General features: G+C 64.1%; 42 protein-coding genes and 1 pseudogene (1 of these 43 cut by a window edge). 20 read left to right on the top strand and 23 right to left on the bottom strand.

Features of this window, described 5'->3' with window-relative positions:
- Window positions 1–531 (top strand): annotated as a pseudogene (locus QCE88_RS35350) (hypothetical protein); the annotation flags it as partial.
- Window positions 532–613: 82 nt separating this feature from the next.
- Here QCE88_RS35350 and QCE88_RS35345 read toward each other — a convergent pair.
- From QCE88_RS35345 to QCE88_RS35335, 3 genes are all read right to left on the bottom strand, one after another.
- Complete coding sequence (locus QCE88_RS35345; protein ID WP_309910153.1) at window positions 614–970, bottom strand: hypothetical protein; 357 nt, start codon at window positions 968–970, stop codon at window positions 614–616.
- A gap of 276 nt (window positions 971–1246) precedes the next feature.
- Complete coding sequence (gene mmsB / locus QCE88_RS35340) at window positions 1247–2131, bottom strand: 3-hydroxyisobutyrate dehydrogenase (RefSeq protein ID WP_309910151.1); 885 nt, start codon at window positions 2129–2131, stop codon at window positions 1247–1249.
- A gap of 16 nt (window positions 2132–2147) precedes the next feature.
- Window positions 2148–3680 (bottom strand): CoA-acylating methylmalonate-semialdehyde dehydrogenase, encoded by a 1533-nt coding sequence (locus QCE88_RS35335; protein ID WP_309910150.1) that lies wholly within the window; start codon window positions 3678–3680, stop codon window positions 2148–2150.
- Between the two features lie 207 nt (window positions 3681–3887).
- Here QCE88_RS35335 and QCE88_RS35330 point away from each other — a divergent pair, with 207 nt between their 5' ends.
- The 3 genes from QCE88_RS35330 to infA all read left to right on the top strand — a co-directional run bounded on the left by QCE88_RS35330 (window position 3888) and on the right by infA (window position 6820).
- Window positions 3888–4862 (top strand): LysR family transcriptional regulator, encoded by a 975-nt coding sequence (locus tag QCE88_RS35330; RefSeq protein WP_309910149.1) that lies wholly within the window; start codon window positions 3888–3890, stop codon window positions 4860–4862.
- A 164-nt stretch (window positions 4863–5026) separates the two neighbouring features.
- Window positions 5027–6004 carry a magnesium/cobalt transporter CorA gene (gene corA / locus QCE88_RS35325; protein ID WP_309910148.1) on the top strand — a complete coding sequence of 326 codons (978 nt, stop codon included), beginning with the start codon at window positions 5027–5029 and terminating at the stop codon, window positions 6002–6004.
- 549 nt (window positions 6005–6553) lie between these two features.
- Window positions 6554–6820: a translation initiation factor IF-1 gene (gene infA, locus QCE88_RS35320; RefSeq protein WP_062264840.1), complete on the top strand. Its 267-nt coding sequence runs from the start codon at window positions 6554–6556 to the stop codon at window positions 6818–6820.
- Window positions 6821–6987: 167 nt separating this feature from the next.
- Here the strand turns inward: infA and QCE88_RS35315 are convergent, their stop codons facing one another.
- The 3 genes from QCE88_RS35315 to zwf form a co-directional block, all read right to left on the bottom strand.
- A complete protein-coding gene (locus QCE88_RS35315; protein WP_309910147.1) occupies window positions 6988–7866 on the bottom strand; it encodes an HAD family hydrolase in 879 nt (292 codons plus the stop codon).
- Window positions 7866–8651, bottom strand: coding sequence for an ROK family protein (locus tag QCE88_RS35310; RefSeq protein ID WP_309910146.1), 786 nt, complete (start codon window positions 8649–8651; stop codon window positions 7866–7868). The genes QCE88_RS35315 and QCE88_RS35310 overlap by 1 nt, the downstream gene beginning before the upstream one ends.
- A gap of 70 nt (window positions 8652–8721) precedes the next feature.
- Window positions 8722–10287, bottom strand: a complete 1566-nt coding sequence (gene zwf / locus QCE88_RS35305) for a glucose-6-phosphate dehydrogenase (protein ID WP_309910145.1) — start codon at window positions 10285–10287, stop codon at window positions 8722–8724.
- Between the two features lie 220 nt (window positions 10288–10507).
- On the opposite strand from zwf, the gene QCE88_RS35300 reads away from it, so the two are divergent.
- From QCE88_RS35300 to QCE88_RS35275, 6 genes are all read left to right on the top strand, one after another.
- Window positions 10508–11383: an arylamine N-acetyltransferase gene (locus tag QCE88_RS35300; protein WP_309910143.1), complete on the top strand. Its 876-nt coding sequence runs from the start codon at window positions 10508–10510 to the stop codon at window positions 11381–11383.
- Window positions 11384–11445: 62 nt separating this feature from the next.
- On the top strand, window positions 11446–13149 hold the full coding sequence (locus QCE88_RS35295; protein WP_309910141.1) for a penicillin-binding protein 2: 1704 nt from the start codon (window positions 11446–11448) through the stop codon (window positions 13147–13149).
- 151 nt (window positions 13150–13300) lie between these two features.
- A complete protein-coding gene (locus QCE88_RS35290) occupies window positions 13301–13666 on the top strand; it encodes a hypothetical protein (protein WP_309910140.1) in 366 nt (121 codons plus the stop codon).
- Between the two features lie 10 nt (window positions 13667–13676).
- Window positions 13677–13988 (top strand): hypothetical protein, encoded by a 312-nt coding sequence (locus tag QCE88_RS35285; RefSeq protein ID WP_309910138.1) that lies wholly within the window; start codon window positions 13677–13679, stop codon window positions 13986–13988.
- 267 nt (window positions 13989–14255) lie between these two features.
- Window positions 14256–14564 carry a hypothetical protein gene (locus QCE88_RS35280; RefSeq protein ID WP_309910136.1) on the top strand — a complete coding sequence of 103 codons (309 nt, stop codon included), beginning with the start codon at window positions 14256–14258 and terminating at the stop codon, window positions 14562–14564.
- A gap of 172 nt (window positions 14565–14736) precedes the next feature.
- A complete protein-coding gene (locus QCE88_RS35275; RefSeq protein ID WP_309910135.1) occupies window positions 14737–15045 on the top strand; it encodes a beta-xylosidase in 309 nt (102 codons plus the stop codon).
- Between the two features lie 21 nt (window positions 15046–15066).
- Here the strand turns inward: QCE88_RS35275 and QCE88_RS35270 are convergent, their stop codons facing one another.
- Window positions 15067–15924, bottom strand: a complete 858-nt coding sequence (locus QCE88_RS35270) for a formate/nitrite transporter family protein (RefSeq protein WP_309910134.1) — start codon at window positions 15922–15924, stop codon at window positions 15067–15069.
- Window positions 15925–16006: 82 nt separating this feature from the next.
- Window positions 16007–17068 (bottom strand): HoxN/HupN/NixA family nickel/cobalt transporter, encoded by a 1062-nt coding sequence (locus QCE88_RS35265; protein ID WP_309910132.1) that lies wholly within the window; start codon window positions 17066–17068, stop codon window positions 16007–16009.
- 224 nt (window positions 17069–17292) lie between these two features.
- Here QCE88_RS35265 and QCE88_RS35260 point away from each other — a divergent pair, with 224 nt between their 5' ends.
- The 6 genes from QCE88_RS35260 (at window position 17293) to QCE88_RS35235 (ending at window position 22392) form a co-directional block, all read left to right on the top strand.
- A complete protein-coding gene (locus QCE88_RS35260; RefSeq protein ID WP_309910131.1) occupies window positions 17293–18297 on the top strand; it encodes a fatty acid desaturase in 1005 nt (334 codons plus the stop codon).
- Window positions 18298–18345: 48 nt separating this feature from the next.
- On the top strand, window positions 18346–19161 hold the full coding sequence (locus tag QCE88_RS35255; RefSeq protein ID WP_309910130.1) for a PhnD/SsuA/transferrin family substrate-binding protein: 816 nt from the start codon (window positions 18346–18348) through the stop codon (window positions 19159–19161).
- 208 nt (window positions 19162–19369) lie between these two features.
- Complete coding sequence (locus QCE88_RS35250) at window positions 19370–20365, top strand: LLM class flavin-dependent oxidoreductase (RefSeq protein WP_309910129.1); 996 nt, start codon at window positions 19370–19372, stop codon at window positions 20363–20365.
- A gap of 220 nt (window positions 20366–20585) precedes the next feature.
- Complete coding sequence (locus QCE88_RS35245) at window positions 20586–20831, top strand: hypothetical protein (RefSeq protein ID WP_309819900.1); 246 nt, start codon at window positions 20586–20588, stop codon at window positions 20829–20831.
- Between the two features lie 461 nt (window positions 20832–21292).
- A complete protein-coding gene (locus tag QCE88_RS35240; protein WP_409018272.1) occupies window positions 21293–21544 on the top strand; it encodes a hypothetical protein in 252 nt (83 codons plus the stop codon).
- Between the two features lie 437 nt (window positions 21545–21981).
- Window positions 21982–22392, top strand: coding sequence for a helix-turn-helix domain-containing protein (locus QCE88_RS35235; RefSeq protein WP_309910127.1), 411 nt, complete (start codon window positions 21982–21984; stop codon window positions 22390–22392).
- A gap of 374 nt (window positions 22393–22766) precedes the next feature.
- Here QCE88_RS35235 and QCE88_RS35230 read toward each other — a convergent pair whose 3' ends face one another.
- The 8 genes from QCE88_RS35230 to QCE88_RS35195 form a co-directional block, all read right to left on the bottom strand.
- The gene (locus tag QCE88_RS35230; protein WP_309910125.1) at window positions 22767–23582 is read right to left on the bottom strand and encodes a hypothetical protein; all 816 of its coding nucleotides are present in this window, start codon (window positions 23580–23582) and stop codon (window positions 22767–22769) included.
- The gene (locus tag QCE88_RS35225) at window positions 23579–23992 is read right to left on the bottom strand and encodes a DUF3592 domain-containing protein (RefSeq protein WP_309910123.1); all 414 of its coding nucleotides are present in this window, start codon (window positions 23990–23992) and stop codon (window positions 23579–23581) included. Before QCE88_RS35225 ends, QCE88_RS35230 begins: the two co-directional genes overlap by 4 nt.
- A 283-nt stretch (window positions 23993–24275) precedes the next feature.
- On the bottom strand, window positions 24276–25289 hold the full coding sequence (rhaS, locus tag QCE88_RS35220; RefSeq protein ID WP_309910122.1) for a rhamnose ABC transporter substrate-binding protein: 1014 nt from the start codon (window positions 25287–25289) through the stop codon (window positions 24276–24278).
- Window positions 25290–25366: 77 nt separating this feature from the next.
- Window positions 25367–26377 carry an ABC transporter permease gene (locus QCE88_RS35215; RefSeq protein ID WP_309910120.1) on the bottom strand — a complete coding sequence of 337 codons (1011 nt, stop codon included), beginning with the start codon at window positions 26375–26377 and terminating at the stop codon, window positions 25367–25369.
- A complete protein-coding gene (locus QCE88_RS35210; RefSeq protein WP_409018299.1) occupies window positions 26370–27410 on the bottom strand; it encodes an ABC transporter permease in 1041 nt (346 codons plus the stop codon). Before QCE88_RS35210 ends, QCE88_RS35215 begins: the two co-directional genes overlap by 8 nt.
- Window positions 27410–28927, bottom strand: a complete 1518-nt coding sequence (locus QCE88_RS35205) for a sugar ABC transporter ATP-binding protein (RefSeq protein ID WP_309910118.1) — start codon at window positions 28925–28927, stop codon at window positions 27410–27412. The genes QCE88_RS35210 and QCE88_RS35205 overlap by 1 nt, the downstream gene beginning before the upstream one ends.
- Before the next feature lie 13 nt (window positions 28928–28940).
- The gene (locus QCE88_RS35200) at window positions 28941–29831 is read right to left on the bottom strand and encodes an amidohydrolase family protein (RefSeq protein ID WP_309910117.1); all 891 of its coding nucleotides are present in this window, start codon (window positions 29829–29831) and stop codon (window positions 28941–28943) included.
- A 31-nt stretch (window positions 29832–29862) separates the two neighbouring features.
- Entirely contained in the window at window positions 29863–30177 is a 315-nt protein-coding gene (locus QCE88_RS35195; RefSeq protein WP_309910115.1) for an L-rhamnose mutarotase, read from the bottom strand.
- Window positions 30178–30341: 164 nt separating this feature from the next.
- Between QCE88_RS35195 and QCE88_RS35190 the strand changes: the two genes are divergently transcribed.
- On the top strand, window positions 30342–31310 hold the full coding sequence (locus QCE88_RS35190; RefSeq protein ID WP_309910114.1) for a LysR family transcriptional regulator: 969 nt from the start codon (window positions 30342–30344) through the stop codon (window positions 31308–31310).
- Window positions 31311–31316: 6 nt separating this feature from the next.
- Here QCE88_RS35190 and QCE88_RS35185 read toward each other — a convergent pair whose 3' ends face one another.
- The 5 genes from QCE88_RS35185 to QCE88_RS35165 form a co-directional block, all read right to left on the bottom strand.
- Window positions 31317–32099, bottom strand: a complete 783-nt coding sequence (locus QCE88_RS35185) for an SDR family NAD(P)-dependent oxidoreductase (RefSeq protein WP_309910113.1) — start codon at window positions 32097–32099, stop codon at window positions 31317–31319.
- A 16-nt stretch (window positions 32100–32115) separates the two neighbouring features.
- Window positions 32116–33294, bottom strand: a complete 1179-nt coding sequence (gene rhmD / locus QCE88_RS35180; RefSeq protein WP_309910112.1) for an L-rhamnonate dehydratase — start codon at window positions 33292–33294, stop codon at window positions 32116–32118.
- A gap of 36 nt (window positions 33295–33330) precedes the next feature.
- Window positions 33331–34656: an MFS transporter gene (locus QCE88_RS35175; protein WP_309910109.1), complete on the bottom strand. Its 1326-nt coding sequence runs from the start codon at window positions 34654–34656 to the stop codon at window positions 33331–33333.
- A 47-nt stretch (window positions 34657–34703) separates the two neighbouring features.
- Complete coding sequence (locus tag QCE88_RS35170; protein WP_309910108.1) at window positions 34704–35465, bottom strand: SDR family NAD(P)-dependent oxidoreductase; 762 nt, start codon at window positions 35463–35465, stop codon at window positions 34704–34706.
- A gap of 362 nt (window positions 35466–35827) precedes the next feature.
- Window positions 35828–35992: a hypothetical protein gene (locus tag QCE88_RS35165; RefSeq protein WP_309910105.1), complete on the bottom strand. Its 165-nt coding sequence runs from the start codon at window positions 35990–35992 to the stop codon at window positions 35828–35830.
- 36 nt (window positions 35993–36028) lie between these two features.
- Here QCE88_RS35165 and QCE88_RS35160 point away from each other — a divergent pair, with 36 nt between their 5' ends.
- From QCE88_RS35160 to QCE88_RS35150, 3 genes are all read left to right on the top strand, one after another.
- Window positions 36029–36298, top strand: coding sequence for a hypothetical protein (locus QCE88_RS35160; protein ID WP_309910103.1), 270 nt, complete (start codon window positions 36029–36031; stop codon window positions 36296–36298).
- Window positions 36299–36377: 79 nt separating this feature from the next.
- A complete protein-coding gene (locus QCE88_RS35155) occupies window positions 36378–36581 on the top strand; it encodes a cold-shock protein (protein WP_309837892.1) in 204 nt (67 codons plus the stop codon).
- Between the two features lie 229 nt (window positions 36582–36810).
- On the top strand, window positions 36811–37665 hold the full coding sequence (locus tag QCE88_RS35150) for a helix-turn-helix domain-containing protein (RefSeq protein WP_309910101.1): 855 nt from the start codon (window positions 36811–36813) through the stop codon (window positions 37663–37665).
- A gap of 19 nt (window positions 37666–37684) precedes the next feature.
- Here the strand turns inward: QCE88_RS35150 and QCE88_RS35145 are convergent, their stop codons facing one another.
- Window positions 37685–39520, bottom strand: coding sequence for an ATP-binding protein (locus QCE88_RS35145; RefSeq protein WP_309910100.1), 1836 nt, complete (start codon window positions 39518–39520; stop codon window positions 37685–37687).
- 12 nt (window positions 39521–39532) lie between these two features.
- A protein-coding gene (locus QCE88_RS35140; RefSeq protein ID WP_309910099.1) for an ATP-dependent helicase crosses the window boundary here: on the bottom strand, window positions 39533–40554 show its 3' portion. Its footprint extends 613 nt past the window's final position; 1022 of the gene's 1635 nt are visible here — the last part of the coding sequence; its start codon lies off the right edge, out of view; the stop codon is at window positions 39533–39535.

The following is a 40554-nucleotide window of genomic DNA, read 5'->3' as shown; positions in this document are numbered from 1 at the left end:
ATGCGTCCCCTCGATGCCGCGCGCCGCCAGCGACCGCGCATCATGCAAACCGTTGGCCGCCGCGAGCAGCAGCTTGGACGGCATGCAGCCGACGCGCGCTTCCCCGACGTGCAGGCGATCAAGCGCAAGGTGCCGTTCTCGCTGGTCTTCTGCGAGCCGCAAGTGGTGATGGTCGGCGCATCGTATGACGATCTCGACAAACAGATGACGGTAACGGGTGAAGCGTCGTTCGAGGACCAGGGCCGCAGTCGCGTGATGCGGCAGAACCGCGGGCTCCTGCACGTCTACGCCGACGCGAAGAGCGGCAAACTGCGCGGCGCGCAGGGCTGCGGTCCCGCGATGGAACATCTGGGGCATCTGCTTGCGTGGGCGTTGCAACTCGACTTGACGCTCGATGAAACGCTCAAGCTGCCTTTCTATCATCCCGTGGTTGAAGAAGGGTTACGCAGCGCGCTCAAGGATGCGGACGCGAAATGTTATGAACAACGCTCCGAGACGCCGCCCGTATTGGCGAGTGCAGCGGGCTGTTGAACTTTGCCGCAGTGAACAAAAGAACGCCGGTTGCGCATGGCAACCGGCGTTTCGTTTTGGCGTCTGAAAAGCAGCGTGAAACTTAATTCCCGCTCAAACCATATTGCAGTGCAAGATCGAAACCGAGGACGACCATCGAGCAGAACAGACCCAGCGACAGATTGGCCAGTCGATGACCGACATCCTTGTGTCGAGTCAGAACAGCGCCTGCGAGGAACGCGACTTCCACGATGACTTGCATGCAGAACACGGCGACCATCAGCGCGAATTCATAACCCATCGCGTTGAAGTTCATGAAGTTAAAGCCGTTCACTGCAACCCAGGATCCCACTCGCCAGACTTCGTATGCCAAAAGCAGCAACGGAAAGAAATAGCTGGCGACATAAGTCGGCACCGTGGCGTGCCGCAATTCCATGTTCAAGTGACGTGTAACTTGCATCGCGTACTCCTCATCTGATTGCCCGAAAACGACGGGCGTTCTACCAGCACCGTGGCGCTACCGGAGCGTTCGTACCGAACGGCAGACGGGCGTCGTGCTTTCAGAATAGGACAATTTTCTGGAAAGCGAATCATCGTATTCCCGATGGTCTTTCCCAGTAACGGATTGCGCGACGCGTTGTGCAGTGCAACTGAACAAAACAGTTATAAATGGAGGGCAGGATCGGCACGCACGGTCGTGCCGACTCCCTCATTCGTTTGATACCGTTGGCCGCTATCAGTTCTTCCCGTACAGCTTGATGATGCCCGAGAAATCGAGTCCGCCAAGACCCTGCTGGCTCATCGACTGATACAGCTGCTGCGCCAGCGCACCCATGAAAACTGGCTGCTTTGCACCGCGCGCTGCGTCGACGGCAAGTCCGAGATCCTTCAGCATCAAATCCGCGCCGAAGCCGCCCGCATAGCCGCGCGAAGCCGGCGCCGTCTCGATGATCCCCGGATAGGGATTACACGTATCCGAACTCCAGCAGCGTCCCGTCGACGTATTCACGATGCTCGCCAGTTTCGACGGATCGATGCCTAGTGTTTCCCCCAGCTTCATGGCTTCCGCCACGCCGATCATCGAAATCGCCAGCAGCAGGTTGTTGCAGATCTTCGCAATCTGACCCGTGCCGGTTTCGCCGCAGCGCACCATGTTCTTGCCCATGCCGCTCAGCACGGGACGCAGTGTGTCGAACAACGCCTCGTCCGCACCGACCATGAACGTCAGCGTGCCCGCCTGCGCCCCGACGACGCCCCCCGACACCGGCGCATCCGCAAACGGATTGCCCTGCTTTGCCGACGCCTCGCCGATCAGTTTCGCGGTAGCCGGGTCGATCGTGCTGCTGTCCACCAGCGGCACGCCCTTCGCGACGCCCGCGAGCACGCCGTCGTCGTTCAGATAGACGGCTTTGACATGCTGCGCCGCGGGCAGCATCGTGATGACGACTTCCGCGCCCTCCGCTGCCGCGCGTGGTGACTCGGCGAGCGTCGCACCCGCCGAGCGCGCCGCGTCCAGCGCGGCCGGCACGAGATCGAATGCGGTGAGCGTGTGCCCCGCCTTCAGCAGGTTCGCGGCCATCGGGCCGCCCATGTGTCCGAGACCAATGAAACCAATCTTCATCGCCGCCTCCTTGTCGTTATTTCAGTGCGATGGTGGTGTTCACGCCGTCGTTCACGGTGGCGTCGTCGAACCAGCGCGCCGTGACCGTTTTCGTCTGCGTGTAGAACTGCACGACCTGCTTGCCGTACGGCCCCAGGTCGCCGAGCTTGGAGCCGCGTGAGCCCGTGAAACTGAAGGACGGCACCGGCACCGGAATCGGAATGTTGATGCCCACCTGACCGATGTCGATCTCGCTCTGGAACTTGCGCGCTGCCGCGCCGCTCTGCGTGAACAGGCCGACGCCATTGCCCATCGGATTGCGGTTGACGAGCGCGATGGCATCGTCCAGCGTCTCGGCTTCGAGCACGCACAGCACCGGACCGAAGATCTCCTTCGTATAGATCGTCATCTCGGTATCGACACCCGTGAAGATGGTCGGGCCAATGAAGTTGCCCTGCTCGTAGCCCTTCACGCCGATGCCCCGGCCATCGAGCGCGAGCGTCGCGCCTTCTTCCACGCCCTGGCCGATCATCCCGAGAATGCGTTCCTTCGCCGCTTTCGAGACCACCGGGCCGACGTCCGTGCCCGGCTCCGCGCCGCCGTTGACCTTGAGCGTCTTCGCCTTTTCGACCAGTTCCGGCACCCACTCCTTCGATGCCCCGACGAACACCGCCACCGAAGTCGCCATGCAGCGCTGTCCCGCCGCACCGAAGCCCGCGCCGACGAGCGCGTTGAGGGTCTGCTCCTTGTTGGCGTCGGGCAGGACGACGGCGTGATTCTTTGCGCCCATCATCGACTGCACGCGCTTGCCGTGCTGGCTCGCGAGGTTGTAGACATGCGTGCCGACAGCCGTGGAGCCGACGAAGGAAATCGCTTCGATCTCGGGATGCGTGCAGATCGCGTCGACGACCTCCTTGCCGCCGTGCACGACGTTCAGCACGCCGGGCGGCACGCCGGCTTCGAGCGCCAGTTCGACCAGTTCCATGGTCGACAGCGGATCCTGCTCGGAGGGCTTCAGCACGAAGGTGTTGCCGCACACGATGGCCATCGGGAACATCCACAGCGGGATCATCGCGGGGAAGTTGAACGGCGTGATGCCCGCGCAGACGCCGATGGGCTGTCGCAACGTGTACGTGTCCACGCCGCCCGCGACGTTCTCCGCGAACTCGCCCTGCTGCAACGTGCTGATCGAGCACGCATGCTCGACGACTTCGAGACCGCGGAAGATGTCGCCTTCGGCGTCGGCAAGCGTCTTGCCCTGCTCCGCGGTGAGCGTCTGCGCAATGCGCTTCTGGTTCTGCCGCACGAGGTCCTGGAAGCGCAGCATCAGCCGCATGCGGACGCCGAGCGGCGTTGTGCGCCAGGTCTGAAACGCCTTATGCGCCGCGGCGACGGCGGCATCCACTTCGTCCATCGTCGCGAACGGCACGCGGCCGACCACTTCCTGCGTGGCCGGATTGACGATGTCGCGCCATTCCGTGCTCTTCGAGTCAACGAACTGGCCGTCGATCAGCAGTTTGGCCGTGCGGACGGACGCATTCTGCGCCGGATGTTCAGCAGCGATATTCACGAGTCACTCCTTGCTTGGGAAGTTGCCGACAGGCAGGAAAGGCGGGAGGAAACAGCGAGGACAAGCCGAGGAACGCGCCGCGCGGGCGCTGGAAGAAAAAGCATCGTGTCTCCGTCTTGTTGGTATTCGGCCGCAATGATGCAGGCTCGTTTCCTGAGTATAGTTATGCAAAAGTCCATCATGGCGCGATAAAAACACCCGATCGATATGCAAAAAACTCCGCTGCCCGCCGCCCCGCTCGATCTCGCCCGGCTCAACTGGGACGACCTGCGCTACTTCCTCGAAGTCGCCCGGACGCAGCGTGCCAGCGGCGCGGCAAAGCGGCTCGGCGTGGACTACACGACCGTCGCGCGGCGCGTGCGGGCGCTGGAAGACGCACTCGGCACCCTGCTGTTCGACAAGTCGCGCAGCAGCGGATTCATCCTGACCGCCGAAGGACAGCGCCTGCTGGCCTATGTCGATTCGATCGAGACCACGGTGCAGTCCGCCACCGAGCAGATCGCGAACACGGGACATGCGCTTTCGGGTCACGTGCGGGTCGGATCGACCGAAGGCTTCGGTTGCTTCTTTCTCGCTCCGCAACTCGCGCGCTTCCAGGACGCGCATCCGAACATCACCATCGACCTGTTGCCGGTCCCGCATTTCGTGAGCCTCTCCAAACGCGAGGCCGATATCGCGGTGACGCTCGAACGTCCCGAACAAGGCCAGTACGTCTATACGAAGCTCTGCGAGTACCGCCTGAAGCTCTATGCCACCGCCGACTATCTGGCGGCCCACGCGCCGATCCGTACCACCGACGACCTGCGCCAGCATCGCTTCGCCAGCTATATCGACGATCTCGCTTTCAGCTATGAACTGCTGTATCTCGAGCGCGCAGTGCCCGGCGCGATTTCACGCTGGCGCAGCACGAGTGTGATCGCGCAATACTTCGCGGCGCTGCAGGGCCGGGCGCTGGCCATCCTGCCGTGCTTCATGGCGTCGTCGGACCCGCGCTTCGTGCCGGTGCTGCCCGACGAGATCATCGTGACGCGGGCGTTCTATCTCTCCTGCCGCGAGGATTTGCGCAAGCTGAAGCGCATCACGACGGTGTGGGACCATCTGCGCGCGGCGGCCGAAGCGAACCGCGCATTCCTCATGGGCGATCAAGCCGAGATGGCGTGGGTGGATGTCAAGGCATCCTGATTGCACCTGCTTCCTGGCCGAACCGCGCGCTGGGTCGCCGGTCGAAAACAGCCGTTTGGGCTAAGATTCGCTGGATGGAGGCCACGCGCTCGCGCCCCCCGAGCGCCCATCGACGCGTGGCCGGGTCACATCGATAACAAGACCGATATAAAAAAGGGCGCCCCATGCTGGTCAACTGTGCGGTTTATGAGAACGGCCGAAAGCTCGCCGATGTGCCCATCGACGACATCAACGCTTATCGCGATCGTCCCGACTCTTTCATTTGGGTTGCATTGAAGGAACCCGGTCCCGGCGAACTCGCCCACCTGACACAGCAGTTCGGGCTGCATGAACTGGCGGTAGAGGACGCGCAGAACGGTCATCAACGGCCGAAGATCGAGGAGTACGGCGACTCGCTGTTCGCGGTCTTTCACACGGTCGAATTCGACGAAGAAGGCGACGTGCTGGTCGGCGAGATGAATGTATTCGTCGGCAAGAACTATGTGCTCTCGGTGCGCAACCGGACCACGCAGGGCTTCCAGGAAGTGCGCAAGCGCTGCGAGCGCGAACCGCATCTGCTCAAGCACGGTCCCGCCTTCGTGATGTATGCGCTGCTCGATGCCGTCGTGGACCGTTACTTCCCGGTGCTGGAAACACTCGGCGCCGAACTCGATGAAGTGGAAGAGCGCATCTTCGAGCAGAAGGGTTCGGTGGAGTCGCGCGAGATCATCGAGGATCTGTACTCGCTCAAGCGCCGCATGACGATCCTCCAGCATCACACGGCGCCCTTGCTCGAAGCCGTCAGCAAACTGTATGGCGGCCGGTCGCCCGGTGTGTGCTCGGGCATGCAGGAATATTTCCGCGACGTGTACGACCACTTGCTGCGCATCGTGAAGACCATCGAGGGACGACGCGAAATGATCGTCACGGCGATCCAGGTGAATCTCGGCCTGATCGCGCTGGCCGAAAGCGAGGTGACCAAACGGCTGGGTTCCTTCGCCGCGCTGTTCGCCGTGCCGACGATGATCGCCGGCATCTACGGCATGAACTTCAAGTCGATCCCCGAACTGGACTGGGTCTACGGCTATCCGGCCTGCCTCGCGGTCATGCTGGTGGTGGATGTCGTGCTGTACTGGCGTTTCAAGAAGGCCGGGTGGTTGTAGCAAAAAGCGCCCTTGCAGAAACCTTCCGGCGAATTTCATTGTCTAATCAAGCGTTTTAGGCGAAAATAACGCCAGGGCTTGCAAGTTTGACCCGTTGGCCGCATATCAGTCAGGCGCATGATTCACGCGCCGCGGCCCGAAGGCAAGACTTGAAAGTTATTTGCAAGCTTCAATGCGCGACACATCGCTTTCGCTTCAACCCGCTTTTTAACCGCACGTCGGCCCCGCAGTTCGCCGATGTCGCCGTCCCGGTCATGCCGGCCGCGGCGCGCCGCCTGCGCGGCCCGCTCGTCCATCCGGCCTATGCCCGTCAAGCTCACAGCGAGCCTGAAGAGAGACGCAGTGCGCTTCCGTTGCAGGTTGCATCGCGCCGGACGTACCGAGCCATGTTTCGCACCGACCTTCGAGTCCGCTGCGACGTCCACGCCGCGACGTCCAGTGAAGTGCCGCGTGGCTGCTTATCGGCAGTAAGCGCGGCGTCGGAAGCAACGTGGAACGCGGGCGCAGGACGCGCGGCAGCACCCCTTATTCATTTCACAGGAGCCTCATATGGCGAAAGAAGAACTCATCGAACTCGACGGTATCGTTGACGAAGTCCTTCCCGACAGCCGCTATCGCGTGACGCTGGACAACGGCGTCGTGGTCGGCGCGTACGCCTCGGGCCGCATGCGCAAGAATCACATCCGGATTCTCGCCGGCGACCGCGTGACGCTGGAACTGTCGGTCTACGACCTGACCAAAGGCCGCATCAATTTCCGTCACAAGGACGAGCGTGCCGGCGGCGGTGGCCCGCGCCCCCCGATGCGTCGTCGTTAAGCGCAACGGTTTTTTGCACCTGCCCCATTCACACCGAGCGTCCGCCTGATCCGCGGCGAACGCCTGAGACGCCTCACCGCGGATTTCACTGACCTTCGACGCAGCCGCCTGCCTCGCGCGTAGCCGCAGCGGCAGCGCCTCGCGTCGATGTCAATGCCCTTTCTGGCTCAGCCGCCCGCCCGCGCCGCCACGATCGCCTCGATGCCGATCGCAAAGCCATCGTCGTCGTTGCTTGTCGAGACGAGGCTCGCCTGACGCCGCACCGCGTCCGACGCCTGTCCCATCACGATAGAAACGCCTGCGATCTCGAACATCGGCACGTCGTTGCCCATGTCGCCGAGCACGGCCACCCGTTCCAGCGGCACGTTGGCCAGCCGCGCCAGCTCGCGCACGGCGGTGCCCTTGTTGGCGTCGATGCTGGTGACGTCGAGATAGTAGGTCTGCGAGCGGGCCGCGTGACCGCGTCCGTGCAATTGCTGCTGCAAGCCGGTCTCAACGCGCGTGAGCAATGCCGTGTCGGCCGTGGACCCGACGATCTTGTCGACCGCATCGAGATCCAGGTCGTCGAAACGCGCGACCCGCACGCCTTCGTAACCCACGGTCCGCGTTTCAAGCGGCACATAGGTCGCGTCGGGGTTGGTCAGATACCACGCGTCGTCGATGAACACCCACGCATCGACACCGGCCGCCGCGAGCGTGTCGAGCGAAGTCTGCACGACGTCGCGCGGCAGCTTGTGCGACGACAGCAGCTTCCACGTGCCCGGCTCGACCAGACTGCCGCCGTTGTACGACGCGTAAGCCATGTCGATGCCCAGCGCCTCGACGATATGACGCATGCCCTTGCCCGGCCGGCTGCTCGCCGCCGTGAAGCGCACGCCCGCGGCTTGCAGGCGGCGCACGGCGTCGATCGCGGGCTGCCCGAGCGCCTTGTCGGTATAGAGCAGCGTGCCATCGCAATCGGTGACGACCAGTTCGATGTTCGCGAGTGCCTCGAACACGTCCGCTCCGGCCGTGCTCGACAATCCGTACTTGCTGTCGCCGGCCATCAGTGCGCTCCTTCACGCTGGTTGAAATGCGGCAATTGCCGCGTCTCGCGCACCGAGCGCGGATGCCACAACCGCGCACCGCCCTCGATGCCCGCCGCATTCGACACCGTCGCCACGTTGTCCGGCAGCTTGAACTTGATGTTCGCGGCATTGCCGCCGCCGATCCACAGCTTGTCGTAGTTCACGAGCGTCGCCAGGATCTCGATCGCCTTCTCGACGCGCCGGCTCCAGCGCTTCTTGCCGGCTTTCTCGCGCGCCGCGTTGCCGAGGTACTCGTCGTAGGTCTTGTCCTTCGCGATCGGATGATGCGCGAGTTCCAGATGCGGCATCAGCTCGCCGTCGCGAAACAGCGCGGTGCCCGCGCCGGTGCCGAGCGTCAGCACCATCTCGATGCCGCGCCCCTCGATCGCCGCGAGCCCCTGCATCTCGGCGTCGTTGATCATGCGCGCGGGGGCGTTGCCGAGCCGCTCGGACAGCAACTGGGCGAGCGGCACGCCGCGCCAGGCCGGCGTGCCGAGATTCGGCGCGGTCAGCACGATGTTGTCGCGCACCACGCCCGGAAAGCCGATGGAGATATGCGTCGGCGGCGTGGCGACGATCGGCGCAATCAGCGTCATCAGTGTCTCGACGACCACGTCGGGTTTGGCCGGATGCGGCGTCGCCACGCGCAGCCGGTCGCTCTTCATCTGGCCGTCCTCGGAAATGATCGCCGCCTTGAGCCCCGTTCCGCCGATGTCGATCGCGAGAATGCGTTCCGCCTTGATCGCGAGTTTGTCGGCCGTCACGTGGGTTTTCTGTCTGGTTCTGGATTCCGTGCTCACGTGTGTTGTCCTTTTAATGAAGTTCGAGTGGTGCTCAGCTCTTTTTGACCGGATCGGTCAGCGCACGCCACGTGCGGCCGTCCTCGGCGAGCAACTGGTCCGCCTGGGCCGGGCCTGCGCTGCCCGCAGCATAACCGTGCACGGGCAGCGGGCTGTCCGGATGCAGCACGTGATCGACGGCGGCCCAGGCCGTCTCGATGCTGTCAGCGCGCTGGAACAGCGTCTCGTCGCCCAGCATGCAGTCGTACAGCAGCGTCTCGTAGCCGACGTTCGCGCGCTCCGCGAAGTAATCCGAGTAATTGAACGCCGAGCGCGCCTTGCCGATCTGCATCAGCGGACCCGGCACCTTCACGTTGAAGTCGAAAGTCGTGCCGTGCGCGGGATCGATGCGCAGCGTGAAGACATTCGGCGTGAGCGCGTCGACGGGTGTATCGCGGAACAGCAGGAACGGCACCGCCTTGAGCGTGATCGAAATCTCCGTGCGCCGCTCGGTCAGCCGCTTGCCGGTGCGCAGATAGAACGGCACGCCGGCCCAGCGCCAGTTCTCCACATAGACGCGCGCCGCCGCGTAAGTTTCGGTGCGGCTGTCGGGCGCCACGCCCTCTTCCTCGCGATAGCCCGGCCCCGCCGGACCCGCTTCGTACTGGCCGAGCACGACATCGTTCGCGGACAGCGGGCGAATCGCATCGAAGACTTCCGCCTTCTTGTCGCGCACGGATTCGGCGTCGAACGAATTGGGCGGCTCCATCGCCACCATGCCGAGCAGCTGGAACAGATGGTTGGGCAGCATGTCGCGGAACGCGCCGGTCTGCTCGTAGAACGCGCCGCGCCCTTCCACGCCAATTGTTTCGGCCGCCGTGATCTGCACGTTGTCGATGTATTCGCGCCGCCACACCGGCTCGAACATCGCATTGGCGAAGCGCACGGCCAGGATGCTCTGCACCGTGTCCTTGCCGAGGAAGTGATCGATCCGGTATACCTGCGTTTCCTGCGCGTACTTGAGGATGCAGGCGTTCAGCTCGCGCGCCGAAGCCAGGTCCGTGCCGAACGGCTTCTCGATCACAAGCCGCCTGAAGTTGCCGTCCTTCTCCTCCAGCAGACCGGCCGCGCCGAGATGCTCGACGATCGGCTCGAAGAAGCGCGCGCCCACCGCAAGGTAGAACATCACGCTGCCGGACTTGGCCTTCGCGAGACGTTCCTTGAGGCGCTTGAAGGTGTCCTCGTCAGTGAACTCACCGGGGAAGTATTCGAGCCGCTGCTCGACCCAGCTCCAGGCTTCCTCGTCGAGCTTCGAGGTGTGGAAGGTGGCAGCCTTGTCGGAGGCGAACTTGCGCAGCGATTGCGTAAGCTCGTCGCGCCAGTCGGAGGTTTCACGCTCGCCGCGATTCACGCCGATGATCTCGAGCCCGTCATCGAGCAGCTTGTCCGATGCAAGGTTGTACAGCGAAGGCATCAGCAGGCGCTTGGTGAGATCGCCTCCCGCGCCGAAGATGACGAGCGTGCATGGCGGCGCGGGATGCTTGCCCGCACAGGTCTCGCTCGCCGGCTTGCCGCCTTCAGGTTGGTTCGTTTGTGTTCCTTCTTTTGCATCTTTCGACATGGTGTGGCGCCCCTTATCAATTGCACGGTTGCGTATTGAACCTTGGAAAGACCATCGGCGTTGCGTCACAGTTCAACTGAACCTCAGTTGAAAGCGCAGCCACGAAGCCGCGTATGCTTTTTGTAATTTCTATGCTTTCGTGAAGTAAGATATGCACGCTTGCGACAGCGCTCGCGGACATGGCGACAGACATCGAAGCCGACCTTTGCCCGGACTCCACATGAACGCACACGACACTTCACCCGACCTCGCCGCCTACTTCGCGCGCATCGGCTTTTCTGCCGCCGCGCGCCCGGCGGCGACACTCGACACCTTGCGCGCGCTGCATCTGCTGCATCCCCAGGCCATTCCCTTCGAAAATCTCGACGTCCTGCTCGGCCGACCGGTCCGGCTGGATCTCGCGTCGATCCAGCACAAACTCATTACGCAGGAACGCGGCGGCTACTGTTACGAACACAATCTGCTTTTACGCAGCGTCTTGCGGGCACTGGGCTTCCGCGTGCGCAGCTTCGCGGGCCGCGTGCTGTGGGGCCGCGACTCGAATCATGACGCATCGGACCTGCCCGCGCGCACGCACATGCTGCTGCTGGTCGATCTCGACGAAGGCACGTATCTCGCCGATGTCGGTTTTGGCGGCATGGTGCTTTCGGCGCCGCTGGTCTTCGAAACCGGCCTCGAACAGATCACGCCGCACGGCGCGTTCCGGCTGGAAAACGCAGGCGGCGCGAATGGCGAACCGCGCGCGTTCATCCTGAAGGCGCTGGTCGACGGCAACTGGGCGAGCGTCTATCACTTCGACCTCGACCCGCAGTATGACGCGGACTACGAGATGGCCAACCATTTCGTGTCCACTTACCCGCAATCGGTCTTCGTCCACAACCTGCTCGCCGCGCGTCTTGCGCCCGGCGTGCGCTATGGCCTGTTCAACGGGCGGCTGCACATCCATCACACGCACGACGACGGCGCGCCGAGCGAAGCCCGTGTCGCCGCGAGCGTGTCCGAGTTGCGTCAGATCCTCGCGAGCGAGATCGGCATTCGTCTGCCGGATGGCGACGATTCCGCCGCGCTCGATGCCGCCCTGTCCCGCCTGCTCTGAACCCTGTTCTGAATCATTGGGAGCCCACCGCCGGCATTCCCTAGCTTACTTGTGAGACAACGATGTTCAAGAAGAAGACGCGCGGCGGCAGCGATTTCCAGACGCATCACCGCAGTTCGGTCCTGACCACCGCCTTGCCCGCCTGGCGCTCGCGGCTGGTCGTCATCGGCGTCACAGCGGCGTTTCTCGCACTCGGCGCGCGTGCGCTGTGGGTGCAGGTGATCGACCACAAGTTCTATATCGGCGAAGGGCAGAAGCGTTACCAGCGGACCTTGTCGCTGTCGGCGACGCGCGGGCGCATCGTCGACCGGAACGGTTCGATGCTCGCCGTCAGCCTCGCCACCTACGAAGTGTGGGCGTCGCCCAAATTGTTCGACGGCGATCACGGCAACGAGATCGCGCGCCTGCTCGACATGCCGCCGCAGGAGTTGCAGCGGCGCATCGACGGGAACCGCGCCTTCGTCCTGCTCAGGCGCCAGGTGGAAGCCGAAGCCGCCGAGCGCATCGCGACCATCGGACGCGCCGGCATCACGCTCGTGCCGGACACGCGGCGCTTTTACCCCGAGGGTGAATCGGCGGCCCACGTGGTCGGCTTCACGAATAACGAAGACCATGGCCAGGAAGGCGTGGAACTCGCCGCCGACGCCCGCCTCACCGGCGAAGCGGGCCAGCGCGAAGTCATCCGCGACCGGCTCGGCCGGGTGATCTCGCAGATCGGCGAGATCGATCTGCCGCAGAACGGCGAAACCATTCAGTTGACGATCGACCGGCGCATTCAGCAGCTCGCGCATACGCAGCTGAAGGCGGCTATCCTGAAGCACAAGGCACGGGCGGGCAGCGTCGTCGTGCTGGACGCGAAGAACGGCGAAGTGCTCGCGCTCGCCAACTATCCGAGCTTCGATCCGAACGACCGCACGCGCCTCACCGGCGAACAGTTGCGCAACCGTGCGCTCACCGACACCTTCGAGCCCGGTTCGACCATCAAGCCGCTGGTGGCCGCGCTGTCCATCGATCTCGGCAAGGTGCGGCCCGACACGCGTATCGATACCGGTCCGGGCACGATCAAGATCGGGCCGAATGTCATTCACGACACGTCGAATCACGGCGTCATCACCGTGGCGGAGGCGGTGCAAATGTCCAGCAACGTCGCGCTGACCAAGTTGGCGCTACAGCTTCCCGCGAAAACGATCTGGGACAAGTATCGCGAATACGGCATCGGCCGCGCGCCCGAGCTGACCTTTCCCGGCGCGGCGACCGGCCGGCTGCGCTCGCCCGAACGCTGGAAACCGATCGAGCAGGCCACCATGGCTTATGGCTACGGGCTTTCGCTCTCGCTGGTGCAGATTGCGCAGATCTACACGGCCTATGCCGGCGACGGCCGCTTCCACGCCGCCACGCTGATCGCCGGCGACAAGCGTCGCGACGCGCTGCCGGTCACCCAGCCCGCCACGGCGCGTGCAGTGCGCGACATGCTGGAACGGGCCATCGGCGAACACGGCACCGGACGCGCGGCGGCGGTGGACGGCTATCGCGTCGGCGGCAAGACGGGCACGGCGCGCAAGCAGATCGGGCGCGCCTATGCGGCGAACAAGTATCGCGCGTCCTTCGTCGGCATCGCGCCGATGAGCGATCCGCGCCTGATCGTCGCCGTGATGATCGACGAACCCGGCGGCAACAGCTACTACGGCGGCACGGTGGCCGGGCCGGTGTTTTCGGGCATCGTCGGCGGGACGCTGCCGCTGCTCGGCGTGCCGCCCGACGCGTGATCCGTCCCGAATCGGGCGCGGGCCTTGCTGCGTTGTCCGGAAGCCGCTTCGCGAACCTGTCCGAACTGTAAAGGGCGTGTGCTCTAATCCGGGGTTCGGCCCGACACCTCGACCGGGAGCGATCCTCCGAGAGATCCAGACGGAAAACACCATGAAAAAACTTGCCGCAGCGCTCGCGCTGCCTTTGCTGATCGCCGCCTGTGCGCAATTCCACAACGAAGACGCCGGACAACCCGAAGTCGAGAAATCATCGACCAATAACAAGGTGAACGGTATCGTCCAGTGCATTGACGCCGAGGCGAAGAAGCACGACGCCAAATACCAGCAGACTTCCATTCCGCAAGGCGTAATGCTCGAATTCGGCGATTCGAACGTCATCAAGGTGCGCTACGACAACGGCGAAACGACTTACCGCTTCTATCCGGGCAAGCGCCACACGTCGAACCTGTGGATCGAGGGCGCGGGCAAGAAGTGCGCGCCGTCCGACACGCCCAGCACCGACAGCACCGAGAAATAACCCGGCGATCATGCGCTCCACCAAAGCCATCAACGCCGTCGAACGGCTCAAGACCCGCAGCGGCAACCAGAATTACGCGGCGGTGTCGATGCCAGGCGGCCTCTTCTACCTCGTGGAACGCTCGCCCGCCGGCTCGGCCCGGCTCTCGGACACGATGCCCATGGACGCCTTCGTCGCGTTCGTCAACGCCCGCGACCCGGCCAAGCCGCGCAAGGTCAGCAAGCTGGACCTCGCGATGGAAGAGCAGATTGGCCGCAGCGGCAAGCCGGCCACGAAGCCACCTGCAGAGCCACCCGCAGAGCCGCCCGAAAGCAGCGAATAAGGTTTTAACCGTCTCACGCGGCAACGTTTCTTGCCGCACCTTCCTCCCGCCCGAGTGTGCGATGACAGACGGAGCCACCCGTTGGTCATTGCGTACATTTTTGATAACGATCGAGTCAGTTGTTTAACGGCATCGATCGGTCATCCGAAGAAAAGAGCAAAGGCCGCCCGCGACAGATCAAAAAACATGCGCGGGTGAACGGGGTGCCTGGGGTAGCACACGATCCGCGCGTCGGATGGGGTGCTGCACGGCCGAGAGGAAGACCAGATGAAAAAGAAGAAAAGCGAGACCAAGGGCAGCCTTTTGCCCTCGGCAATGGCCGATGTCGAACTTCAGCATATCGAGCGCGCCCTCGCGCAGCTCCGCACCATGAACAACCAGGCATCCGGAACGCTCAACGTCGAGTACTGGCGCGAGCGGCTGACGGCTGTCGTCCAGGGCTATGCGCTCGTGCCGGCGCAGAAGCAGCGCGTGGACGCCTTGCGCATTGCCTTCGATACGATCGATGCCGGTCCGCGCCATTCCGGTTCGCGCGGCAGGAGCCCGACCAATAGGCTTTGGGCGAAAGCGGCCTGAACCGCCGCTTTCGCCATTCGCGCCATGGGCGCGACTTCCGGACCACGCCCGCGTCTCGTTTGGTTTCGTTTCGAGCCGGGCGTATCCAGCCAGTTTTGCATCTCGCGATTCGCGGCGCGCCAGGCATCGAACCTGCTCGAAAGAACCTATTTCGATCTTGCCGGGAGCCGCCATGTCCAGTCTTTCTCACGAACGATTCGTTCGTATCGTCGTTGCGAGCCTGATCGCCGCGTTCAGCACGTATGGCCTCGCGCAGATCACGCAGGGCGCGGGTGCCCAGCGCCAGGAGAACCGCCAGTCCGACTCCAGCACGCACGGCGCGTCCGAGTCCGCGGGCAGTCCAGTGGTTGAATCGAACAAGCCGCAGTCGAAGGAGGCGGCGCAGGGTCGCCGCGCGACCTCGGGAAAGCAGCAAAAGCCGGAGGGCAATACGGGTTTCGGCAACGGCCTGTACGGCACCGGCGCGGGCAACAACAAATAGCCGTGACTCATCGGGAAGGCGTCAGTCCGCGTTCCGCTGTCGCGCGCCGCCGATCTCCGGCGCGATGGCCGCGTGATTCACGATGGCCACCATCGACACGCCGCCGATGATATTGCCGATCAACGTCGGCACGAGAAACACAAAGAAGTAGTCGCCGATGCCCGCCGCGCCCGTCATCACCGCATACGCCGCTTCGACCGAACCGGCGATCACGTGCGTCAGCTTGCTGACCGCGACGGTGTAGGTGACGAGCAGGATCGTCAGCAGCCGCGCCGAGCGCGCGCTTGGCAGCAGCCACACCATCAGCGCGATGAGCCAGCCCGAGAACACGCCCCGCACGACGGTCACGCCGAAGTCGGCGGACAGCGGCGTCATCGCGAGCTTCGCGAGCGCTTCGGTCACGTCGGGCGCGAAGACGCCGCGGATCTGGAGGATCGCCGCGAAAATGCTCGTGCCGACGAGATTGAAGAACAACACGATTGCCCACAGGCGCAGCGCCTTGAACAGCGTGGCGAGATCGCGGCGGGTCAGCACCGGCAGCACGGCCGTCAGCGTGCTTTCGGTGAACAATTGCTGGCGGCCGAGTATCACGAACACGAAGCCGATCGTGTAGCCGAAGCTGGATATGAGCCCGCTCCACGGACGCTTGGGCAACGCGCTGTCGAGAATCGACTGGACCAGGAACGAAAAGCCCATCGAGAGCCCGGCGGCGAGCGCCGAGAACATCAGCGCGACGAAGGTGCGCTCCATCGCGACTTCGCCCTCCTCGCGCACGATCTCGTGGATCACGAGCGGATGCGGCGCCGAATGCTCGGCGGCCTGCTCCTGTTCGGCGCTGTCGAGGTGCGGTGAGTCTGCGCCGGCTTGGGGGTCGTTCATGATCGTTCTCCCTGGTCGCCGCCCGATGCGGGAATGGATGGGCGGCTGGCGCGTCCATCAAGCAGGAAGAATGCCCGTGGCCTCAGCCGGTGACGCTCCGGTCGAGGTCCTCGTAGCGGCGCCACTTCCAGATCAGCGCCGACAGCAGCCAGCACGCCACGAAGAGCGCGACGATCCCATAGCCGAGCGCCCCGAAGTGTTCCGACAGCGCGCCGGCCACGTCCCACAGTCCGCCACTCAGCTGAAGGCGGCCGGCAATCAGCCCGAGCAGCTCGATGCCGCCGACCAGCACGGCGATCAGCACGGACACGAGCGTCACGGTGAGGTTGTAGTAGAGCTTGCGAAGCGGTTTCGTGAAGGCCCAGCCGTAGGCGCCGGTCATGAGCAGGCTGTCGGCGGTATCGACGAGCGACATGCCGGCCGTGAACAGCATCGGGAAGACGAGAATCGACCAGACCGGCAGGCCGCGCGCCGCTTCCGCCGCGGCGATGCCCATCAGGCCGATCTCGGTCGCCGTGTCGAAGCCCAGGCCGAACAGGAAGCCGAGCGGATACATGTGCCAGCTCTTGCCGATCAGCTTGAACAGCGGCCGCGCGACACGCGCCAGCGGCCCGCCGGCGGTGGCGAGCAGATCGACGTCTTCCTCGCGAACCGGCTCGCCGCGCCGCACGCGCTGGAACGCGCGCCACACGCCGCGCAGCACGAACAGGTTCATCGCGGCAATCAGGAACAGGAACAGCGCCGACACCGACGTGCCGATCAGCCCGCCAATCTCCCGAAACGCCGTGAAACGTCCCTGCACGGCCAGCGCGGTCGCGGCGATCAGCGCGGTGGCCGTGACGACGATGGTCGAATGGCCGAGTGAGAAGAAGAAGCCGGCGTACAGCGGCCGCTTGCCTTCCTGCATCAGTTTGCGGGTGACGTTGTCGATGGCGGCGATGTGGTCGGCGTCGACCGCGTGACGCAGCCCGAGCGAGTACGCCAGCAAGGACGTGCCGAGCAGCAGCGGATAGTGGCGGAACGCGATCAGCGCCCAGATCCAGGTGAGCAGATTGAAGGCGATCAACCCGGCGACGAGGCGGGCCGACCTGCGCGGCACGAAAGGCGAGGCTTGCAGCGAGCGGGACGCGATGGGTTCGTTCATGGGCGCGGTCGAAGGATCAGGGGCCATGCTGGGCTTCAGGGAAGGCGACGAAGGGCCACGAGCGGCGTCAAGGATACCGTGCCGGATCGCCCGGCCAATAATGGCGACGCCCCGAAGCTTATAGCGCCGCGTCAGGAAAACTTAGACGGAATGCTTGGTTTGAGCGCACGGGAGGCGCCGTTACGATGGCCCCTCGCCCATTTTGACTCCGCGTGAATTCCGCCATGCCCCGCTATCTCGACGACGTCCAGCGCATCGAACTGCAAGCCCGCCGCGCAAGCTGGCGCTGGCGCAGCGAGTGGCCGACCTGGGCGGTGATCGTCGCGGTGTACGGCGGCTGGTTCGGCGTCGCGCTGAACGTGCGTGCGCTCGGACTCGGGCCCGCGCTCGGGCTGCTTGCGGTGCTGTCGTGCTGGTACATGTCGCTGCAGCATGAACTCATGCACGGCCATCCGACGCGCTGGCCGCGCATCAACATGCTCTTCGGCCTGGCTCCGCTCGCCGTGTGGTTTCCGTACGCGGTGTATCGCGACTCGCATCTGCGCCATCACGATGACGATCATCTGACCGAACCCGGCCGTGACCCGGAAAGCTTTTACGTGACGGCGGAGCAATGGGCCGGCGCCGGGGCCGTGCTGCGCGGAGCGCTTGCCGCGCGCAACACCTTCGCCGGACGACTGCTGCTGGGCCCCTGGTTCTCGATTGCGGCGAGCTTGCGGGAAGCGTTTCGCGCGGTGATCGAGCGGCGTTGGGAAATCGTCGCGAGCTGGGTGTTTCATGGTGTTGCGCTGGCGGCGCTCGCCTGGTGGCTCGAGGCCCGCTGCGGCATTCCGTGGCGCGCGTTTGTCTTCGGCGTCGGCTATGCGTCGCTTGCGCTGGCCTCGGTGCGATCGTTCCAGGAACATCGCGCGTCGGCGCAGGTCCACGAGCGCACAGTGATCAACGAAGCCGCCTGGACCTGGCGCCTGCTTTTTCTCAACAATAACTATCATGCCGTTCATCACGATCTGCCGGGCGCGCCGTGGTTCGCGCTCGGCGAGATCTACGCGCGCCGCCGCGACGCGTATCGCGCCCGCAATGGCGGCTTCGTCGTGCGCGGTTATGGTGAATGGATGGCCCGTCACGCGTTCGCTCCCGCCGAGGATGCGGTGCATCCGGATGCCGCGTCGCTGCGGCCGGACGCTGCTTCGGGCGGTCTCACGGCGTCCCGACGCGGTCTCGCGGGCTGACCCGCGCCGCTGTACCATGCGGCAACGCCGACTATTCCCATTCCCCCGATGCGATGGATCGCCGCCTTGCCGATGTACAACGTCAGCTCCGCGCTCGCGGCGGACTGGCGCGAATTGCTGCATCACGTCCGCGCGCATCTCGCGGACTGGCTGCAAGCGCGCGGCGATACGCTCGATATTGTCGATGCCGGCGCCGATCTGACCGCCTTCTGGCTGCGCGACAACCTGCTGTTGTCGCAGACCTGCGGCTATCCGCTCGTGCATGCGCTCGCCTCGCGTGTGCAGTTGCTCGGCGCACCGTCGTTCGACCTTCCCGGCTGCGGCGACGGACGCTATCACAGCGTCCTGGTGGCGGGTGCGCATGTCAGCGCGGATTCGCTCGAGGCGTGCCGGGGATTGCGCGCCGCCAGCAACGCCGCCGATTCCAACAGCGGCATGAACCTGCTGCGACACGCCGTCGCGCCGCTCGCGCGGGACGGGCGCTTTTTCTCGTCGGTGCTGTGGACCGGCGCGCATCTCGCGTCGCTGCGCGCGCTGGCGATCGAGCGCCGTGCCGATGTCGCGGCGATCGACTGCGTGACCTTTGCCTTCGCACAGGCACATGCGCCGGAACTGACCGACGGTGTGCGCGTGATCGGCACGACAGCGAGCGCGGGCGGGCTGCCGTTCATTGCGTCCCATCGGCTGCCGGCGGATGAGCGGGAACGCGTCTTCCAGGCGCTCGCCGACGCCTCGCGAGCCGACCCGGCGCTCTCGCGGCGGCTTCGGCTCAATGGCGTCGTCCGGCGCACGCTCGCCGATTACGCGTCGATCCTCGACTATGAAAGGGACGCGATGGTGCGCGGGTATCCGCAACTTGGCTGAGGGGCTGAGAGCCTGAGGGCTGGGCGAGCGGCTAACCGGCCGAGCGACTGACCGCCGCAACGGCACACCGTCACGGACCGTCCCGGCATGGTTTGCGGAGTTTCGGCACAATCGAGTCTTTCAGCGCCTGGCGCGCAACAACGCGGCGGAATGTGCCGAAGCGCTCCCCAAAGTGCCACCCGCGCCGCCACGCTTACGGAATGTCGCAATGATCCCCTTCTCGCTACTCGATCTTTCCCCTGTCCCGCAAGGCTCGACGCCCGCCGACGCGTTCGCCCATTCACTTGATCTCGCGCAGCACGCCGAGCGCCTGGGTTACGTGCGCTACTGGCTCGCGGAGCATCACAACATGTCCGGCATTGCGAGCGCGGCGACGGCCGTCGTGATCGGCCATATCGCGGCCGGCACGAAGACGATCCGGGTCGGCTCCGGCGGCATCATGCTGCCGAATCACGCGCCGCTCGTGATCGCCGAACAGTTCGGCACGCTCGCCTCGCTGTTTCCCGGGCGCATCGACCTGGGACTCGGCCGCGCGCCCGGCACCGATCAGACGACCGCGAGAGCGCTGCGCCGCGATCTGATCGGCAGCGCGGAGTCGTTTCCGGACGACGTCGTCGAGTTGCAGCGCTATTTCGCTGATCCCGTCGAAGGCCAGCGGGTGCGTGCCGTGCCTGGCGCCGGCCTGCATGTGCCGATCTGGCTGCTCGGCTCGTCGCTGTTCTCCGCGCAACTGGCGGCGGCGCTCGGGCTGCCGTTCGCGTTCGCATCGCATTTCGCGCCGGATTACCTGCTGACCGCGCTGGAGGTATATCGGGCGCAGTTCCGCCCGTCGGCGACGCTGAAGAAGCCGCACGCGATGGTCGGCGTGAACGTCTTCGCCGCCGACACCGCCGAGGAAGCGCGTTTCCTCTTCACGTCGCTGGAGCAGCAGTTCATCAATCTGCGCCGCGGCACGCCCGGACAACTGCCGCCGCCGGTCGAAACGGTGGCCTGGAGCGACGCTGAGCGCGCGGGCGTCGAGCGTTCGCTCGCGTGCTCGGTGGTCGGCAGCCCGGCCGATGTCGAAGCGGGTCTGCGCTCTGTGATCGAGCAGACTCAGGCCGACGAACTGATCGTGACGGCGCAGATTTTCGATCATGCGAAGCGCCTGCGCTCGTTCGAAATCACCGCCCAGGCGCGCGACGCGATCGGCCAGACGGCCTGAAACGCGCGCGCCGCGCGTTGTCATCGATTGTTGCGTGCTGGACGCCGCTGCTTTTGACAGGCAATAATGAGGAACCGGAAGGCGGCGAGCACGTGGTCGCCCTTCGCGTCCGCTTCATCCGCCCGGCCTGATCCGCTTTGCGCGCGCCCGTAACGATGCGCGCGGGGTTTGGGGCGCGGCGCAACAACAATGACACAGCAAGATGGGAGGAAGAATGTCGATGCCGAGAAGCGCCGTCACGGGCGCCATCACGCTCATGACGGAATATGACGATGCCGGCGGGCAAGAAGTCCGTTCGCTGCGACTCGAACCGGCGGCGGACGGCAAGGCGGTACTATTGATCGAAATCGATGAGCGCAAACCCGGCATTCATCGCGAAGTGCGTTATGAGATAACGCCGGCGGAATTGATTGCCGCCATACGGGCTCATGGTGCGGAATTACCGGGAGAACAACACAATCGTTAAAAGCGATTTAACAGTGGCGATTGACAGCATACAATACACACACGCGGGGTAATCGGCCGTCATGCGGCGCTGGGTACGATGACCTTGCTTCTGGCGGTTCGTGGCTCCTCAACGTGCAACGTGGCGTACCGTGCGCAGCGAGGCGCGCGTCCGTCATTGCGTTGCCCGGGTGGATGAATGTTCGCATTCGGGGCAAATGCCGGCAATAATGGCGAGGCGCCCGGGCGCATTAATTGATATTGCGGTAAATACACTAATTGACGCGAGGCACGCACTGCGCCACGCTTCAAGAAACACATCCAATCAAGTCATCGAGCCGCCTGCCGGTCCGCGCGGGATATCGGTTCGTCTTCTGATAATCAAAAAGCTGAATCAGGAAAGCCGTGGACGAAAGAAAGCGAGACAGCATCATTGCGTATTTGCGCAGCCGAATGGTCGAGTTCGGCATTTCGGAAGGAGCGTTGGCCGACTCATTGGCCGAAGTGCCTGCGGAGAATCCGCCGCCCTCCTTCACCAAGACCAACGGGACCCATGGTGCACCCAAGGCGAAGCGGCCCATGCCGCAGTTGCCGTCCATGCCGCATGCGGCAGGCAGCGCCATGCCGATCTTCCGCAATGCCTCCGGGGACACGTGGGACGGCTTGGGCGACATGCCCGAGTGGCTCAAGCGCGCGGTTCATGCGGGACAGGACATCGAGTTCTATCGCGTTTGAGGCGGTTTTTAGTGGGAACGCCAGGTTGTTGGCGTTAGTGTGTGCATTGCCTTCCCTTGGTCTCTGCTGCGTGACCCTGTGTGCCGGATACAGGCGGATTGCGTCTGCGCGTCGTCCTGTGCGGCCTTCATAGGAAATCCATCGGGAATAATCAAGCCGAAAAATTTTCGGCGATGCTGGTCCATCGTCGCTGAAAACGTTTATTGGTACATCTCGGAAAGGCGGCGCACGACAGCCGTACACCGATTTCACATCGCCCGATCCCGTCCTGCCGTCGTCACTCAACGAGCCTCACTCGACAAGGGGGCACACGTGAACGCATATGAACACCGCAAGGTCGCTTGCGGTGCGATGGGCATTGCCTGTCGCCTGGCGGCCTTTGGTCTGGCAGCGATCCGGTTGGCTCATGCGAGCCGAGCCTGACCGAACGGCACGCCATGCTTCCCCGTCCCGATACCGATACCCTGCCCAGCGTCGCACGACGCATGGAAGCGGGGCGGATGTTGATGCAAGGGGCGTCGGTGGAAGCGGTGGCGGATGCGTTGCATCTGTCGGTACAGACGGTGCGACGCTACAAGGCGCTCCTTGAAGAAGGCGGTCTCGATGCGCTCGGGAAAATGGCCGTGGGCGGGCGAGCTTCGGCGCTGGATCGCGCGGCACTCGAGTGGATAGCGGAGGCGTTGCAGGGATCGGCGCGCGTGCACGGCTTCGAGAGCGACGCGTGGACCAATGCGAGGTTGCGTGAGCTGATCGAGCGGCGCTACGGGGTGCGTTATTCACGCGTGTATGTGTGGCAGATTGCGACTAACCTCGGGTTGGGGCATTTGTTGTCGAAGTCGCGGCGGTAAGGGGCGTCGTGCGGGACTTCATTGTCGGTACGGTCCTGATACTCCAGCACGCCTGGTGCCGAAGTGACGCCTCCGCCATCGATCAATCCTTCACGCTCTTCATCAGGATGATTGCCTTGGCTAAGTGCATCGACGAGCTCGGAAAGAGTGGGTTGGAAGAGGAACGGCGCAATGGAGGAATGCAGCTAGTGGGCGTGGCCTCCCTGGCTTCCGTCTGCGCAATGGCGCTGCGGTCCTGAGCACGTTGATTGGCGTGAGTGTTCGCACCCGATGAACCGGGAGCACAGCCCGGCGTGTCGGTGCATCGCGTGTGATTGTGGGCATGAAGGCTCCCGGTCATCGTCTTGCGGCTCCGCCATATAGAGATCTAAGCGTCAACGTTTCGTGCGGGTCGAAATTAGAGATCCTTGCTGATCGACGACACCGCGTCGTGTCGCCTCGTGCTTCGCTACCTTAATGGGCGGTCGCACCAACCGGACCTCTCGATCGATGATAAGTTGCCTTTGAAGGAACGGCAGAATCCCTACGTACGTCTTGACCCAATCCTCATCCAGATAGTCCCGATAGCAAAGGCAACCAGAAATCCAAAGCTTTAGACTCCCGCTTTCAATTCCTTTTGCTTCCTCTGGTGAAACTTGAAAGCCATATTCGAGACTATGATTCTCACTTGTGTCAGTCACCACGCCGAAGATTCCAAGCGCTTCAGCAAGACCGCGTCTGTATTCTGGAACGTAGTCGTAGATGGGTTCTTCAGGAAACGTTCGAGAAATCGCATGTGCGTGCCGGACCTGGGTAATCTCAGCCGTTGTCGCTCCATGGTTATTTAACCGAAAGAACACCGAGCATTCGAGAGTGCCATCTTTGCGCTTGCCTACAACCTTGAACTGCATCAACTTCACAATAAATCGAGGACGTTGCTCAGTCGAGGCGATGTCGGCACTCTTTCGAGCCGCCTCGGCACTTTCCTCAGAAGATCGAGCTGATTTCCACGCGACGTAACCCAGCACAAGGTTTGCGACCACGGTTATCCCAACTTGGAGCCAGTCCGTCAGACCAGGTCCAGAGCCTTTTTCGATCACATTGGCGATGACTTCGGTAAGCTGCTGAGGAGCCAACGACAGGAGCGAAGCCGTTGAAGCAGGCGGAGCCTCCAACTTTCCAAACAGCAATTGCGGCTGAAGGATACTCACTCATTTTTCAACTTTATCCATCGGTCGAACAGCGATTTCCCTCGGAGACCCAAGATCGTGAAAGTGCATACGACGACCAGCATCAGCACATCGCCACCAAACATTTGCGTCTTCTGGTTCAGGATGGCCGTCTTGAGTGGTTGACTGCGCTCATAGCGCACTTCGAGCCGATCCCCGATTTCCACCGGATACGAACTGCTGCCGGGAAAGGAAATGCGTTCGCCCTTGTCGGTCGTGAATATCACCTGCGGGTGGTACCCGCCATGATTGAGCTTGACCACTTCGCCTGACGTCACCGTGGAATGCAGGAAAAATCGAATGTTCGATAAGCTGAACTGTCCGAACGAGAGGAGGATCGTCACGGCGATTCCAATCGTCAGCCAGTCAATACGCTTGACTTCAAGCCTCATGGTCCGCTTATGTCGCTGTTGGCATGGCACCTGCTCGAGGCTCCATAGCGCATGGAAAAATCACTCACCACCCAACTGTGAAATCAAACCCAATCGAACGAAATACGAAATATCCGAATCAAGCTTCATCGACTAGGAACAGAGCGGCGGCATGACGTGCATGCGTTCCGACATCCGCGCATTGACCAAACCACCTCCGCCCCAAAGCCGACACAAAAAAAAACGGGACGCCCGTAAGCGTCCCGTCATCTCCCAGGTCCAACACACGCTTCGCCCTACGCCCTCAAAAATTAAAGTTATCGATATTCGCCGCATCAAACGTCGTAGGCGGTCCGAGAATGACTTCCCCGCTCTTCCCCACGGTCCGCTTGCCCAACTTCCCAGCTTCGAACGAATCCCCTTCCTTCCCGGTAATCGTCCCCGACGCCAGATTCGCCGCCGCGAACGCCGCGAGATAACCGAGTTGACCCGGATCCCACAACTGAAACGCCTTCACGGTCCCGTTCTTCACGAACGCGCGCATCTGATTCGGCGTGCCGAGTCCCGTCACGACCACCTTGCCCTTGGCCGGCGAACTCGAGATATAGCGTGCCGCAGCCGCAATCCCCACCGACGTCGGCGCGACAATGCCCTTCAGATTCGGATAAGCCTGCAACAGACCCTGCGTTTCGACGAATGATTTCTGATCGTCGTCATTGCCGTAGGCAATCTTCACGAGCTTCATCTTCGCGTACTCGGGTTTCTTCAACTCCTCCTGCATCCACTTGATCCACGTATTCTGGTTAGTGGCATTCGGCGTCGCCGACAAAATCGCGAACTCGCCCTCGCCGCCGATCAACTTGGACAACAACTGAATCTGCCCACGTCCGATCGCCTCCGAATCCGCCTGATTCACAAAAATCTGCCTTCCATCCGGCGCAGTATCGGAGTCGAACGTGACGACCTTGATTCCCTGCGACATCGCCTTCTTCAGATACGGCACGACCGCATTCGCATCGTTGGCGGCGATGACGATCGCGTTCTGCCGCTGCGTAATGAGCGTGTTGATATAACTCACCTGCGACGAAGCCCCCGCATCCGACGGCCCCACGACCTTGCCATCGCCCTTCATCTCCTTGATCGCCGCCATGCCGCCGTCATCGGCGATGACTTCGTACGGGTTGTTGATCTGCTTCGGCAGGAAGGCGATCTTCAGGCCGCTCTTGACCTCGGCGGCGGTGGCCGTCAGCGCGACGGTCACCGCAAGAACAGCCGCCGCCACGGCCGGGCCGCGCGGGAATCGAATGAGCTTCTTCATGTCGTAATGTCTCCTGTCATTGCGCGCGGACAGCGGTAAAGCCAATCCTTGCGCTGGTTATCGACGAGCACCGCCAGTCATTCAGTCACGCCCCGGAGCATCAGGCGTTTCTCGCGCACGGCCCGCCAGCGCGCCACGAGATTCGGAATCAGCACCGACGAAAGCAACAACGCCCCCGTCACGATGGTCAGCGTCTCGCTCGAAACATCCGCAAGCGTCAGCGCATTGCGCAGCACGCCGATGATCACGAGCGACAGCAGCACGCCCACCATCGAGCCGCGTCCGCCAAAAATGCTCACGCCGCCGAACAGCACCGCCGCGATCACCGAGAGCTCGAAGCCTTCGCCGTTGTCGCCGCGTGCGCTCGTGAAGCGCAGCGTGTAGACGATGCCCGCGAGCGCCGCCATCGCCCCCGACATCATGAAAAGCCTGAGCTTGGTCCTCGCCACGTCGATGCCCGAGAACTGCGCGGCCGTCGGATTTGCGCCGATCGCGAACAGGCTGCGGCCGAACGGCGTCGCCTGCAACAGCACCGTGAAGATCACCGCGCCCGCGATCACGAGAATGAAGGGCATCGGCAGAAACGTATCGCCCAGCGTATTGATGCCGAATGCCGTGTACGCCGCCGGAAAATCCGCGATGGCCTGATCGCCGAGCAGCACGTACGCCAGGCCGCGAAACAGCGCGAGCGTGCCGATCGTCACCGCCAGCGAGGGCAGGTTGAAGCGCACGATCACCAGACCGTTCAACAAGCCCGCCAGCGTGCCGAACAGCAGCACGAGCACGATGACCAGCGGCATCGGCAGGCCCATGTGCCAGAGCACGCCCATCAGCGCGCTGGATGCGCCGAGCACCGAAGCCACCGAAAGATCGATCTCCGCCGCGACGATGATGAGCGTCATCGGCAGCGCGATCAGCGCGATCTCGGTGAAGTCGGCGAGCATGTTCGACACGTTGGCTGCCGAGAGAAACAGCGGCGACAGCACACGCCCCGCCGCGAGCGACACCACCAGCACGATGACAAGCATCGCTTCCCATTGCAGATGCCGGCGGCGGCTCGTCGAGAGTGCGGAATCCGGTTTAGCCATGATCGCGTTTCCTCATCATGCGGCGCGCCACTGAACGCGCGAGCAAGGTATCGAGCGCGATCGCCGCGACGATCAGCGCACCCTGAATGGCCTGCTGCCAGAACGGCGACACGCGCAGCACCACCAGCGCGATGTTGATGACGCCCAGCACCAGCGCGCCGAGCGTCGCACCCGCGATGGTGCCGACGCCGCCCGTGATCGCCACGCTGCCGACCACCGCCGCCGCCACCACCTGCAGCTCGATGCCCTTCGCGGTGCTGGCATCGACGGTGCCGAAGCGCGCGAGCCACAGCACGCCGGCCAGGCCCGCAATCGCGCCGGACAACAGGAAGCCGATCATTACGCGCCGGTCCACGCGGATGCCGGCAAGCCGCGCGGCCTCGGGATTCGAGCCGATCGCGTAGTGCTCGCGCCCGCCGCGATACTGCTTCAGATACACCGACAACCCGATCAGCACGACAAGCGCGATCAATACGAGGTTCGGGACGCCGAGCAGCGAGCCGGTGGCGATCGCCGCGAAGGCATCCGGCAAACTCGTTGCGTTGATCTGGCCGCCGTGGACCCATGCGTAATCGGCGCCGCGCACGATGTAGAGCGTCGAGAGCGTCGCGACGAGCGAAGGCACGCGACCGAACGTGACGAGCACGCCGTTCACCCCGCCGATCACACCGCCAATGCCGATACCCGCGAGCAGCGCGACGATCACCGGTACATGCGGGAACATGACGAACAGGCTGCCGACCGCATACGCGCTCACGCCGACGATCGACGCCACCGAGAGATCGATATGCCGCATCAGCATGACGATCGTCATGCCCGCCGTCAGCAGGCCGATGATCGCGACGTTCAGCAGCACGTCGCGCAGGTTCTGCAGGTTCAGGAAGTCCGGCTTGGCCGCCGCCGTCGCGCCGATCAGCACGAGCAGCACGATGAAGAGCGTCAGTTCGCGGCTCTTCGCGATGGAAACCGCGATACTGTCGCGCTTGGTTTCGGTGGGCGGCATCGCGGGCAGCGTCGGAGAATGTCGTGTCATCATGCGGCGCGCCCCAGATTCTGCGGCGACGCGCCCAGTGCGGCGCCCATCACCCGTTCTTCGTTGGCATCCGCGCGGGCGATGTCCGCGCTGATGCGCCCTTCGTGCATCACGAGCACGCGGTCCGCCATGCCAAGCACTTCCGGCAGTTCGCTCGATATCATCAGCACGGCCATGCCCTCCTTCACCAGTTCCGCCAGCGTGCGGTACACCTCGGCCTTCGCGCCGACGTCGATGCCGCGCGTCGGTTCATCGATGATCAGCACCTTCGGATTCGTCGCCAGCCATTTGCCGAGCACGACCTTCTGCTGATTGCCGCCCGACAGCGTGCCGACCGGCGCATCGAGATCGCTGGCCTTCAGGCGCAGACGCTTGCCCCAGTCGGCCGCCAGCGACGACTCGCTGCGCGCCGTAATGAGCCCATGCCGCATCAGGCGTCCGAGCACCGTCAGCGACGCATTGCGCGCAATGCTCAGTTCCAGCGCGAGCCCTTGCGCGCGACGGTCCTCCGGCACCAGCGCGAGGCCCGCGCGCACGGCGGCAGCCGGCCGGCCGAGCACGAGCTTCTTGCCCGCGATCTTTACTTCGCCACCATCCACCGGATCGACGCCGAAGATCGCGCGCGCCACTTCGCTGCGCCCCGCGCCGACCAAACCCGCCAGCGCGACGATCTCGCCCGCGCGCACATCGAAGGAAATGTTCCTGAACACGCCCTGGCGCGTGAGATTGCGCACCGAGAGCCGCACGTCGCCGGGCGCGACATCGGCTTTCGGATAGAAGGTGTCGAGGTCGCGGCCCACCATCCGGCTGACAATCGCGTCGATGTTCATGTCCGGCGTGAGCGCGTCGTACACCTTCATGCCGTCGCGCATGATCGTCATGCGCTGCGTCAGCGCGAACACTTCGTCCAGACGATGCGTGATGAAGAGGATGGCCACATCGCGCTCGCGCAGCGCGCGCACGATCGCAAACAGCCGCTCCACTTCCGGCAGCGAAAGCGCGGCGGTCGGCTCGTCCATGATGAGCACGTTCGCGTCCAGCGAAAGCGCCTTGGCAATCTCCACCACCTGCTGATCCGCAATCGACAGCCCGCGCACCAGCCGCTGCGCTCGCAGGCTCACGCCGAGCGACACGAGCAGCGCGTCCACTTCGCGATGCATCTCGTCGTAGCGGATGCGGCCCAGGCGGTCGCGCGGCTGCCGGCCCATGTAGATGTTCTCTGCGATCGAGAGATCGGCAAAGAGCGTCGGCTCCTGATAGATCACCGCGATACCGGCATCGCGCGCCTCGGCCGGATTGGCGAAGCGGCGCGCGATGCCTTCGACGCGCAGCTCGCCCGCATCGGGCTGATAGACGCCGGCGAGCAGCTTGACGAGCGTCGACTTGCCCGCGCCGTTCTCGCCGAGCAGCGCATGCACTTCGCCGGGAAAGAGTTGCAGGCTGCCGTCGCCGAGCGCGCGCACGCGGCCGAACGACTTGCTCGCGTGCAGCAGTTCGAGACGGGGTGTCATGGTCATGGCGATGCCCTCTTCAGATCCGGTAAATGCGCTCGGCGTTGCGCACGAACAGCGCGTCCTTCTCGCTGTCGCTCGCCCCGCCGACGATCCGCGCATACGCGTTCCACAAGCCGGTGTACGTGCCGAACAACCGGTCCACCGGAAAGTTCGACGCGAACATCGCGCGCTCGCAGCCGAACGTGTCGATGCATTCGTGCACGTAGGGCCGCAGGCTTTCGATGGTCCAGTCGTGGTCGAACATCGCGAAGCCGCTCAGCTTGACCGCGACGTTCGGGCACGCGGCCAGGAGGCGCATGCCGTCGCGCCATTCGCGGTAGCCGCGCGTCGCGTTGCGATCGACGAACATGCCCGCGTGGTTGACGATGAACTGCGTATCGGCGTGCTCGCGCGCAAGCTCCGCCGCCTCCGCCATCTGCGACGGATACAGTTGCAGGTCGAACGACATGCCGTAGCGTCGCAGCAAGCCGAAGTGCTCGCGCCATTGCGGCTCGCGCATGTAATGGCGGCCGACGTAGTCGTACAGCCGGTCGTCATGCACGTTGAGAATCTGACGGATGCCGCGCGTATTGGCAAAGGCGGCATGGGCTTCGAGCACGGCCGGCGCATCGTCCGCCGAAAGATCCGCGCCCGCCACGATGCCGTTCGGCATGCCGCGCCCTTCGACATCCGCGATGCCCTGCAGCCAGCGCGTTTCCTCCACCGGATCGGCGGGATCGTGATTGGCGTCCACGTGCACGATTTTCAGGACCTGGATGTCCTCGGCATCGCGCAACAGATCGCCGAGCAGATAGTCATGCTTCAGTTTGCGCGCATCGCCGACGAAGGAGGTCTGCGGGTTCGCGAGCCAGGGGTAATGATGCGTGGACAGATCCCACAGATGGAGATGCGGATCGACGACCTGCATGGTTGCGCTCCTCGCGAAAGCGGCCAGGGTTTCAGGGTAGATGGAAGACCGGCGTCAGGGGCACGCTGACAGGCGCGTGGTCGTCGTGTGTTTCCATCAACTCGGCCATGCTGTCCCACCACGTGCGCATGATGGGCAGCATCGGCAGCGCATCGACGGTGTGGTCGGCCGTGCGCGCGTAGAGGGCGAAGAGATGTCCGGTCGATTCGTCGAGAAAGATGCGGTAATCGCGGATGCCCGCGGCATGCAGTGCATCGGCCAGTTCCGGCCAGATCTCACGATGCCGCCTTGCGTATTCCTCGTGCATGCCCGGTTTCAGGGTCATGCGAAATGCCACTGTCTCCATGGCGGACCGCCTTGTTCTGATTGAGTGTTTCCCTGTGTCCGGGACTCGTTGTGCTGCGACTATAATTCGCCGACCGATAACACGACAATCCGATTGCAGGATTGGCCGATCGCAAAAACGTATCGCAGCGCCCTATCATCGCGCGCTTTCACGCGGACTGTCGAATGAACGAGATTGCGTCCCACACTGTGTCGCCGAGCATTTCCCCAAGCGCCTTGGTCAACCGCCTGAAGTTCAAGCATCTCGCGCTGCTGGTCGCCCTCGACGATGCCCGCAACCTGCATCAGGCCGCCGAAACCATCAACGTGGCGCAGCCGAGCGCAAGCCGCATGCTGGGCGACATCGAGGAAGCGTTCGGCTTCCTGCTGTTCGAGCGCAATGCGCGCGGCATGCAGCCGACACCGCTCGGCATGGCGGCGCTGGCTTATGCACGCCGCTCGCTTGCGGACCTCACGCGCTTTGCCGAAGACCTCGACGCCAAGCGTCGCGGGGGTCACGGCCAGTTGACCGTAGGCGCGATCATGGGCGCCGCCCCCGACGTACTGGCCATGGCCGTCACCGAACTGAAAGTCGAACGGCCGTTGCTGAACGTGCGCATTCTCGGCGAAACCAGCGATCAGGTCGTGCAGTTGCTGCATCGCCGCGAAGTAGACCTCGCGCTCGGACGGCTGACCACGCCGCTGCAACACAACGATTTCGACTTCGAGCCGCTCGCTCGTGAAGCCATGCGGCTCGTCGTGCGCGCGAGCCATCCGCTGGCCGGAAAGAGCGCGCTCTCGCTCGAACAACTGGTGGGCTGGCCATGGATCCTCCAGCCGATCACGAGCCCCGCGCGCGCCCTCTTCGAAGACGAACTCGCGCGTGCGCGACTCAGCTCGCCGGCGAACATCGTGGAATGCGCATCGATCTTCGCGACCCTTCAGCTGCTGCAGAACGGCGAAGCCGTCGCGATGCTGCCCGAGTCCGTCGTGCGCGACTATCTGCGCGCGCAGTTGCTGGTGGAACTGCCGATCGAGGTCGGCAAGAGCCTGTCGGGCTTCGGGCTGCTGCGCCGCCGCTTCGAAACCTTGAGCGAGCCCGCCGAGTATTTCATCGCGCTGCTGCGCAAGTATTCCGCTTCGGCGAATCTCTGAATCGCGTCATTGCAGATTCACGAACAACCCGCCATCGACCAGCAAGGACGCGCCCGTCACATAGCGCGCACGGTCCGAACCGAGGAACACCACGAATTGCGCGACGTCGTCGGGATCGCCCAGGCGGCCAAGCGGAATGCGCTTCTCCATGTAGGCGCGCTTGTCGGGATCGGCGAGATCCTCGGCGTTGAGATCCGTGGCGATGGTGCCCGGCATCACCGAATTGCAGCGAATGCCATACGGTCCGAGCGCGATCGCGCACGACTGCATCAGCGAATGCACGCCTGCCTTGGTCGGTGTGTAATGCGTCTGCATGCCGCCGCCGACGAGCGCGCTGATCGAACTCGTCGCAACAATCGCCCCGCCCGTGCCCTGCGATTTCATCTGGTTCGCCACCGCCTGCGTCACGTAGAACGCGCCGTTCAGGTTCACGGCGACCGTGGTTTCATACACGGCGGGCGGCATGTCGAGAAACGCATGAAACGGGCAGATGCCGGCGTTGCTGGACAACACGTCGATGTGCCCGAACGCCTCCACCGTGCGCCGGACCAGTTCGGCGCCGGTGTCGCGTTCAGCGACATTGCCCTCCACGGCAATCGCGCGGCGTCCCAGCGCCTCGATCTCGTCGACGATCGATTCCACCGCCGACCCGCGGCCATAGGAACGGTCGTTGTCGCCCCAGTAGTTGATGGCGACGTCCGCGCCTTCGCGGGCGCTGGCCAGCGCAATCGCCCGGCCGATGCCGCGCGATCCGCCCGTCACCACGACGACCTTGTTCTCAAGCAGCATGACGTCCTCTTCCTCTTCAATGGGTATAAGGCCGTTCGAGCTTGCATTCGGGATTGAGCCGCACGCCGAAGCCCGGCGTCTCCGGCACCTTCATGCGGCCGTTCACCGGCACGGGTTCGTCGAGCAGCAGCGGGTTGAACATCGGCACCACCTGGTCGGCCTTGGGCGCCATCATCAGGAACTCGGCAAACGGCGAGTTGTGACGCGTGACGACGAAATGATAGCTGTACACCGACGAACCATGCGGCACGACCAGCACGTTGTGCGCATCCGCGAGCGCCGAAATCTTGATGAGCTCCGTGATGCCGCCGCACCAGCCCACGTCCGGCTGCACCAGGTCCGCGCAGCCCATCTCGAACAGCATGCGAAAGCCCCAGCGAGTCGCCTCGTGCTCGCCGGTCGACACCATCATGCCGCCCGGCACGCTGCGGCGCAGTTCGGCATAGCCCCAGTAGTCGTCGGGCGGCAGCGCTTCCTCGATCCACTTCAGTCCGTATTCGCGCGCCGCGTGCGCCAGCCGCTTGGCGTAGTTCAGATCGAGGCTCATCCAGCAGTCGAACATCAGCCAGAAGTCGTCGCCCACCTTCGAGCGCATGTCCGCCAGCTTGGCGAGATTCTTCGAGAGGCCTTCCTCGCCTTCCGCCGGACCGTGCTGCAACGGCATCTTGCCCCCGAGGAAGCCCATCTGCTTCGCCAGATCGGGCCGCGCGCCGGTGGCGTAGAACTGGAGTTCGTCGCGCACCGGGCCGCCGAGCAGCTGGAACACCGGCTCCTTGCGCACCTTTGCGAGCAGGTCCCACAACGCGAGATCGACGCCCGAGATCGCGTTCAGCACAATGCCCTTGCGTCCGTAGTAGAGCGTCGCGTTGAACATCTGATCCCACATTTTCTCGATGTCGGTCACGCGCTGTCCTTCCAGAAAGCGCGCCAGATGCTTCTCGACGATGAACGCGCCGATCTCGCCGCCCGTCGTCACCGCGAAGCCTACCGTGCCGTCGCTCGCCTCGATCTCCACCACCAGCGAGCCCAGCACGTTCAGGCCAAACGACTGGCGGCTCTTGCGGTACTCGGGATAGCGTGCCATCGGCGTGGCAATGTGGTCGTCGATCCAGTGATCGGCGCCCTGATCGTGATAGTCGGCGCCGCCGCCGCGAACCGTGAAGGCGCGCACCTGGCGAATCGTGGGCATGGACATGGTCTGCTCCGTGTTGGGCTGAGTGTTTCAGAAGGTTCAGGATGCGCGGGCGTTGCGGGCGCGCGCATCGGCAAGCGTGAGGTCGCGGTGCGGACGCACCATCACGACGATGATCAGCGCCGCCAGCACGCTCGCGCCGCCGAGCACCATGAGGCCGGCGCCGGTCGAATGCAGGGCGGCGTCGGCGGCGGTGCGGGCCATCGGCGCGAAGAAACCGCCGAGTCCGCCGAGCGAGTTGATCAGCGCGATGCCGGCCGCGGCGGCCGCGCCGGTCAGATAACGCGTCGGAAACGTCCAGAACAGCGGCTGCGCGGCAATGAAGCCGCTCGCCGCGCAGCACAGGGCGACCAGCGAGATAGCCGGCTGCGCCGTCATCCCCGACACGGCGATCGCGATGCCCGACATCAGCAGCAATGCGACAGCGCACACGCGATGCCGCCCCGTGCGGTCGGCGTAGCGCGGCACGATCCACGTGACGATCACGGCGACCAGCCACGGCAGCGCCGTCACCAGTCCGACGCGCAAACCCACCTTGGTGCCAAGCAGCGCCGCCACTTGCTGCGGCAGATAGAACACGACGCCGTACACGGCGGCCTGGATCAGAAAGTACACGCAGCACAGCACCAGCACGCGCGCATCGACGAGCGACGCCAGTACGCTGCGCGGGCCGTGCGAGGACGCGAAGCGGGCGTCGTCGGCGAGTCGGGCGACGAGCGTGGCGCGTTGCTCTGGTGTGAGCCAGCGGGCGCGGGCGGGATCGTCGTCGAGATACCAGAAGGCCCATACGCCGACGATCGATGCCAGCAGCCCTTCGACCAGAAACAGCCATTGCCAGCCGTTCAGCCCGGCTGCGCCATGCAGATCGAGTAACAGGCCGGACAGCGGCGCGCCGAAGATGAACGCGAGCGGCGCGCCGAAGTAGAACACGCCGAGCGCGCGCGCCCGCGCCGACTGCGGAAACCAGCGCGTCAGGTAATAGACGATGCCCGGAAAAAAGCCCGCTTCCGCCACGCCGAGCAGAAAGCGCAAGGTATAGAAGCTGGTTGCGTTGTGCACGAAGGCCATCGACGCCGAGACGAGCCCCCATGTGACCATGATGCGGCACATCCACAGCTTCGCGCCGACGCGATGCAGCAGCAGATTGCTCGGCACCTCGAAGATCGCGTAGCCGATGAAGAACACGCCCGCGCCGAAGGCAAACGCGGCATTCGACAGCCCGGTGTCCTGTTGCAATGCCTTCTGCGCGAAGCCGATGTTGGCGCGGTCGAGAAACGCCAGCACGTACATCAGCAACAGGAACGGCAGCAGCCGGCGCATCACGCGCGACGTGACGGCGCCTTCCGCGCGTGCGGAGTCATCCATGTCTCTCTCCAGAAGCGCCGCGCAGAAAAGCGCGGCGGCCGTCCGCTCTAGTAGGTGGCGCGTCCGCCCGACAGGTCGAACACCGCGCCCGTGCTGAACGCGCAGTCTTCGGAGGCGAGCCACAGGATCAGCGAGGCGGCCTCGTGCGGCAGCAGGAAGCGGTTCATCGGGATTTTGGAGAGCATGTAGTCGATGTGCTGCTGCGACATCGAATCGAAGATTTCGGTCTTGGCGGCCGCGGGCGTGACCGCGTTGACGAGAATGTTCTTGCCGGCGAGTTCCTTGCCGAGCGACTTGGTCAGCCCGATCAGCCCGGCCTTCGACGCGCTGTAGTGCGACGCGTTCGGATTGCCTTCCTTGCCGGCGATCGACGCAATGTTGACGATGCGTCCATAGCCGCCCTTCAGCATGTGCGGCACGACCGCGCGGCAGGTCAGATACGGGCCGATCAGATTGACATCGATCACGCGACGCCACACATCGGGTGCGAGTTCCCAGGTGCTGCCGTTGCCGCCGGTGATGCCCGCATTGTTGACCAGCACGTCGATCCGGCCGTGCGCGGCGAGCGTTTTCTTGACGGCGGCGTCGACGGAGGCTTCGTCGGTGAGTTCGACGACCGCGTCGCTGACGCGGCGTCCGGGGTGTTGCGCCGTCAGATCGGCGCTGGTGCGTTGCAGGCGTTCGGCGTCCGCGTCCCAGAGGGCAACATCGGCGCCCGAGTCCAGCGCCCGTTCCGCAACCGCGAGGCCGATGCCTCGCGCGCCGCCCGTGATGATGACCGTGCGTTCAGCCAGATCGATACGGTTCATGCGTTGTCTCCTTTTCGTTGTTTCGTTGTTTCGTTGGTCTTATGGCCGGTTCATGCCGTGGGAAGCACTATAGTCCGGCGCCAATAGCGGAACAATTCGAAAGGGCGATCGTTCGATAGCAAAAGTGAATCGAACGATGAGTGGCGGGGGTGTCTGTCTGGAATCAGCGAGCGTGCCGCCGTCTTTGATGGGGCTGGGAGCGCCTGGCAACCTGCATGAAGCGATTCTCTGCAGGAGAGGCGTGGTCCCTGAAATTTCTGTCCGCGAAGCGCGCGAATGCAAAAAGCGCGGCGACGCCCATGGGGCTTACTAATAGTACGGCTAGCAACACGATTTCCACTCCACGCTGACCTGATTAAAGTTTAATCCGTCGCGTGACGCCAATTGTCGTCAAATTCGATAAAACTCCGTTCATCCTTCACGAATTGCGCGGCTATTTCATCCAGACCGTCAGCTTCCGGAACGCCGTGGTGAACGCTCGGGCACGCGCGTTGCTCAAGCCAGCGGCCGTCGGTTGAATCGCGCATGCCGCGCGCACGACGATCACTCATACACAAGAAAGCATGTTCACACCGAAAGCCTGTACCGCCACCTGCGTTCTCGACGGGATGCCCGTCACGCTCACCTACTACCCCGACACCACGCTGCTGCGCATCACCGAAGCCAACGGGCGTTGCGTGCGCGAAACCCGCTGGCCTGCGCCGTGGCGCACGCTGCTCGCGACACTGCGCGAATTCAGCGGCAACAGCGGCGAGCACGAACTGTCGGCCCTGCTCGACGAGATTCCCGCTGCGCCCGCGCCCGCCCGATCGCGCGTGGCCGCGCTGGCGTGACTCCGACGCCGCCGTATAACCCTGTCGATCAACCCTTGCGAGGCTCGCGCCTCGCTCAACGCTGCAAGAAGAGGAAACAATGGCAACCGGTACTGTGAAGTGGTTCAACGACGCAAAGGGCTTTGGCTTCATCCAGCCGGACGACGGCACGCCCGACGTGTTCGCGCATTTTTCGGAAATCCGCGCTGACGGTTTCAAGTCGTTGCAAGAGAACCAGCGTGTGATGTTCGAAGTGCGCCAGGGACCGAAGGGTCTTCAGGCCGCCGAGATTCAGCCGCAATAAGGCACGAGCAACGCGGGCGCGGCGCCGAAGGAATGCTTCCGGCGCCCGGTCGTCCGCTTTGTCAGAGGAATTCTTTTTTCTCAACTCAATCAATGCATTACGCGTTTTTTCCCTGCACTTTTTGAGTGCACTCGGCCGCGCCGTTTACAATGTGGGTTCGACTGCGCCTGGCCGATCGTCGCGCCAGACTGTTCCCTCCCGCAGTCCCACTTTTCTCTCCGCTGGCGGTATGGTCACTGAAACGTCTTCTTCGGAATCACTCGCCGTCGCTGAACGCGTGCGCGAGCTCATGGGCCGTCATGGCATCGGCAAGCGGCAACAGACCGCTGAGTTGTGCCGCATTCTCGATCTGAGTTTTTCGCAAGGTCACCGCAAGTTGCGCGGCAACAGTCCGTGGACGCTCGCGCAAATCCGCCGGGTCGCCGACGCTTTCGACGAACCCGCCCTCAAGCTGTTCGATTCCATCAACACGCGCCCCGACGAAACCGAAGGCACCGCGCACGACGCCGTCTTCAAACTCGGTTCGGTGGAAATTCCCTGCATGGCGTGGGTCGGCAATGCGCTGGACCCGGGCAGCCGGCCGGACTTCATTGCGCAGAAACTCAACGGCCGCTGGATCGTCAGCAAGCATGAAGGCGTGTTGCTGCACGAGGCGAGCGACGTTCACAAGATCGAAATCCAGCCGCGCCGCCCGGACACGGACAAGCCCATGATTGCCGTGGTCGATGATGACCACGCCTCCGCCGACAACCTCCACGACTATCTGGAAGCCACCGGTTTCGGCGCGATGGCCTTCTATGGTCTCGACGCCTTCCTCGAAGCCTTGCAAACGCAGGTTTTCGATGCCGTGGTGATCGACTGGCTGTTCGGCGTGCATACCTCGGCGGGCGCGATTCGCGCGGTGCGGGAATCGGACAATCCGGATGCGCCGATCTTCGTGCTCACTGGCGAACTGACCACGGGCAAGGCGAGCGAATCGGAGATCAGCCAGCTGATTCGCGACTACAACGCGACGTGTTTCGAAAAGCCCGCCCGGCTCGGCATTCTGGTGGCGGACCTCTCCAAGCGCCTGATGCGCAGCTAAGCGCGCCGCCGGGCCTCCGTCACGTCGCGCGCCGCCGCGCCATCACCGCGCGGTGCACGGCGCCTTTCAGCACTTCATAGCGCACCGGTTTCAGCAAATAGTCGAAGAACAGAATGGCCGCGCTCGGGTCCACCAGTTCGGGCGCGTACGCGCTCACCGCGATGATCGGCACGCTGGCGCCCGGCGCGATACGCGCGCGGTATTCGTTGGCGAACGAGTAACCGTCCTTGCCGGGCATGTGCAGGTCGGCCAGGATCACGTCGGCGTCGTTGGCCCGCAGCCAGGCGAGCGCGCTGTCCACCTCCGGCATCGCAACCGCGGAATAGCCCAGATGCGTGAGCATTTCGCTCAGCGATTCGCGGATCGACTCGTGGTCGTCGATGACCAGCACGCGCGACTTGCGTTGCGCCGGCGCCGCCGCGTCCAGCTCGGCGCGCGCGGGCAGATGATCGACCGACACGACCGGCAGGCTCACGCGGAACGCCGCGCCCTGGCCCACTTCGCTCGACACCGTGATCTTGCCGCCGAGCAGTTCCACCAGTCCGCGCACGATGGCGAGACCCATGCCGGCGCCGTCGAAACGCCGGGTGCTCGATGAGTCGAGTTGCGTGAACTCCTGGAAAATCAACGGCAACTGCTCGCGCGGAATGCCCGGACCCGTGTCGATGACGGAAATATCCAGGCGCTTTTCGGTGCGCATGAAATGCACTTCGACCGAACCGGTATCGGTGTACTTGATGCCGTTGGTGACGAGATTTGTGACGATCTGCCGCACGCGATGCGCATCCGATTCGAGCGGACCGCGCTCGCCCGCGAAGTCGCCGCGCAGCGCCAGCCCCTTGGCGGTCGCCGAGGACGCGTTGGCATCAACGATCGATTCGAGCAACTCGACCGGATCGAACGCCATGGTGCGCAGTTCCAGCTTGCCCGCGCCGAGCCGCGCGTAGTCGGTCAGATCGCGCATTTGCGCTTCCAGATGACGCGCGCCGGATTCCAGCCGGTGCATGATCTTGCGATCCGCGTCGCCGCGGGCGTTCAGCCCGAGCAGTTCCACCGACGACACAATGGCATGCAGCGGCGTGCGCAGCTCGTGGCTCAGCATGCCGAGGAAGGTGTCCTTGGCGACGCCCGCTTCGCGTGCTGCGCGCGTCGCCTGGTGCTCGGCCGCGAGCGCCGTGCGCTGCTGTTCGATCAGGCGCGTGCGCCGGTAGCCGTTGAACAGCAGCAGCATGGTGGCCGCAGCCGACAGGATGCCGAGCAGAATGCCGCCAAGCGTCAGATAGCGGCGCCTGGCGTCGAAGTCGCGCACGATGCTCTCGCGCTCGGCGACATCCATCAGGCGGCGCCCGCTCGCCAGCTCCGCCACGACCGGTGCATTCTGGCGCAGCACGCCGACGATGCGCAGGCTGTGTCTTCGCTCGGTCCCGAGCACATCGACGTCGCCCTGAATGGAGTCGAGCGCGGTCTGCAACTGCCGCAGGATTTCGCGCTGCCGGTTGAACAGCGCTTCATGACCGGCAGCCAGTCCCGGCGACGCCGAAACCTGCAAGAGCCGCGCGCGCAGCAGCCGATAACTCGTGCGCACGGCGTCGGCGTCTTCGTCGATGCCGTTGCGGTACAGCAGCACGTGATTCTCGAAACGCTCGTAGGCAATCTGGAACTGCGCGGCGTCCCAATACACGTCGTAGGGAACGACGAGCGTACGGGTTTCGCGCGCGAGCAGCCCCGAATAGAGCATGTAGCCCACCGCGCCGATGGGCGGCGCAATGGCGAGCGCGACCAGCGCCGCGTACCACAGGCGGCGGAACCACGGACGCGCGGCAGGTCCGCGCACGGAGAAGACGGAACTCGTCACGGGCAGCCGGCGCTACAGCGCCTCGATGGCACGCTCGGCGCGTTCGGAGGCCACCACGATCAGCTTCATGGTCGCGCGCGTGGCGCCGACGAAGATCTTGCGCGCGGCCTGCTCGTCGAGCGTGTCGAAGTCCACCTCGGTAAGGATCACGCACGGCGCGGACTGGCCCTTGAAGCGATAGATGGATTCGAGCAGCACGTCGCCGTCGCGATATTCCGGGTTGCCGAACAGGTCATAGGTGCCGGTGAAGGCGCGCAGCCGGTGCGGTCCGAGATGCTCGACCGCGGTGAGCGCCGAGCCTTCACGGCCGCGAAACGACAGCACCGCGATGTCCTGCTTGCGGAAACCGAGCGAGAGCGCCTGCGTGATGGCCCGCTTGGTGGCCTCGACGATCTCCTCGGTATGACCGTTCTCGTAGGTGGCGATGCTGACGTCCGAGCCGTCGAACGGGCTGCCTGCATCGAGTCGTACTTCAGGGCCGACGATCTTGCGGATGAAGCCGAGCAGATCGCGCGGGCTGCGGTAATTGGTCGATTCGCGCAGGATGGTCCAGCCCGGCAAGGGCACCGGCTCACGCAGATACAGGTTCTGCATCGGGTCTTCGAGCCACCACCATGCGCCGGCCGGGTTGAGCAGGCGCTCCAGCGCCTCCACCCAGGCCGCCTGGAAGTCCTGGCCTTCGTCGACGATCAGCACGTCGGTCTTCCAGTGATCCGGCACCGGCACGGCGGCGAAACGTTCTTCGAGCGTGGCGAACACATCGGGCTGGCTGAAGTCGGGCGGACTGCCTGCATCGCGCGCCACGGCCGCGCTCAGTTGATGGTAGTTCGCGACTTTCGCCTCTTTCGGCGCGATGGCCCGGATATGATCGGCAAGCGGCCGGTTGAAGCAGACATACAGCACGCTCTTGCCCTGCGCGAGCGCTTCGCGCATCACGCGCACCGCAAGCTGCGTCTTGCCCGCGCCGGCGGTGGCAATGACCCGCAAGCGGAACGGTTCGAATTCGAGCCGCCGCGCCCACGTTGCCAGTCCGC

Origin of the sequence: Caballeronia sp. LZ035 (assembly GCF_031451175.1) — a bacterium.
Lineage (GTDB): Bacteria > Pseudomonadota > Gammaproteobacteria > Burkholderiales > Burkholderiaceae > Caballeronia.
This window is presented reverse-complemented; position numbering and strand designations above follow the sequence as displayed.

Coding starts and splice junctions, on each gene's coding strand:
- QCE88_RS35345 (WP_309910153.1), bottom strand. CDS start 970: ATGCAAGTTACACGTCACTTGAACATGGAATTGCGGCACGCCACGGTG.
- mmsB (WP_309910151.1), bottom strand. CDS start 2,131: ATGAAGATTGGTTTCATTGGTCTCGGACACATGGGCGGCCCGATGGCC.
- QCE88_RS35330 (WP_309910149.1), top strand. CDS start 3,888: ATGCAAAAAACTCCGCTGCCCGCCGCCCCGCTCGATCTCGCCCGGCTC.
- corA (WP_309910148.1), top strand. CDS start 5,027: ATGCTGGTCAACTGTGCGGTTTATGAGAACGGCCGAAAGCTCGCCGAT.
- infA (WP_062264840.1), top strand. CDS start 6,554: ATGGCGAAAGAAGAACTCATCGAACTCGACGGTATCGTTGACGAAGTC.
- QCE88_RS35315 (WP_309910147.1), bottom strand. CDS start 7,866: ATGGCCGGCGACAGCAAGTACGGATTGTCGAGCACGGCCGGAGCGGAC.
- zwf (WP_309910145.1), bottom strand. CDS start 10,287: ATGTCGAAAGATGCAAAAGAAGGAACACAAACGAACCAACCTGAAGGC.
- QCE88_RS35300 (WP_309910143.1), top strand. CDS start 10,508: ATGAACGCACACGACACTTCACCCGACCTCGCCGCCTACTTCGCGCGC.
- QCE88_RS35295 (WP_309910141.1), top strand. CDS start 11,446: ATGTTCAAGAAGAAGACGCGCGGCGGCAGCGATTTCCAGACGCATCAC.
- QCE88_RS35290 (WP_309910140.1), top strand. CDS start 13,301: ATGAAAAAACTTGCCGCAGCGCTCGCGCTGCCTTTGCTGATCGCCGCC.
- QCE88_RS35285 (WP_309910138.1), top strand. CDS start 13,677: ATGCGCTCCACCAAAGCCATCAACGCCGTCGAACGGCTCAAGACCCGC.
- QCE88_RS35280 (WP_309910136.1), top strand. CDS start 14,256: ATGAAAAAGAAGAAAAGCGAGACCAAGGGCAGCCTTTTGCCCTCGGCA.
- QCE88_RS35275 (WP_309910135.1), top strand. CDS start 14,737: ATGTCCAGTCTTTCTCACGAACGATTCGTTCGTATCGTCGTTGCGAGC.
- QCE88_RS35270 (WP_309910134.1), bottom strand. CDS start 15,924: ATGAACGACCCCCAAGCCGGCGCAGACTCACCGCACCTCGACAGCGCC.
- QCE88_RS35265 (WP_309910132.1), bottom strand. CDS start 17,068: ATGAACGAACCCATCGCGTCCCGCTCGCTGCAAGCCTCGCCTTTCGTG.
- QCE88_RS35260 (WP_309910131.1), top strand. CDS start 17,293: ATGCCCCGCTATCTCGACGACGTCCAGCGCATCGAACTGCAAGCCCGC.
- QCE88_RS35255 (WP_309910130.1), top strand. CDS start 18,346: ATGCGATGGATCGCCGCCTTGCCGATGTACAACGTCAGCTCCGCGCTC.
- QCE88_RS35250 (WP_309910129.1), top strand. CDS start 19,370: ATGATCCCCTTCTCGCTACTCGATCTTTCCCCTGTCCCGCAAGGCTCG.
- QCE88_RS35245 (WP_309819900.1), top strand. CDS start 20,586: ATGCCGAGAAGCGCCGTCACGGGCGCCATCACGCTCATGACGGAATAT.
- QCE88_RS35235 (WP_309910127.1), top strand. CDS start 21,982: ATGCTTCCCCGTCCCGATACCGATACCCTGCCCAGCGTCGCACGACGC.
- QCE88_RS35225 (WP_309910123.1), bottom strand. CDS start 23,992: ATGAGGCTTGAAGTCAAGCGTATTGACTGGCTGACGATTGGAATCGCC.
- rhaS (WP_309910122.1), bottom strand. CDS start 25,289: ATGAAGAAGCTCATTCGATTCCCGCGCGGCCCGGCCGTGGCGGCGGCT.
- QCE88_RS35215 (WP_309910120.1), bottom strand. CDS start 26,377: ATGGCTAAACCGGATTCCGCACTCTCGACGAGCCGCCGCCGGCATCTG.
- QCE88_RS35210 (WP_409018299.1), bottom strand. CDS start 27,410: ATGACACGACATTCTCCGACGCTGCCCGCGATGCCGCCCACCGAAACC.
- QCE88_RS35205 (WP_309910118.1), bottom strand. CDS start 28,927: ATGACCATGACACCCCGTCTCGAACTGCTGCACGCGAGCAAGTCGTTC.
- QCE88_RS35200 (WP_309910117.1), bottom strand. CDS start 29,831: ATGCAGGTCGTCGATCCGCATCTCCATCTGTGGGATCTGTCCACGCAT.
- QCE88_RS35195 (WP_309910115.1), bottom strand. CDS start 30,177: ATGGAGACAGTGGCATTTCGCATGACCCTGAAACCGGGCATGCACGAG.
- QCE88_RS35190 (WP_309910114.1), top strand. CDS start 30,342: ATGAACGAGATTGCGTCCCACACTGTGTCGCCGAGCATTTCCCCAAGC.
- QCE88_RS35185 (WP_309910113.1), bottom strand. CDS start 32,099: ATGCTGCTTGAGAACAAGGTCGTCGTGGTGACGGGCGGATCGCGCGGC.
- rhmD (WP_309910112.1), bottom strand. CDS start 33,294: ATGTCCATGCCCACGATTCGCCAGGTGCGCGCCTTCACGGTTCGCGGC.
- QCE88_RS35175 (WP_309910109.1), bottom strand. CDS start 34,656: ATGGATGACTCCGCACGCGCGGAAGGCGCCGTCACGTCGCGCGTGATG.
- QCE88_RS35170 (WP_309910108.1), bottom strand. CDS start 35,465: ATGAACCGTATCGATCTGGCTGAACGCACGGTCATCATCACGGGCGGC.
- QCE88_RS35165 (WP_309910105.1), bottom strand. CDS start 35,992: ATGCGCGATTCAACCGACGGCCGCTGGCTTGAGCAACGCGCGTGCCCG.
- QCE88_RS35160 (WP_309910103.1), top strand. CDS start 36,029: ATGTTCACACCGAAAGCCTGTACCGCCACCTGCGTTCTCGACGGGATG.
- QCE88_RS35155 (WP_309837892.1), top strand. CDS start 36,378: ATGGCAACCGGTACTGTGAAGTGGTTCAACGACGCAAAGGGCTTTGGC.
- QCE88_RS35150 (WP_309910101.1), top strand. CDS start 36,811: ATGGTCACTGAAACGTCTTCTTCGGAATCACTCGCCGTCGCTGAACGC.